The 56,500-nt window shown below is 63.6% G+C and carries 54 protein-coding genes (1 of these 54 cut by a window edge); 19 read left to right on the forward strand and 35 right to left on the reverse strand.

Going from position 1 to position 56,500, the window contains the following annotated elements:
- Nucleotides 1–187: 187 nt before the first annotated feature.
- Together QO033_RS16750 and QO033_RS16755 are read right to left on the reverse strand one after the other, a co-directional pair.
- Nucleotides 188–622: a PIN domain-containing protein gene (locus QO033_RS16750; RefSeq protein WP_284482133.1), complete on the reverse strand. Its 435-nt coding sequence runs from the start codon at nt 620–622 to the stop codon at nt 188–190.
- A 69-nt stretch (nt 623–691) separates the two neighbouring features.
- A complete protein-coding gene (locus QO033_RS16755) occupies nt 692–1,756 on the reverse strand; it encodes a helix-turn-helix domain-containing protein (protein ID WP_284482134.1) in 1,065 nt (354 codons plus the stop codon).
- Between the two features lie 198 nt (nt 1,757–1,954).
- Here QO033_RS16755 and QO033_RS16760 point away from each other — a divergent pair, with 198 nt between their 5' ends.
- The 5 genes from QO033_RS16760 to QO033_RS16780 are packed head-to-tail and all read left to right on the forward strand — an operon-like array spanning nt 1,955 to nt 6,011.
- A complete protein-coding gene (locus tag QO033_RS16760) occupies nt 1,955–2,899 on the forward strand; it encodes a CBASS oligonucleotide cyclase (protein ID WP_284482135.1) in 945 nt (314 codons plus the stop codon).
- Nucleotide 2,900: 1 nt separating this feature from the next.
- The gene (locus QO033_RS16765; protein ID WP_284482136.1) at nt 2,901–3,395 is read left to right on the forward strand and encodes an HORMA-1 domain-containing protein; all 495 of its coding nucleotides are present in this window, start codon (nt 2,901–2,903) and stop codon (nt 3,393–3,395) included.
- The gene (locus QO033_RS16770; protein WP_284482137.1) at nt 3,392–4,288 is read left to right on the forward strand and encodes an AAA family ATPase; all 897 of its coding nucleotides are present in this window, start codon (nt 3,392–3,394) and stop codon (nt 4,286–4,288) included. Before QO033_RS16765 ends, QO033_RS16770 begins: the two co-directional genes overlap by 4 nt.
- A complete protein-coding gene (locus QO033_RS16775) occupies nt 4,288–5,454 on the forward strand; it encodes a hypothetical protein (RefSeq protein ID WP_284482138.1) in 1,167 nt (388 codons plus the stop codon). Before QO033_RS16770 ends, QO033_RS16775 begins: the two co-directional genes overlap by 1 nt.
- Nucleotides 5,451–6,011, forward strand: a complete 561-nt coding sequence (locus tag QO033_RS16780; RefSeq protein ID WP_284482139.1) for a 3'-5' exonuclease — start codon at nt 5,451–5,453, stop codon at nt 6,009–6,011. The genes QO033_RS16775 and QO033_RS16780 overlap by 4 nt, the downstream gene beginning before the upstream one ends.
- A 77-nt stretch (nt 6,012–6,088) precedes the next feature.
- Here the strand turns inward: QO033_RS16780 and QO033_RS16785 are convergent, their stop codons facing one another.
- The 3 genes from QO033_RS16785 to QO033_RS16795 are packed head-to-tail and all read right to left on the reverse strand — an operon-like array spanning nt 6,089 to nt 11,001.
- Nucleotides 6,089–8,068, reverse strand: coding sequence for a type IV secretory system conjugative DNA transfer family protein (locus QO033_RS16785; RefSeq protein ID WP_284482140.1), 1,980 nt, complete (start codon nt 8,066–8,068; stop codon nt 6,089–6,091).
- Nucleotides 8,061–10,412: a relaxase/mobilization nuclease domain-containing protein gene (locus QO033_RS16790; protein WP_284482141.1), complete on the reverse strand. Its 2,352-nt coding sequence runs from the start codon at nt 10,410–10,412 to the stop codon at nt 8,061–8,063. The genes QO033_RS16785 and QO033_RS16790 overlap by 8 nt, the downstream gene beginning before the upstream one ends.
- On the reverse strand, nt 10,399–11,001 hold the full coding sequence (locus QO033_RS16795) for a helix-turn-helix domain-containing protein (protein WP_284482142.1): 603 nt from the start codon (nt 10,999–11,001) through the stop codon (nt 10,399–10,401). The genes QO033_RS16790 and QO033_RS16795 overlap by 14 nt, the downstream gene beginning before the upstream one ends.
- Before the next feature lie 560 nt (nt 11,002–11,561).
- Between QO033_RS16795 and QO033_RS16800 the strand changes: the two genes are divergently transcribed.
- From QO033_RS16800 to QO033_RS16845, 10 genes are all read left to right on the forward strand, one after another.
- Entirely contained in the window at nt 11,562–12,281 is a 720-nt protein-coding gene (locus tag QO033_RS16800) for a ParA family protein (RefSeq protein ID WP_284482143.1), read from the forward strand.
- A 10-nt stretch (nt 12,282–12,291) separates the two neighbouring features.
- Entirely contained in the window at nt 12,292–12,948 is a 657-nt protein-coding gene (locus tag QO033_RS16805; RefSeq protein ID WP_284482144.1) for a hypothetical protein, read from the forward strand.
- Between the two features lie 151 nt (nt 12,949–13,099).
- Nucleotides 13,100–13,270 (forward strand): hypothetical protein, encoded by a 171-nt coding sequence (locus QO033_RS16810; protein WP_165910185.1) that lies wholly within the window; start codon nt 13,100–13,102, stop codon nt 13,268–13,270.
- A 138-nt stretch (nt 13,271–13,408) separates the two neighbouring features.
- The gene (locus tag QO033_RS16815) at nt 13,409–14,539 is read left to right on the forward strand and encodes a Fic family protein (RefSeq protein ID WP_284482145.1); all 1,131 of its coding nucleotides are present in this window, start codon (nt 13,409–13,411) and stop codon (nt 14,537–14,539) included.
- Nucleotides 14,540–14,705: 166 nt separating this feature from the next.
- Nucleotides 14,706–14,885, forward strand: a complete 180-nt coding sequence (locus QO033_RS16820) for a hypothetical protein (RefSeq protein WP_284482146.1) — start codon at nt 14,706–14,708, stop codon at nt 14,883–14,885.
- Complete coding sequence (locus tag QO033_RS16825) at nt 14,886–16,904, forward strand: type I restriction-modification system subunit M (protein WP_284482147.1); 2,019 nt, start codon at nt 14,886–14,888, stop codon at nt 16,902–16,904.
- Nucleotides 16,904–18,187, forward strand: a complete 1,284-nt coding sequence (locus tag QO033_RS16830) for a restriction endonuclease subunit S (protein WP_284482148.1) — start codon at nt 16,904–16,906, stop codon at nt 18,185–18,187. Before QO033_RS16825 ends, QO033_RS16830 begins: the two co-directional genes overlap by 1 nt.
- 166 nt (nt 18,188–18,353) lie before the next feature.
- Nucleotides 18,354–19,256, forward strand: coding sequence for an Abi family protein (locus QO033_RS16835; RefSeq protein WP_284482149.1), 903 nt, complete (start codon nt 18,354–18,356; stop codon nt 19,254–19,256).
- Between the two features lie 55 nt (nt 19,257–19,311).
- Nucleotides 19,312–20,238: a GIY-YIG nuclease family protein gene (locus QO033_RS16840; RefSeq protein WP_284482150.1), complete on the forward strand. Its 927-nt coding sequence runs from the start codon at nt 19,312–19,314 to the stop codon at nt 20,236–20,238.
- The gene (locus QO033_RS16845; RefSeq protein WP_284482151.1) at nt 20,235–23,468 is read left to right on the forward strand and encodes a type I restriction endonuclease subunit R; all 3,234 of its coding nucleotides are present in this window, start codon (nt 20,235–20,237) and stop codon (nt 23,466–23,468) included. Before QO033_RS16840 ends, QO033_RS16845 begins: the two co-directional genes overlap by 4 nt.
- Before the next feature lie 58 nt (nt 23,469–23,526).
- Here QO033_RS16845 and QO033_RS16850 read toward each other — a convergent pair whose 3' ends face one another.
- The 4 genes from QO033_RS16850 to QO033_RS16865 all read right to left on the reverse strand — a co-directional run bounded on the left by QO033_RS16850 (nt 23,527) and on the right by QO033_RS16865 (nt 30,568).
- Nucleotides 23,527–23,787 (reverse strand): WGR domain-containing protein, encoded by a 261-nt coding sequence (locus QO033_RS16850; RefSeq protein ID WP_284482152.1) that lies wholly within the window; start codon nt 23,785–23,787, stop codon nt 23,527–23,529.
- An 85-nt stretch (nt 23,788–23,872) separates the two neighbouring features.
- The gene (locus QO033_RS16855; RefSeq protein ID WP_131389963.1) at nt 23,873–24,805 is read right to left on the reverse strand and encodes a DUF2493 domain-containing protein; all 933 of its coding nucleotides are present in this window, start codon (nt 24,803–24,805) and stop codon (nt 23,873–23,875) included.
- A 366-nt stretch (nt 24,806–25,171) separates the two neighbouring features.
- Nucleotides 25,172–26,203: a DUF7146 domain-containing protein gene (locus QO033_RS16860; protein WP_284482153.1), complete on the reverse strand. Its 1,032-nt coding sequence runs from the start codon at nt 26,201–26,203 to the stop codon at nt 25,172–25,174.
- Nucleotides 26,204–26,206: 3 nt separating this feature from the next.
- Nucleotides 26,207–30,568 carry a strawberry notch family protein gene (locus QO033_RS16865; RefSeq protein WP_284482154.1) on the reverse strand — a complete coding sequence of 1,454 codons (4,362 nt, stop codon included), beginning with the start codon at nt 30,566–30,568 and terminating at the stop codon, nt 26,207–26,209.
- Nucleotides 30,569–30,747: 179 nt separating this feature from the next.
- On the opposite strand from QO033_RS16865, the gene QO033_RS16870 reads away from it, so the two are divergent.
- Nucleotides 30,748–31,044 carry a hypothetical protein gene (locus QO033_RS16870; protein ID WP_088716141.1) on the forward strand — a complete coding sequence of 99 codons (297 nt, stop codon included), beginning with the start codon at nt 30,748–30,750 and terminating at the stop codon, nt 31,042–31,044.
- A gap of 22 nt (nt 31,045–31,066) precedes the next feature.
- Here QO033_RS16870 and QO033_RS16875 read toward each other — a convergent pair whose 3' ends face one another.
- From QO033_RS16875 to QO033_RS16930, 12 genes are all read right to left on the reverse strand, one after another.
- Complete coding sequence (locus tag QO033_RS16875; RefSeq protein ID WP_284482155.1) at nt 31,067–32,089, reverse strand: nucleotidyl transferase AbiEii/AbiGii toxin family protein; 1,023 nt, start codon at nt 32,087–32,089, stop codon at nt 31,067–31,069.
- Entirely contained in the window at nt 32,082–32,675 is a 594-nt protein-coding gene (locus QO033_RS16880) for a DUF6088 family protein (RefSeq protein ID WP_088716143.1), read from the reverse strand. The genes QO033_RS16875 and QO033_RS16880 overlap by 8 nt, the downstream gene beginning before the upstream one ends.
- A 57-nt stretch (nt 32,676–32,732) precedes the next feature.
- A complete protein-coding gene (locus QO033_RS16885) occupies nt 32,733–33,377 on the reverse strand; it encodes an antitoxin of toxin-antitoxin stability system (protein ID WP_284482156.1) in 645 nt (214 codons plus the stop codon).
- Nucleotides 33,370–33,789 (reverse strand): hypothetical protein, encoded by a 420-nt coding sequence (locus tag QO033_RS16890; RefSeq protein WP_284482157.1) that lies wholly within the window; start codon nt 33,787–33,789, stop codon nt 33,370–33,372. The genes QO033_RS16885 and QO033_RS16890 overlap by 8 nt, the downstream gene beginning before the upstream one ends.
- A gap of 75 nt (nt 33,790–33,864) precedes the next feature.
- Nucleotides 33,865–34,062, reverse strand: a complete 198-nt coding sequence (locus QO033_RS16895; RefSeq protein WP_284482158.1) for a hypothetical protein — start codon at nt 34,060–34,062, stop codon at nt 33,865–33,867.
- A gap of 1 nt (nt 34,063) precedes the next feature.
- Nucleotides 34,064–34,441 (reverse strand): DUF6915 family protein, encoded by a 378-nt coding sequence (locus QO033_RS16900; protein WP_284482159.1) that lies wholly within the window; start codon nt 34,439–34,441, stop codon nt 34,064–34,066.
- A 10-nt stretch (nt 34,442–34,451) separates the two neighbouring features.
- Nucleotides 34,452–34,943, reverse strand: a complete 492-nt coding sequence (locus QO033_RS16905) for a DUF6878 family protein (RefSeq protein ID WP_284482160.1) — start codon at nt 34,941–34,943, stop codon at nt 34,452–34,454.
- Between the two features lie 102 nt (nt 34,944–35,045).
- Entirely contained in the window at nt 35,046–35,564 is a 519-nt protein-coding gene (locus tag QO033_RS16910; RefSeq protein WP_284482161.1) for a DNA repair protein RadC, read from the reverse strand.
- Between the two features lie 108 nt (nt 35,565–35,672).
- Nucleotides 35,673–36,113 carry a JAB domain-containing protein gene (locus QO033_RS16915; RefSeq protein WP_018065906.1) on the reverse strand — a complete coding sequence of 147 codons (441 nt, stop codon included), beginning with the start codon at nt 36,111–36,113 and terminating at the stop codon, nt 35,673–35,675.
- A gap of 126 nt (nt 36,114–36,239) precedes the next feature.
- A complete protein-coding gene (locus QO033_RS16920) occupies nt 36,240–37,439 on the reverse strand; it encodes a DUF932 domain-containing protein (protein ID WP_284482218.1) in 1,200 nt (399 codons plus the stop codon).
- 181 nt (nt 37,440–37,620) lie between these two features.
- Complete coding sequence (locus tag QO033_RS16925; RefSeq protein WP_284482162.1) at nt 37,621–38,031, reverse strand: GFA family protein; 411 nt, start codon at nt 38,029–38,031, stop codon at nt 37,621–37,623.
- A gap of 168 nt (nt 38,032–38,199) precedes the next feature.
- A complete protein-coding gene (locus QO033_RS16930; protein ID WP_047998258.1) occupies nt 38,200–38,604 on the reverse strand; it encodes a single-stranded DNA-binding protein in 405 nt (134 codons plus the stop codon).
- Between the two features lie 430 nt (nt 38,605–39,034).
- Between QO033_RS16930 and QO033_RS16935 the strand changes: the two genes are divergently transcribed.
- On the forward strand, nt 39,035–39,358 hold the full coding sequence (locus tag QO033_RS16935) for an H-NS histone family protein (RefSeq protein WP_284482163.1): 324 nt from the start codon (nt 39,035–39,037) through the stop codon (nt 39,356–39,358).
- A 138-nt stretch (nt 39,359–39,496) separates the two neighbouring features.
- Here the strand turns inward: QO033_RS16935 and murJ are convergent, their stop codons facing one another.
- Complete coding sequence (murJ, locus tag QO033_RS16940) at nt 39,497–41,023, reverse strand: murein biosynthesis integral membrane protein MurJ (RefSeq protein ID WP_284482164.1); 1,527 nt, start codon at nt 41,021–41,023, stop codon at nt 39,497–39,499.
- A gap of 136 nt (nt 41,024–41,159) precedes the next feature.
- Between murJ and QO033_RS16945 the strand changes: the two genes are divergently transcribed.
- Nucleotides 41,160–42,935 carry an SLC13 family permease gene (locus QO033_RS16945; RefSeq protein ID WP_284482165.1) on the forward strand — a complete coding sequence of 592 codons (1,776 nt, stop codon included), beginning with the start codon at nt 41,160–41,162 and terminating at the stop codon, nt 42,933–42,935.
- Nucleotides 42,936–43,350: 415 nt separating this feature from the next.
- On the opposite strand, the gene QO033_RS16950 is transcribed toward QO033_RS16945, so the two are convergent.
- The 6 genes from QO033_RS16950 to QO033_RS16975 form a co-directional block, all read right to left on the reverse strand.
- Nucleotides 43,351–44,070: a sulfate/molybdate ABC transporter ATP-binding protein gene (locus tag QO033_RS16950; RefSeq protein ID WP_080457367.1), complete on the reverse strand. Its 720-nt coding sequence runs from the start codon at nt 44,068–44,070 to the stop codon at nt 43,351–43,353.
- A 15-nt stretch (nt 44,071–44,085) separates the two neighbouring features.
- The gene (gene cysW / locus QO033_RS16955; RefSeq protein WP_284482166.1) at nt 44,086–44,949 is read right to left on the reverse strand and encodes a sulfate ABC transporter permease subunit CysW; all 864 of its coding nucleotides are present in this window, start codon (nt 44,947–44,949) and stop codon (nt 44,086–44,088) included.
- Nucleotides 44,942–45,175 (reverse strand): hypothetical protein, encoded by a 234-nt coding sequence (locus QO033_RS16960; protein ID WP_284482167.1) that lies wholly within the window; start codon nt 45,173–45,175, stop codon nt 44,942–44,944. The genes cysW and QO033_RS16960 overlap by 8 nt, the downstream gene beginning before the upstream one ends.
- A gap of 1 nt (nt 45,176) precedes the next feature.
- A complete protein-coding gene (gene cysT / locus QO033_RS16965) occupies nt 45,177–46,016 on the reverse strand; it encodes a sulfate ABC transporter permease subunit CysT (protein WP_284482168.1) in 840 nt (279 codons plus the stop codon).
- Nucleotides 46,017–46,019: 3 nt separating this feature from the next.
- On the reverse strand, nt 46,020–46,982 hold the full coding sequence (locus QO033_RS16970; RefSeq protein ID WP_284482169.1) for a sulfate ABC transporter substrate-binding protein: 963 nt from the start codon (nt 46,980–46,982) through the stop codon (nt 46,020–46,022).
- Between the two features lie 240 nt (nt 46,983–47,222).
- Complete coding sequence (locus QO033_RS16975) at nt 47,223–47,690, reverse strand: RrF2 family transcriptional regulator (RefSeq protein ID WP_284482170.1); 468 nt, start codon at nt 47,688–47,690, stop codon at nt 47,223–47,225.
- A gap of 173 nt (nt 47,691–47,863) precedes the next feature.
- Between QO033_RS16975 and QO033_RS16980 the strand changes: the two genes are divergently transcribed.
- Entirely contained in the window at nt 47,864–48,343 is a 480-nt protein-coding gene (locus tag QO033_RS16980; RefSeq protein WP_284482171.1) for an Lrp/AsnC family transcriptional regulator, read from the forward strand.
- A 75-nt stretch (nt 48,344–48,418) separates the two neighbouring features.
- Here QO033_RS16980 and QO033_RS16985 read toward each other — a convergent pair whose 3' ends face one another.
- The 7 genes from QO033_RS16985 to QO033_RS17015 all read right to left on the reverse strand — a co-directional run.
- Nucleotides 48,419–49,120, reverse strand: a complete 702-nt coding sequence (locus tag QO033_RS16985; RefSeq protein WP_080457360.1) for a VIT1/CCC1 transporter family protein — start codon at nt 49,118–49,120, stop codon at nt 48,419–48,421.
- Nucleotides 49,117–51,024 carry a heavy metal translocating P-type ATPase gene (locus QO033_RS16990; RefSeq protein WP_284482172.1) on the reverse strand — a complete coding sequence of 636 codons (1,908 nt, stop codon included), beginning with the start codon at nt 51,022–51,024 and terminating at the stop codon, nt 49,117–49,119. The genes QO033_RS16985 and QO033_RS16990 overlap by 4 nt, the downstream gene beginning before the upstream one ends.
- Before the next feature lie 5 nt (nt 51,025–51,029).
- Nucleotides 51,030–52,010, reverse strand: coding sequence for an FAD:protein FMN transferase (locus tag QO033_RS16995; RefSeq protein WP_164687373.1), 981 nt, complete (start codon nt 52,008–52,010; stop codon nt 51,030–51,032).
- The gene (locus QO033_RS17000) at nt 51,991–54,198 is read right to left on the reverse strand and encodes a PepSY domain-containing protein (protein WP_164687372.1); all 2,208 of its coding nucleotides are present in this window, start codon (nt 54,196–54,198) and stop codon (nt 51,991–51,993) included. Before QO033_RS17000 ends, QO033_RS16995 begins: the two co-directional genes overlap by 20 nt.
- An 11-nt stretch (nt 54,199–54,209) precedes the next feature.
- Entirely contained in the window at nt 54,210–54,680 is a 471-nt protein-coding gene (locus QO033_RS17005; protein ID WP_284482173.1) for a DUF2271 domain-containing protein, read from the reverse strand.
- 35 nt (nt 54,681–54,715) lie between these two features.
- Nucleotides 54,716–55,087, reverse strand: a complete 372-nt coding sequence (locus QO033_RS17010; RefSeq protein ID WP_284482174.1) for a hypothetical protein — start codon at nt 55,085–55,087, stop codon at nt 54,716–54,718.
- Between the two features lie 180 nt (nt 55,088–55,267).
- Nucleotides 55,268–56,500, reverse strand: the 3' portion of a protein-coding gene (locus QO033_RS17015) for a ferredoxin reductase family protein (protein ID WP_284482175.1). 90 nt of this gene lie beyond the right edge of the window; only the last 1,233 of its 1,323 coding nucleotides appear in the window; its start codon lies beyond the right edge, outside the window — the gene reads right to left on this strand; its stop codon occupies nt 55,268–55,270.

Here is a 56,500-nt window from a genome sequence, read left to right on the forward strand (position 1 = left end):
GCGCGCAAGTGGTTAGGATTGCTGAGAGGGCAAAGCGGTTGGGGCGGTGAAACCCAAAGTGCCATCGAAATGATGCCTTCTCTTTAATGTGAAGGGCGGAAAGTGTGAACTTGCTGCGGTCGTCCCGAATGACCGGTTTAAGGCGTCCCAACAGCGAGGTTCAGAACTTCAGCAATGAATTCTTTAATCAGTCGCACTGCATTGCGAACCGCAATAGACGTCTTCGAACTTCATTTGCGGGCAGTCGGCACCTTGGATGAGCGAAGAGGTCGCTCAGGCCCCGATGCAAGCGATCAAAGGCTACATGATTTCCGTCGGCGAGTTGATCGAACAGCCAGATGACACCGTGCATGTCGATTTGCTCGGCGACAGCCAGTTCGCGGAGCGTGCCGTCACCAGTCAATAACCCCCATTCCCGCGATTCAGCGATGGCAAACGCGAAGGTATCGGGAACCGAGAGCCGCCTATGCTGTCGGTTTACGGCGGTCGCGCGCCGCAACTCGACAGGTGTGAGCTCCTCTATCCGCAAGCCAAGTTGTATAAGTCTGTCGCCGAGTTCACCGGCAAGTTCCCTCTCATAGAGCAGGTCAGGCACGGCAAACTCGAACGGCAGAAGGAACATCTCCTCAAGCAGGGTCGCCCTTTCTAGGTCAATCAGGACCGATGTATCCGAAACGAGAATAGGCAAGTGTCAAACCGCCACCTGATCCAGTCGCTTGTCGAGTTCCCGCACGGAAATGCCGAGAAGTTCGGCGGCGCGAGATTCTCCAATGACACCTTCAGCGAGCGCGCGGTAGCAAAGCCTCTCGAAACGCCGCGGCTCCTCCACATCGGGGGCCAAGCTCTCCGGTTCCTCATAGGGTGCCGTGCGCCATCCGCGCTCAGCAAATATCTTGAACAGCCGGGCACATGCCGGCTGACTAATAATCCCAAGATCCTTGCAGCGGTAAGCGAGAGCCTGAATGCTCACGCCGAAGCGTTTTTTCAGGGCGACCAGTTCTCCAATGCTGATCGACGACCGATGAGCACCGATTTCCGCACGCAGGACGTCGGCCGGCATCAGGAAGGCACCGGCGAACCGGTGTGCAGCCTTCTCCTCATCGACCCCACCTGAAGGTGCGATGACCATGTGGCCGAGTTCATGTGCCAGGTTGAACCTCTTGCGTTCGGACCACGTGCTCCGCTTGATGACGATGACACGGGCGGCATCGCGTTCCTTGCGCCGCACCTTGGCAGCGAGGCCATCGACACTGTCGAGGTCGAGCGAGAGCACCTTGATCCCGCGCTCCTCCAGAAGCTCAGCAAGTTGAGGTATTGGGTCGTTTCCGAGGCCCCAATCCTCGCGCACGGAGCGGGCGGCATCTTCCGCGTCGCGGACGTCGGCGACAGGGTGGGGAGCACTGCGCGGCTGCTCCCATTCGACGCTTCGCATTTGGAGTAAATCCTCCACGGCCAGATAGCGCTCGAGCAGATGAACTGCACGCGCCTCCAGCGCGGCTTCTTCCTTGGACGACGTTCCCACCTTCTTGCGGAAATCCACGCCTTCGAGCGAAAGCTCGTCTTCGCTCAAGAGGTATTCCTCGGAGACGTGGAGCGCCTTGGCGAGCGCGATCAGGACACGCGAGCTGGGCATATCCTCGTTTCGCTCATACTTCCCAATGGCTTGGGCGGAGACAATCCCACCCATCGCATCCGCGAGCGCGCGGAGCGAAAGACCCGACGCGGAGCGTGCGACCTTGAGCTTTCTTCCGATCATGGTTGCCTCCTTGCGGCAATCGGTTTACATTGCTACCACGTAGTGGAACTATTGTAAACCGATACCTCTTGAAATTGCGTTAACGGCCCGCCATCTTGGCCTTGCGTCCGGCAATTGGGACGTTTTTGTAAACCGAGCTGAGCCGATGTAGAGGGGCTTCTGGTCGCGGCGAACAGTGACAGACTAGATGGAGAAGACATGGCGCTTACCAACACCGAGCTCCGCTACTACGATAGCAATGTACTTCGCCTGCCTGCAGACAAGCGCAAGGACTACCACGCCCAAGTAGATCGCTTGATCGAAGCATTGCGCAGCAGCGTTAAGGACAAGACCGAGATCAAGATCACCAAGGTTGTAAAGGCTGGCTCCTTCGCAAAGTTCACGATCCTGCGGAAGACGACCTACGATCCCGTTGATGTCGATGTGGTGTTCTACATTTCCGGCCGCGACGCGAGCAAGGAGACGCTCGACAGCCTCAGCACGACGATCCATGATCTGCTGATCAAGATTTACCCAAACAAATCAGTCGAAGATTTTGAAATTCAACGCAAAGCTGCCACGGTGACCTTCGTAGGGACAGGCCTGAGCGTCGACATTGTTCCTGTGATCGAGGACGAGGACCGCCCGGGCTATGGCTGGCAGTTCGATATCCACGACGGCTCGAAAATCCAGACCTGCGCGCCCTGCCAGGTTCAGTTCGTTCGTGACCGTAAGAACCAGGACGGCGATTTCCGCACGCTGGTTCGGATGGCAAAGAAATGGCGCAACTATGCGGAGATCAAGCCGCTCAAGTCCTTCGCCATCGAGCTGATCATGGCGCATGTACTCGCCACACAGGGCAAGGAGGGCAGTATTGAACAGCGATTCCGCAACTTCCTGCTCTACATCGCGCAATCCGGCCTAAAGGATCAGATCAGCTTCCCTGAGAACACGCTTCCTCTCGGCTCGTTCTCCGACGCGGTCGTGATCTTTGATCCGGTTTACAGCTTCAACAACGTCACCAGCCGGATTTCCGAGGCCGAGCGCCAAGAGATCGTCGCAGCGGCGCAGGAAGCCTGGGAGACGGTGAACTTCGCATCGGTCGAAGACGATGATGCGGTCTGGAAAGAGGTCTTCGGGCCGGGCTTCAAGGTGAAGGACTGACATGAGCCAGACGAGAACGGCTTCGGCCACCTATACGACAACCGATATCGAAAACGTCGTTCGGCGCGTTAAGGCAGATTTGGCCATGATCGCCGACAGCACCGGGGCATGGACGCCTCAGCAGGCTGCCGATTACGCCCATGATGTCGAAGTGCTTGCCAAGGCGGGCTATCTCGCATGGGTGGATGTGACTCTGTTGCAGCATGGCATCGAACTAAAGGCCGTTCGCTTCGATGTCGATACCGACGCGGGAACGCTGAGCACTAGCCGTCCCGGTGGCGTGCTGTGGCCGCGCGTCGCCGGCGCTGAGCTGCGGATCGTGATAAGCTACACCAACGCGTACACTAACGCGGCTCGAGAGGCTACGAGGAGCAAGCTCAAGATCGGCTGGACCACATCTTACGCCGACACCAGTCACTCTAGCCTCAGCTCGTCCGGTGGCCGCAATTATGTCAGCAGCACCTACGGGATGCAGAGAAGGGATTGGGCCGCGTGAGCCAGCCGAGCATTTTTGACAGCGAGATGGAGCTCCCGAACGATACGCTGGCCAAGCGTGAAGGGAGCCTGCTCGGCTTCGAGCAACGCTACAACCGTGTTCACGACCAGCTTCGTCTCTTGCTGAACGTCGGCGCACTCGGCGAATGGAACAGGAAACACCACGGCGGCAAGCTCGGGCTGTGCGACCTGGTCGCCGAGCAATATCCACTGGTGATTTTCCACGGCGATGTCGGCACCGGCAAGACGGCAATGGCGGAATGCATAGCCAACCGCCTTGTGGCTGAGGCACGCAGTTCTGATTCGATGCTGTTCAAGCTGTCGAACCGGGTGCGCGGCAACGGGATGGTCGGCGAAATGGGCACCTTGATCGCCGAAGCGTTCCGGAAGGTTACGCAGTCGGCTGGCAAAAACCGTCGCGCGATCCTGATCATCGATGAAGGCGACAGCCTAGCGGCATCCCGCGCGCAGGATCACAGCCACCATGAGGACAAGGTGGCTGTAAACACCCTGATCCAGGGGATCGACGATCTCAGGCAGTATGGCGGACGGATCGTCGTGATCCTCTGCACCAATCGCCTGTCGGTTCTCGATCCTGCGCTGCGCCGCCGGGCCGCCATCACCGAGACCTTCAGCCGTCCCAGCGATGCCGAGCGCCAGCAGCTTTTCCAGATGGACCTTGCCGGTCTCGGACTCTCACAGCCCCAACTCGCCGAACTAACCCGGTTGACGGGAGCGCGGGACCGCCATCCGTCTTGGACTTATTCCGATATCCGGACCCGGCTGTACCCTGCGGCGCTCGCCAAAGCGTATCCCGACCGGCCCTTAAGTTTCGCGGACCTGACTGCGGTCGCGTCTAGCCTTCATGCGTCTCCGGTCATGGAGGACAAATAGTGGCCCGGTCTCCTTTGTTCGGACGCCGTATTCACATCTCCGGCAGTGTCGTGAATGATCTGACGATCGCGCCGACGGCCGATGTCGAGGCGGCACGCGAACTGATCGCCCTACTCGTCAAAGAACTCGTCAAACGCGGTGCCAACTTCGTCATTCCCGTCGACGACGAGCCCAAACGGAACGTCGATGGTCTGCCTGTTTGCTTTGACTGGCTGGTCTGGAAGACGGTGAAGGACAATCTCATCCTTCGGCCTCAGAATGTGCCGGGCCCCTTCATCGTCGCCGTGCAGCATCACAAGACCGAGGAGCAGATACCCGACGAATATCTCGACCTGTGGGACGAGCTTCGGGCGTCCCAACTGATCAAGATCGAGAGCGCCGCCTACTGGAATATGAACAGTAAGCGCATGGAGGCGCAGGCGCGTTTCGGTGACGTGCTGCTTGCGCTCGGCGGCGATGAGGGGGTTTTGTATCTGGCGAACCTCTATCACGATGCCGGCAAGCCGATCGTGCCCCTAAACCTTCCGATCGGCGCCGAAACCAAGGGAGCGCGACGGCTTTATGCGTTTGGTCTCGCAAGTGCCCAGACGCGCCGCCTGTTCCAGATCGCCGATGACGGCGATGCGCATGACTGGATCAACCGCATCGGCTTTCCCAAGCGACAGAGCATTCCCGATCGCGTCTCCGCCGTGATCGATCTGCTCGAATCTCTGGACCGCCCCAAGGCGTTTGCCGTGCGCCTCTTAAACCCCGTCCACGAAGATTACGCTAGCGTGCAAGATTTCTTCGACGTGGTAGCGAAGCCTGTGCTTGAGGACGATCTCGGGTACCGTCTGATAGTTATTGACGGACGGCAAACCTATGACCATCCGCGGATCGATCAGGAAATCTTTGCCAAGCTCCATCGTAGCAGCGTTGTCCTCGCCGACATCACTGGTGCCCGGCCAAACTGCTTTCTCGAACTGGGTTATGCGTTGGGACGCGGTCTGCCGACCATAGTCACTGTGCGAGAAGGTGCGAAACTGCCGTTCGACATCGCGACGTTCGCCGGCCATCACTGGAAAACAAGCGGCAGTGCCGATGACCGCCGGCGGGCGTTCCGCGAACATTGGAACGCAATCCGGAATCGCCCGACCCTCGTTCCCACGGAGCCGCTGATCTCATGAGAGGCCTGCGTGAAATATTTGTTTCTGTCGATGTGGAGACAGCGGGGCCGATACCCGGCGAATACAGCTTGTTGTCGATCGGGGCCTGCCCTGTGTTCGACCCGGACAACGGCTTCAGCTGTGAATTCAAGCCGATAAACGACAATTTTGATCCAAAGGCGCTGGAAGTAGCTAGGCTTTCGATGAGAGAGCTGTACAATCGGGGAAGCGATCCTGAAGTGGCGATGAAGGCGTTTTCGGATTGGTTGGCGACCCTGGCTCGTCCCGGCGACACGCTTGTTTTCGTAGGGTTTAATGCGCCGTTTGACTGGTCTTTCGTGAACTACTATTTCCATCGCTTTGCGGGTAAAAACCCGTTTGGGTTCACAGCGCTGGACATCAAGGCGTTGTACATGGGAGCGACTGGTTGCTCATGGCGCAATACCCGTTCCAGCATAATTTCTGAACATCTGAAGCCCACGCTTTCTGGAACGCACGACGCTTTGAGCGACGCCCGTTACCAAGCAGAAATCTTTCGATTGATTTGGTCTCTTATCCTTCCAAGGGCGGAAGAATAATTTCTGCGATCTCGGGTTCGCTTTGGCGACTATAGCCGTCATGCGTTTTGAAATAGCCGAATGGTCGCTGTGCCCGGTCACGCATACTCAGCCATAATGGCACGTGTCGTTTGAACTGCCTCCTCCAGTCCGGTCCTAGCCGCCTCGTCGATACCCAGCCTTGCCAGATCGACTAGCAACTGATCGGGCACGCCATCACCAACTGCAGCCCGGGCAGAACGCCCTCGCGCGCGACGAGAAAACGAAGCGTTTAAAGCTGTCGTCCCTGTTGTAGGGTTATCATCGGCAACCGTCGACACGGTCCCAGACCCCTGCGCCCCGGCTACCGCGCGCACCTCCCGCAACTCCTGCTTCAACTTCTCCACCGTCTCCCGCGTTTCGCTTATCTGCCGATCCCGCCTGAGCCCGTCCTCGTCAGGGTACGGGAGACTCCCCGCCTGACCCGCATGCAGCGCCTTCAGCGCTGGGTCTTCGAAATACTTGATCCGCCGCGCCCGGATCGGCATCTGCGCGTCGATGACAAGGATCACCTCATCGAGGTCCATTCGGCGGGCTTGGTCCTCGGTCAAGAGCGGCGTGTCCTCTGTCCGCTCAGATACACTGCGCCCTTCGAACGGGTTGCGCCCGACCGCACGCGACCGGGTCACCACGCGCTTTGTCGTCTTCCCCACAGCCTGGCTCAGTTCCTCGATCGTCTTCTGCTCGGAAGGTGTGAGGTAGAGCTTCACGCCCGCGCCGCCCTGCAACGACCGGCGGGTGTTCTCGCCATAGATCTCGTCCAGCGCGGGGATCGTCTGAGTGACGATGGCGAGGTTGCCGCCAAAGGAGCGCAGCGTCTTGATGCTCTCGGCCACGATCGGCATTTTCCCGAGGCGGTCGAATTCATCGAGCATGATCATCACCGGCCAGGGTTCATCGTCGCCCGGCTCCTGCGCCTGCAGGGAGGCGATGAGGTCCGAGAAGAAGAGCCTGATCAGCGGGGCCAGGGGGCGGATCATCTCGGACTCGACCACGAGATAGATCGCGTGAGGGCGACGCCGTATGTCCCGGAAGGAGAAGTCCGAGGTCGCGGTGGCTGCGTCGATGGCACGGTTGTCCCAGGTGTCGAGACCCGAGGTCATCAAAAGCGACAGGTAGGAGGTCAGGGTGTCGTTGTTGGTCGAGGCCATGCGCTCGAAGATCAGCTTGGCCGACCTGTTCTTCACCTCATGCGCGCGCTTCAGGTACTCCTTCTGCTTGTCGCCACCCGAGGCGGTGATGCGGTAGATCTCGCCGATGGTCGGCACGCCGCGCTCGAAGGCCAGAAGACCAGCTGCCACGAACAGATCGATGCCGCCTGCCAGGAGGCCGCTCAGCTTTTCGTTGTCGGTCTGCAGGAAGAGCTTGGCGGTGAGCTTCAGCTCCATCTGCTGCCGGTCAGGGTTGGTCATGGCGGCGATGCGCGCCAGCGGGTTATAGCGATGCGTCGGGCGGTCCCAGTCGGTCGGCGCGAAACGGAAGACTTTGTCGCCCATGCTTGCGCGGAAGCGTGAGGTCTCGCGGAAGTTCTCCCCCTTCACGTCGAGCACCACGGCCGAGCCTTTGTAGGTGAGCAGGTTCGGGATCACGAAGCCCACGCCCTTGCCCCGACCCGTGGGCGCCACGATCAGCGCGTGCGGGAAGGTCTTCGAGACGAGGAAGGGGCGCTTCGATTTCGGGGAGCCGAGCTTGCCGAGAAGGAAGCCGCCGCCCGGCTTGGCAAAAAAGCCGTTGCGCTTCATCTCGGGCCGGGTCTGCCAATGCGTGGTGCCGAAGCGCGTAAGCGCATCGCCGAGAAGCGTGACACTCAGCATCAGCGCGGCGATGCCGAAGCCCGCGAGGATCAGGTTTACCCAGAGGAAGTCCCGCGGTGCGCTGGTGCCGAGGGCTCGGTACTCGCGCGCAAGCAGGGTGACGTCGAAAGCGTTCGTCGACAGGCCATAGCGGATGGTCAGGTAGCCCGTCGCCACGGCATAGCCGATGGCGAGGCCAACCAGCGTCAGGCTCAGGATCCCGCCCGCGATCTTGCCCTTATCCATGGGTGATCCCCTTCTCGCCATGGGTCGCGGCATGCCGGGCGCGCTGCGCCTCGATCTGCTCCTCGGCCAGGGCATCCAGCACCCGCTCCATGGCAGGGCCGTGGGCCGTCACCTCGCTGCTTTCCAGATAGGCTTTGGCGAGTTCCAGCTGCCGCAGCGGGTGCTCGGTGAATTTCTCCAGCACATCGGCGTGGCCCGCGCGCAGCGCGGTCACCGCGTTCGGCGTGAGGTTACGGTCGATCTGGGCGACGAGGCGCTGCCCATCCGTCTCGCTGAGCGGTTTCATGTCCTCGGCCTCTGCCCGCTGCAGGAAGGTCATCACATCAGGGGCGGTCTCGGCCATGAAGCGCCGTTCGGCATAGTCCTGTCGCGCCTGATCCTCGATGTCGAAGCTCCGCTCGCTGATATAGGCGCGTGATGCCCCCATGGCACGCAGGCGGTTTATTTCCTCCTGCACCGCCGCCCCGAACTCCTCGTCCGGCATCTCGGCGCGGTAACGCGCCAGGATGCGGTCGTCTTCGGTGATCGGCCCGAGATGCTGCATGGGATCGCGCAGCGCGAGGTCCATGTCCCCGGCATGGAGCGTGCGGTCCTTTTCGTCGACGGCGAACTCCTGCGGCTTGCGGCTGTCAGTAATCTTGTCCCACGCCATCGAGGCCAGTTCGGCATGATCGGGCGACCGCTGCGCGAAGGCGTTGAAGGCGGCGCGGGCCTCTTCGACCTCGACGGCACCGGCTCGGCGCACGGAAGGGTCGTCCGAGAAGGGGTGGTCGAAGTCTGTCCGGCGGAATTGGGCGACGAGCTCCTGGAAATCCCGGCGCTCGGACGGGGCGAAAATGTCCGGCTCGCCCGCCGTGCGCTCGCGCTCCGGCAGCGTCACCCGTTCCGCCAAGGCAACCGGGTCACCTTCGGTCTCATCCACATCATCGATGGCCCGCAGAATGCGCGCATCGGTAAGGGTGTCGCCCAGACGGACATGGACGGCTTCCAACCGGTCCAGTGCTTCCTCGCGGTCCTCGCCCTTCTCCAGATCGAGATCGCCCGCCTTGGCGATGGCGCGCAGATCCTGCGCCAACCATTGCCTTTCGAGAGCGGCATTGCCTGCACCCTCGCGCATGCGGGCAGCAACTGCCTCGGGATCGATGCCCGTGCCCTGCAGCGCCTCGCTGAGACGCGCCTTCACCGCATCATCGTCGAGCCGCCCCAGCTGGTCCTCGCGCATGTTGGCCCGCGCATAGACGCCGCCTCGGGATGGTGCATCGAGGAGCGTGGCCGAGCGGTCCCCGAGCGGATTGAGATGCGCGACCGATGCCAGCACATCGGTGAGCTTACGCTCGATCTCCGGTCGCGCGGCCGCGGGCGCCCGGCCGATCGCCGCCTCGATCTGACGGATGTTCTGGGAAAACTCAGTGATCAGCGTGTCGAACGCTGTTTCGTCTTGGGACATGTAGATGGCTCCGTCAGATTGGATCTGACCGCCACTGGCAAGGATGCTGCTGGCCCGCTCAAGTGCCTCGGTCACGTCGTCGAAGTTCGACCGGGACGCCTCGGCCGCCAGACCCCGATAGGTCAGCGCATTGCGCGCCACCGTCTGCAGGGCCGCCGCGAGGTCGGTCCCCGTGCGCTGGCGCTCGACCGGCGGGCGGCCCTCGTCACGGGCCTTGTAGACCTCGTCTATCTCGGCGCGGTAGGTCGTGACCCCCCGGTCAAGACGCCGTGTCGCCTCGAGCCGGATCCCGTGGACCTGCGCCGCCTCGACCATCGCCACCCGGAAGGCGTCGTAGTTGAAGTGGTGATCCTTCCCGAGAAAGAACATTTCGCCATCCTTGCTGCGGCGGTTCAGAACGATATGCGCATGTGGATGCGCGCGATCTTGGTGTATTGCAGCAATATAGTCGAATTGCGACCCCTCACCTTGAAAGAACTTCTCACAGACGGATTCCGTGATCGCGCGCACCTCTTCGCCGCTGGTGCCGACGGGAAAAGCCATCAGAAGATGCGAGGTATGCCCGAGCTTAGGGCTGTGCCGCTCGCCCCACTGGTTCTCGAAGCGCCGGACGACCCGGTCGATCTCCGCCCCGGTCAGGGTCTTCTTGCCGTCATGGGTGCCGCGGCTGTCGAGGATGTGGCTCGACTTGGTGGTGAGGTACGTGAGCTGGGCCTTGAGCTGCGCGCCCGTGTGGCACCCGCCTTTCGAGATCGGCTTGAAGATGGCAGGCGAGTAGCCACGCGCTGCCCGGACCATCTGCGCCTTCTTCGACAGCCCCTGCCAACTGCCCGAGACCCGGCTCCAGTCGCGATCAAAGAGGGCGGGGCTGACGCCCCGCGCCTCACTCCGCGCCATGTTCGGCCACCTGCTCCGCTTCCTGCCGCGCCAGACCGGCGAGGGCCTTGGTGACCTCGAGGTCCAGATCGCGACGCCGCGCGCGGAACATCTCCTGGATCTGGTCGGCCATGTCGAAGACTAGCACCGCAAGGTCGCGGATCTCGGCATGGCTGGCCGGGGTATAGGGCAGGCGCTCGCCCTTGAGCTTTGCCTCGTTCAGGCGGCGCGCAACCTGGTTCACGTTGTTGCCGACCCTGTTCAGCGCCGCGCTCATCCCTTTCAGCTCATCCGTCATGCCCTCATCCGGGCGCAGGAGATCGTCGGCGGCCAGCATCAGGCAGCGCATGGCGTCTGACCGGTGGGCAATGCCGCGCCGTGCGAGGGCCGCATCGAAGCCGCGAAGGTCGCGCTCGGTGACCCGCATGGTCAGCACGCGGGTGCGACTATCGTTCGCCGAGGCGGCGGAACGGCCCCGGCTCAGCACGTTGTAGACCGTCTTGGGCGAGACCTTCAGCGCTGCACTGATCGCACTGACCGAAACGCCTTTCGCCCGTTCCCGGACGATCTGACGGCGCTCCTGATCGGTCAGTCTGCGACTGTGTCCCATGTGAAGTATACGTTCCTATTTCTTGCCAACTTCGTACAAGCCCGCCTTCTCCCAGCACAAGCGGAGAAGGCACCAAGGGCTTGTACTCAATGTAGAAAATCGGCCTCGCGGGCCGATTTGACGTCCTTTGGCAAATGCAGCGCGCAACGCGCTCAATGCAACGCGTCCCGCGTTGCCTGCACCGCGCATCGCGTCCTTTGGACTGCGTTTTGCGCGCCCTGCAGCACGGCTTCTGGCGAGTGCCCGATGGCATGTGCCGCCTGCACCGCGCGTGGTGCCGGATGATCCACGTACAATGCAGAATGCGTCACGTTTCCTGCGACGCGTAGAATGGCGTATGTCGAATGTCGCGCGTCATCTGGGGACCGCATCGCGCAAAGGGGCTGACGTCGGGTGTCGCGTGCAGCGTGCCTTCCGCCCCCGGCGCGACGCACCATGCGCCCCGCATTCCGCCTGAGGGACCCCGTATCCCGTCTTCTGCTTGACGCCGTCGCGCACGGAGGTTAGCGACGTAGAAACATCTTTGTCGCGTTACACCATTCTTGCGAGAGGTCCGCCCCATGCCGAACGACAATCTCGTGGTGATCGCTGCGATGGCCCGGAAAGGGGGGAGTGGCAAGACCACGCTCTCGCGCGCCTTGATCAGCGCTGCCGTTGCCGCCGGACGTCGTGTCCTTCTGATCGATACCGACAGCACCGGCGTGCTCGGCACCTGGCACAAGCGGGCTGAAGCCGCGGGGCTGGGATCGCCGCTCCTGCGTTCGGCGACCGTCGAGAGCGTAGGGGCTGTGGATCGCCGGATCGAGCAGGTCTATGCGGCGGACTCGGCGGACTTTATCTTCATCGATACGGCAGGCGTCGGGGCCGAGTGGTCGGACGGGATCGCCGTTCTGGCCAATCACATCGTGACGCCGGTGATGCTCTCGACCTCGGATATCGATGTCGGCGCTCAGACGGCTGACTGGTTCGAAAAGCTCCGCGCCCGCGTCGATGACCCCGACAGCCTGCCCCGCCACCATGTCGTTCTGAACATGGTCGACCCAAAAACCACGCGCGCGGATGCCGCCCTCATCGAGGCGGCTATCGCGCGGTTCCCGGTGATCGAGACCGTGATGATGCGCCGGAACGTCTACAAGGAGATGGACGAGAAAGGCCTCCTGCACGCCGTGGCATTGCAGAAGCAGGCCGACCCGAACCCCCTCATGCGCCCCCATGTGCGCCATGTGGTCGAGGCCCTCGAAGAAGCGACCGACATCCTCAACAACATCCTGGCCGCGTGAGGACCGGGTTGTGAGGAAGAAGATCCCGACCATCACGCGGCCCGACCCGGTATATGCCGCATCCCTGCGTCCAGAGGGCGAAAAGGACCCGGGATGGGAAAAGGTGCGGCGCGCGGCAGCGATGCCAGAACCTGGTAGCGTGGAACCGGCGCCAATGGGAGATGACGTCGCCAGGCACCCAAGCACACCGCCTACCTCCACGTCTCAGCTCAGCCGGGAGGCGGACGCGAGGGCGGCGCCTGCGGTCAAGTCATCACCATCCCGCTCGCGACGCAGTCCGGCGACGCGCAAGATCGACATCCGGGTGAATGCGCTGGAACGACAAGAGGAAGCCCTGATCGATTGCGGCGTCGATCCTGCCCACGTCATCCGCGCCGCCCTGCGCCGTGCGGTCAAGAATTTGGAGCTCGGGTGCGAGTTCGTCCTACCGTCGGAAGAGCAGCGGACGCGGATCACCGAATGGCGCGCACGCACCTCGCTGGCGGTCGATGCTGCTGCGCTGACTGCCCTCTTGCGCGCGCATGACCCCCTCGATGTACTGAGCAAGTGGGCCTTGGTCCGCGGCCAGATCGAGCCGCGCGTCTGGGCAGAGATCGACATACTCCTGCACGAGATCGCCGTTCGCGCTGCAGCGCAGAATGCAGAAACGGATACGCCAGAAACCTGACTATAAAGACAACTTGTCCTTTTGTCGGTGGGTTCTTGCCGAGGCCGCCGACTTCATCTTGCAGTTGCAGAAACCCAACCCTAAGACGTTCAAAACGATATTGCGGCCTCGTTGTTAACAAGTCCTGAGGTCAGTTTGAGAGGAGCACATCGTGACCATTTTACCGCGGCTTACGGCCGAACCGATCATGCGCATCCTCTGCAAGAAGACCGACACGTTGGTGGGCTACCTGTACCAATGGAACAATGGCGACCTGCAACCTGCCTGGCTCAATGATGCTATGCCCGACGTGCGCTACGAGCCGATGGTCGAGGCCGCCTGACCCGCGCAGAGGCCCAGCCATTTTAGCGATCCTGCCGAGGTGTACGCCGGTTCAAGCATCTGGCATGATGCATAGATCGCGCTTCCATAAATCATGATTTAGCGCTATTTTGAGTTATAGGAAGGGATCCTATAGCTCATGCGCTGGAACTGGTCGCAACCCGACTGGCCGAATTTCCGCTATGACAGAATTGCCGTCGAACCTCTCGAACGGCAGTTTCTGTTGTCGTCCGGAGAGATCGTCGGTGCCTTCCACCATGTGGCCGACGACGAGCGCGACCGCCTGCGCATCGAGCTGCTGAGCGAAGAGGCGATGCGGACGAGCGCCATCGAAGGCGAGGTGCTGGACAGGGCCAGCGTGCAATCCTCCCTGCACCGTCAGTTCGGCTTGACCGCCGACGGCGCACCGTCAAGGCCGCGCGAACAGGGCGTTGCGGAGATGATGGTGGACGTCTACTCGACCCACGCCGCGCCTCTGACCCACGAAACTCTTAGCCGCTGGCACGGGATGCTTCTATCCCATGACCGCGGCCTCGAGACCATCGGAGCCTACCGGCGGCATGCTGATGCGATGCAGATCGTCTCCGGTCGCATCGACCGACCGACGGTGCATTTCGAGGCGCCGCCCTCCGCGCAGGTCCAAGGCGAGATGGACGTGTTCGTCGACTGGTTCAACCGAACGGCGCCAGACGGTCCAACGCCCCTGCCCGCATTGACCCGCGCGGCGCTTGGGCACCTCTGGTTTGAAAGCATCCATCCCTTCGAGGACGGCAATGGTCGCCTCGGCCGCGCCTTGGCGGAAAAGTCCCTTGCGCAGAACATCGGCCAGCCGAGCCTGATCGCGCTGGCCCACACCATCGAACGGGACCGGAAGGCCTACTACGACCAGCTCGAGACCCACCAGAAGACACTGGACGTCACCGGCTGGCTACTCTGGTTCGCCGAGATCATTCTGAAGGCGCAGCAGGTGACGCTGACACGGGTCGGGTTCTTCATCGCCAAGGCGAGGTTCTACGACCAATTCCGTGATCGGCTGAACGAACGACAAGCCAAGGTGATCGAGCGCATGTTCCGCGAGGGGCCTGACGGGTTCAAAGGCGGCCTCAGCGCCGAGAACTACATCGCCATCACCGGCACCTCGCGTGCGACCACAACCCGAGACCTGCAGGACTTGGTGGAGATGGGCGCGCTCAATCGCACCGGAGAGCGGCGGCATACACGGTATTGGCTACGGCTCGCGGAGACAACGATATCGCAGGGCTCATCGTAACCCAAACGAGCACAGCTCAAACAGGGGAGGAGCTGGATCAGACGCCCCCTTGGAAAATCACAGATCCACCCGTGGATAAGGTCGAGGAAGGCCCGCAGCAGCAAAAGAGATTGAAATCTGTAATGGAAGAATGGAAGATAAACCATTGTCCGCGAGGAGATGCCCGATGGGCGATGACGGCGCGAAACTTTCGAACCTAAATTTGAAGATCACCGCCGACGAGCGGTGGGCCTTCAAGGAGCTCTGTGTCCGGCACCGGATGAGCCAAGTCGACGGTTTTCGTCTGGCGGCCCGGCTTTTAGAAGACCACCTCGAAGCGAATAAGAAAAAGAGTGAAGGCGAATAGATGAACACCCAGACGACGAACACTTCCCTCGCCGATTTTATCTGGAAGAACGCGGACGACCTCTGGGGAAACTTCAAGCACGTCGATTTCGGCAAGGTCATCCTGCCCTTCACCCTGCTGCGCCGCCTGGAATGCGTGCTGGAACCGACTCGGGACCAGGTGCGTGAAACCGTCAAGACCATGAAGGACAGCCCGATTGACTTGGGCGTGATCCTTCGGACCCAGACCGGCTACCCGTTCTACAACACCTCGAACTACGACCTGCGCAGCCTCGGCGCGACCCGGACCCGCCAGAACCTCGAGGATTACATCGCCTCATTCTCTGACAACGCCCGGGTCATCTTCGAACAGTTTGACTTCGCGAACACGCTGGCCCGGATGGACAAGGCCGGGGTGCTCTACAAGATCTGTCAGAACTTCGCCGCCATCGACCTGCACCCGGACGCGGTTCCGGAACGGGTAATGTCCAACGTCTACGAACACCTGATCCGCCGCTTCGGCGCCGAGGTGAACGAAGCGGCCGAAGACTTCATGACCCCGCGCGACGTCGTCCATCTGGCCATCGAGCTGCTGCTCGACCCGGATGACCAGATGTTCATCGACAACCCGGGGCTCATCCGGACGCTCTATGACCCCACCTGCGGCACCGGCGGCTTCCTGTCGGATGGGATGGAACACGTGAACGCCCTGCGCGACCGGTACTCGGTCGCCCCGGTCATCGTTCCCTACGGTCAGGAGCTGGAACCGGAGACCCACGCGGTCTGCCTCGCCTCGATGCTGCTCAAGACCGTCGAGTCCGATCCCGGCCGCGACCTGTCGAAGAACATCAAGCTCGGCAGCACGCTGTCCGACGACAAGCTGGCGAACGAACGGTTCCATTACTGCGTCTCGAATCCGCCCTTCGGCAAGAAATGGGAGATGGACCAGGCCGCCGTGGTCCGGGAGCATCAGGAGAAGGGGTTCGAGGGCCGCTTCGGCCCCAAGCTGCCGCGCGTCAGCGACGGGTCGATGCTGTTCCTCCTGCACCTTCTCAGCAAGCTGGAGGCGCCGGAGCGCGGCGGCGGACGGGCGGCCATCGTCCTGTCCGGCTCGCCCCTCTTCAACGGGAACGCGGGGCAAGGGGAATCCGAGATCCGGCGCTACCTGCTGGAGGAGGACGTGGTCGAGGCGATCATCGCGCTTCCGACCGAGATCTTCTTCCGGACCGGGATCGGCACCTACATCTGGCTCCTGTCCAACAAGAAGCCGGCCGCCCGGAAGGGCAAAGTCCAGCTGATCGACGCGACCGCGCTGTTCGAGCCGATGCGCAAGAGCGAGGGCAACAAGCGCCGGAAGGTCGGGGACGGCCAGATCCGGCAGATCGTCCAGATGTATGCCGACTTCGCCGAGACGAAGGAGAGCCGCATCTTCGACAGCCGGGAGTTCGGCTACCGCCGGGTGAAGGTCCTGCGTCCGCTGCGAAAGAAGATCGTGATCTCACAGGAGGGTCTGGAGGCGCTCGAATCCGAGAAGGCGTGGGAGCGCCTGACGACCGACTCGCAGGCCCTCTGGCTCAAGCTGCTGGATCGAAAGATGGGCGCGACCCATGACTGGCACTGGATGGCGACCTGGCTGCGGAAGAACTCCGGCGCGATGCTCAGCCAGCGGACAGTCCCGGCCGCGTTGATCAAGGCGTTCCAGAAGGCCTTCGGCGTCCGTGATCCGGATATCGATCCGATCTGCGACAAGAACGGCGAGGTCATCCCCGATGACGACCTGACGGATTTCGAGAACATCCCCCTCGGCACGGACATCCGGGACTACATGGCGCAGGAGGTGCTGCCCCATGCGCCCGACGCCTATGTAGATGAGACGTTCCGCGACGACTACGACGGCCAGGTGGGCGTCGTGGGGTATGAGATCAACTTCAACCGCTACTTCTATGAATACCAGCCGCCCCGCGATCTGGAGGAGATCGACACCGAGTTAAAGGCGGTCGAGGCGGAAATCGCGGCGGTGCTGGCGGAGGTGACGGATTGATGTTTGACGTCTCCGTTCCAGAACACTTTCAGAAGCTCCCCATAATTTCCATCGCCCGTAAGAACGGGGGTGTCTTTATTGATGGGGACTGGATCGAGAGTAAGGACATTTCCGATAGCGGCATCCGATACCTTACGACAGGAAACGTCGGACTCGGAGAGTTCAAAGAACAAGGTTCGGGTTACATCACTGAGGATACATTCACGAAGCTTCGCTGCACAGAAGTCCTACCCGGTGATATCCTTGTATCTCGTTTGAATGTTCCCATCGGACGAGCGTGCTTGGTGCCCGATCTGGGTGAGCGGATGGTGACCTCCGTGGATAACGTCATCATCCGGCCGTGCAATGAATTTAATCGGAAGTTCCTCGTCTATCTGTTTTCTACGAAGCATCATATTGAAATGATGAATAATTTGGCGCGCGGCACAACGATGCTCAGAGTTAGTAGAAGCGCTCTGGGACGAGTTCGCGTCCAAGTGCCTAATTATGAAGAACAGACCGCCATCGCCCGCTTCCTCGACCGCGAGACCGGCCTGATTGACGGCCTGATCGAGAAGAAGACCCGGTTCATCGCGCTGCTGAAGGAAAAGCGGGCGGCCGTGATCACCCATGCGGTGACCAAGGGCGTCGATCCGGAAGCGCCGATGAAGGACTCTGGCGTGGACTGGCTGGGCCGCGTGCCCGCCCATTGGGCCGTCTTGCGCATCGCGGCCCTGTTCCGCGAGGTCTCGCGCCCGGCGGACCCGGCCCTGCCGGTGCTGTCCGTGTCCATCCACGATGGTGTGACGGACGGCGAACTGGCCGATGAGGACCGGGACCGGAAGGTCGCCCTGAGCGAGGACCGGACCAAATACCAGGGCGTCGCGCCCGGTGATCTGGTCTACAACATGATGCGCGCATGGCAGGGCGCGTTCGGGGCGGTCGCGGTCAAGGGGTTGGTCAGCCCGGCCTATGTGGTCGCGGCCCCGGTCACCTCCTTCCGGACCAAGTTCATCGAACACCTTCTGCATACGAAGAGCGCCGCCGAGGAAATCCGCCGGTTCTCGCGCGGCATCGCGGATTTCCGGATGCGGCTTTACTGGGATCACTTCCGGGCGCTGAAGGTCTGCCTGCCGCCGCTGGACGAACAGGATCGCATCCTGTCGGAGATCGACGCGGAAACCGCCCGCATCGACGGCCTGATCACCCTGACCGAGCGTAGCATCGACCTCCTGCGCGAGAAGCGTTCGGCGCTGATCACCGCCGCCGTGACCGGGAAGATTGACGTGAGGGCGGCGGCATGACTTTTGGCGCGGACCGGTCGGTTTCTTATTGCTTTGGTAGGATTCCTGCCCTATCTAATGTCTCAACAAGACCCGCCACGCCTCGGACGGAACCTCGGTTTCGCACTGCGCACCCCGGCGGGTTACTTGTTTTCAGGGTATCGCTTTCGCGGCACGGGGGTGCCGCATGAAGTTTGAAAAACCCGCCGTTTCCGTCCCGGACCAGATCGAACTCCTCAAACGTCGCGGCATGATTGTCGGCGATGAAGCCCAGGCACAGCACTACCTGAACTTCATCTCCTACTACAGGCTACGGGCCTACTGGCTTCCCTTCGAGGTGCCCGCCGCGAACAACGGCGATCACGCCTTCCGCGACGGGACGACCTTCGAGGATGTGCTGACCCTCTACATCTTCGACCGTGAATTGCGGCTCTTGGTCCTGGACGCTATCGAACGGGTCGAAGTAGCCCTGCGCGCGCAATGGGCACATCACATGGCCATGAGCCATGGCCCCCATGGCTATCTCGAACAGGGCCACTACTCAGTAATCCGACATCACGCGAAAGACGTCACTGATTTGGAGAAAGAGTTCAATCGCTCCGACGATGCGTTCGCGATTCACTATCGTGACAAGTATGACTCACCCAAGCTGCCGCCGGTCTGGATGGCGGCTGAGGTCATGTCGTTCGGACTTTTGTCGAAATTCTACAGCAACTTGAAAACACGCGCCGACAGAAAAGCAATTGCTGATCCGTTTGCCTTGGATGAAGCAGTCGTTACGTCCTTTGCGCACCATATTAGCACGGTGCGCAACATATGCGCCCACCATGGCAGGCTTTGGAACAAGCGCTTTACGGTGACGATGACGGTTCCGAAATACCCCGCCAAGCTGCCCGTCGCCATGCGGGATGCCGATCCGCGCTATCTGCACAACACGCTGGTGATGCTCGATTACCTTTTGGCGCTGATCGCACCGGGCAATGAATGGAAAAAGCGCCTTGTGGCGCTGATCGACGGCTGCCCGTTGGCCGATCCTTCCAGCATGGGCTTTCCGGCGGATTGGCGCACAAGAGCGGTATGGAAGGTATGAGGATGCCGGTTTCTGCCCAAACGAAGCTGGCAAGACTTGTGAAAGAGGTACCCGCATGACCACAGGCGAAACCTTCGGGCGGACCATCCAGCTTTTCCTGGTCGACGGGAAGCCCACGGGCCTGCGCAAGGCGACGATCCACGGCTGGACCGGTCTGTTGTTTGTCAGCGGCGCCTCGGCCTTCGGCGACCTGACCGCCCGTTCCGAGGTGGACCGGACCGGCGTCTATATCCTGTCCGGCCCGGACCCGGACAAGCCTGGCGTGACCCGGGTCTATATCGGGTCGGGGAACTCCGTGGCGGAGCGGATCGAACAGAGCGCCAAGAAGCGTGACTTCTGGGAAACCGCGATCACCGTCACCACCAGCGACGATGACCTGTCGAAGGGGCATGCCGAATACCTTGAGGCCCGGCTTATCCGTGTTGCCGCGCAAGCAGGCCGGGTGACACTCGACAACGGCACCCAGCCCGACACCGACCGCCGCCGCCTGCCCGAGGCCGATGTCGCGAACATGGAGCAGTTCCTGTCAAACCTTCGGATCATTCTACCGGTCATCGGGCTGGACATGCTCAAGCCCCAGCCCCGGGCCGTAACCCAGGTTGCGAAACCCGCAGAGGACCGGACCGCCGAAGAGGTCCATTTCGAGATCCGCCACAAGAGCGGCGTTCAGGCGACCGCCGTCGAAGAAGACGGGGAGTTCGTGGTTCTGGAAGGCTCCGAGGCCCTGATCGAGACCGGGTATGTTCAACAGAGCTATGGCGGCTTGAAGGAGAAGATGATCGCCGAGGGCGTTCTGATCCCCCATGCAGAAGACAGGATGCGCTTCGCGAAGCCCTGGCCGTTCAGCAGCCCGTCGGCCGCCGCGGCAGTGGTGCTTGACCGGAACAGCAACGGGCGGCTGGAGTGGAAGGTTCGGGGATCGAAGTTGAATTATCACGAGTGGCAGCAGGCGCAGGCCGGCGGATCGGAGGTGACGGAATGAGCGACCTGCATCACGAGAAGCACCTCGAGTCCTACATCGTCCAGAAGCTCGCTGCGTCGGGCTGGCTGGTTGGGTCGACCGACGCCTACGACGCGGACCGTGCCATGTACCCGGAGGACCTGGAGGCCTGGCTTCGGTCCACCCAGCCGCAGAAGTGGGACCGGATCCAGGCGACGAACGGTGACAAGACCCTGACGGTCATCATGGACCGGCTGGAGACGGCGCTGGAAAAACAGGGGATGGTCCAGACCCTGCGCCGGGGCTTTTCGATCGCCGGTGCCGGCCACCTCGACCTGTCCGAGGCGGCCCCTGAGGACAAGCGGAACGATGCAGTCCTGCACCGCTACGCGTCAAACCGGCTCAAGGTCGTCCCGCAGCTGAAATATCACCCGGGCCGCGAGCTTGCCATAGACCTCGGCCTGTTCCTGAACGGCCTGCCGCTGGCGACGGTCGAGCTGAAGACGGATTTCACCCAGTCGGTCGAACACGCGAAGGCCCAGTACCGGCGCGACCGCTTGCCCGTAGACCCGGTCACGAAACGCAAGCATCCGCTTCTGACGCAGCATCGCGGCGCGGTTGTCCATTTCGCGATGTCCGACAGCGAGATCTGGATGACCACCAAGCTTGCGGGGGAGGACACCTTCTTCCTTCCCTTCAACAAGGGGAATGACGGTCGGGCCGGTAACGCGGCCCGGGCCGATGGGGAGTACCCAGTCGCCTACTTCTGGGAGGAGATCTGCCAGCCGGACGCGTTCCTGCGGATCTTCCACAGCTTCGTCTATGTCGAGAAGAAGAATGTGGTCGACTTGAAGGGGAACTGGTCGGTCAAAGAGACCCTGATCTTCCCCCGGTTCCACCAGTTCGACGCGGTAAACAAGATGATCGCAGACGCGAAGGTGAAGGGGTCGGGACATCCCTACCTTTGCGAGCACAGCGCCGGGTCCGGAAAAACCTCGACCATCGCATGGACGGCGCATGACCTGGTGAAGCTGCGCCGGGACGACGGGACTCCGATCTTCGACACGGTGATCATCGTAACAGACCGGAACGTGCTGGACGGACAGCTACAGGACGCTGTCCAGCAGATCGATCACCAGAAGGGGCTGATCGCGGCCATCGACCGGGAAACCTCGTCGAAGTCGAAGAGCGACCAGTTGAGCGAGGCGATGCTGAAGGGCACCCCGATCATCGTGGTGACCATCCAGACCTTCCCCTTCGCCATGGAGGCGATCCTGACGGAGACGTCCCTGCGGGACCGGAACTTCGCGGTGATCATCGACGAGGCGCACAACTCGCAGACGGGAAACACCGCCTCGAAACTGCAGGCAACGCTGGCCCTGTCAGCCAAGCAGGATATGTCGGAGATGACGGTCGAGGACATCCTTCTGGAGGTCCAGCGGTCCCGGAAGCGCCCGGCGAACGTGTCCCATTTCGCCTTCACGGCGACCCCGAAACACTCGACCTTGATGCTCTTCGGGCGCCCGGCCGATCCCACCAAGCCCGCCTCGGACGACAACCTGCCAGCCTCATTCCACAAGTACGAAATGCGCCAGGCAATCGAGGAAGGGTTCATCCTGGACGTTCTGCGCGGCTACGTCCCCTACAAGACCGCGTTCAACCTCGGGCAAGAGATCGTCGACGAGAAGAGGGTTGACGGGAAGGCCGCCAAACGGGCGCTGGCGAAATGGATGACGCTTCACCCGACAAACGTCACCCAGAAGGTTAGGTTCATCATCGGGCACTTCTCGAAGAACGTGGCCCACCTTCTGGACGGGAAGGCCAAGGCGATGGTGGTCACCAGCTCCCGGGCCTCTGCGGTCCGGTACAAGCGAGCCTTCGACTCCTTCATCGCCGCGAACCCGGAATACGGCAACATCCGCGCCCTCGTCGCCTTCTCGGGCAAGCTGACCGGGCGCGAGGTGATGCACCCGAACGACGAGCTGCTGCAGGGGGACGCATTCGTCGTTGAGGAGGACGCGGAGTTCACCGAAGTGAACATGAACCCGGACGCCGGCGGCAAGGACCTGCGCCACGTCTTCGACCGGCCGGAATATCGGGTCATGCTGGTCGCGAACAAGTTCCAGACCGGGTTCGACCAGCCAAAGCTGGTCGCGATGTATGTGGACAAAAAGATCGCGAACGCGGTCGAGATCGTCCAGACCTTCTCCCGTCTGAACCGGACCTTTCCCGGGAAGGACCAGACCTTCATCATCGACTTCATCAACGAACCGGACGTGGTCCGGGCCGCTTTTGCCCAGTATGACCGGGGCGCCAAGATCGAGGAGGTGCAGGACCTCAACGTCATCTATGACCTGAAGGAGTTCCTCGACGATCAGGGTATCTATAACGAGACACATGTCCTCGACTTCCAGAAGGCTCGGTTTCGGACAGCGACAGCTGCCGCCAGCGGCACCGATGACGAGGCGGCGCACAAGGCGATGTACGCCGCGACGCAGGAACCAACCGACGCCTACAACCATCGGCTCACGGAGCTTCGAAACCGGGCCACAGAGGCCGAGGACGCCTGGCAGAAGGCGAAAGCGGTCGGGAATGAGGACGGGATGAAGCGCGCCGATCACGAGCGTGAACAGGTCGAGACCGCGATCGTATCGCTAACGGATTTCAAGGCAGGCCTGTCGCGGTTTGGCCGCCTTTACGCCTATGTCGCTCAGCTGATCGATCTCGGTGACCCGGACCTTGAGGTCTTCGCCGCCTTCTCGAAGCTGCTGGCGAACCGTTTGGACGGGGTGCCCTCGTCCGAGATCGACCTGCACGGAATCGCGCTGACCGGCTATGATATCGTGGAGCGAGAGGAGCCTAGCACCGGCGAGGATGAGGAGCCCCCCACCCTCGACCCCATAAAGGGCGGCGGCGGCGGTGGACGGCCCGGTGCCCTACCGGTCTACATGCAGGAGCTGATCGAGCGCCTGAACAGTCTCTTCGGAGAGGCGACCCCGCTCGAGGACCAGGTCGCTTTCGTGAACCAAGTCGCCGCAATTACCCGCCAGAACCCAGTTGTGATGGCCCAGATCGACAAGAACAGTAAGGATCAAGCGATGAAGGGGAACCTCCCTGGCGCGGTGCAGGCGGCCGTGGTCCGAGCCATGTCCTCGCATAGCGAGCTCGCCACGCTTCTCCTTAGCAAGGATCGGCAGGCCCTGCCGATCCTCGAAGGGGTGATCTACGAGATACTAAAGCGGGGCGAGGCTTTGGACCTCACTCCTGATTGATCCAGGAGCACTCTTGATGCGATGAAAAAATGGGGAAAATGGCTGCGTCCAAGCACGTTTACTGAACGTACCCACGCCGCTTCTTCACCGCTGCGAGCTTCATCAAAGCCGTGATGGCCTTGCCTTCATCAGGATGGGTCTCGACCATCATCTGGCCACGGAAGCCGATCCGACCCCACTCGCGCACGAGGCTGGCACGGCCGAAGAGGTCGCGCTGTATGCTCAGCCGATAGAAGCGACGCATGTTACGCGCCGGATCGATCCGGCGCATCTGCACGTCGGTCGGGAAGACATCGAGCTGGATCGGGCTGTGGTACATGTAGTGATCGGGTGAAGTTTCCTACACAATATCAGGTGGAAGCCTGCGCTTCCACCTCGATTTCCCCGCGAGGGGAACAGGGGGCTCACGCCCCCTTCTCGAACTTCATGACCGGGATGCCCAGCTTCTTGGCTTTGTCGGCGAGGTTCTCCTGGATGCCGTTGCCTGGGAAGACGAGGACGCCCACGGGCAGCACGTCGAGCATGGCGTCGTTGCGCTTGAACGGTGCAGCCTTGGCGTGCTTGGTCCAGTCGGGCTTGAAGGCCACCTGCGTCACGCCCCGAGCCTCGGCCCATTTGGCGGCGATGAGTTCTGCGCCCTTCGGACTTCCACCGTGCAGGAGGACCATGTCGGGATACTTGGTCCGGACCTGGTCGAGCTTGCCCCAGATCAGGCGGTGGTCGTTGAAGTCGGTCCCGCCGGTGAGGGCGACCTTGGGGCCTGCGGGCAGCATCACTTCGGTTTCCGCGCGCCGCTTGGCAGCCAGGAAATCGCGGCTGTCGATCAGCGCTGCGGTCATGTGCTGGCGGTTCACCATCGAGCCGGTGCGGGGCCGCCAGGTGGATCCCGTGTGATGGACGAACTCGGTGGCGGCGTGATCTCGCATCATGTCCATGCAGTTGCGCCGTTCGATCAGGGTCAGGCCTTCGGCTGTCAGGCGCTCGAGTTCGGTGGATTTCACCTCGGAACCGTCCTGCTCGCGCTGGAGGCGGCGCTGCGCCTGCTCGTTCTCGTCAAGCGACCGCTCGATCCGGGCTGTGGCGCGGTGAAAGAGGTTGACCTGGCCCCAGAGCACCTCTTCGAGGTCGGGTTCCATGCGGGTGTCTTCCAGGGTCGCGACGAGGGCGTCGAAGATGTCGGCGACGGCGACCGCGAGGCGCTGCCCATCGGGCATCGGGCGCGGATCGGGCTCGTCAAAGGGGCGGTAGCCATAGAGCTGCAGCTCGTCGAGCGCATGGGCGGTCTGGGATGCGGTGTGGGCGGGTTCATACGCGTCGTCGTGGGTGTGGATCGTCATCGGTTCTTGCCTCCGGGCCTGTCTGGTCCGCGCGTCATCCCGCGCGGCCTTCATGGGCTGCGAAAGCCGTGGGAGGGGACGGCCCTTCACCCCCTTTCGGGGCCGGAACGCATGTGGAGGAGGACGGGGGGCGGCTGATTTGTCTCGCGATGCAAAGCGGGGGCTCGTCCCCCGCGGCGGAAATCAGTCGCCCCCCGTCCTTGAAGGGGCGGCCCCTTTGACGGCCGCCTGCCCATCTCTTGAAGGCCGCTCGGGGGACGGGTGGATGAGATTGCCCGGGAAGAGGCAAAGCCGACGGTCCACAGCCACGACAGGAATCCGTGACCCCTGCCCCGCATTCCCGGACCGCCCCTTGCGCGATGCAGCTCAGCCCAACAGGCGATGCCAATCCTCTGGACCGATCTGCCCTGCCAGATGTTGACGAAGCGCCTCCTTGCCGTTCGCCCGGAGATCATCGTTGAAATCCCCGAGACGCGGTTCCAGCACCCGCACGCGCACCCCGACCTCGGAAGCTCTGGCGCTCAACCTCTCTGCCGCGCGCTGGCCGGCAGGATCGCGGTCGATGGCGATGTAGAGGCGCTGCACCCCCTCCGGCAGCAGGACTGCTCTGAGGTGCGAGGCCGAGAGCGCCGCCCAGACGGGCAGGCCAGGCACTGCCTCGACCAAGGACAGCATGGTCTCTATGCCTTCGCCGACGACGAGGATGTCCTCATGCGGGGTCAGCCTGACGGCATTGCCGAGAAGGTGACCCATGGCACGCCGCTGCGTCTCGACAGCCGCCTTTCCCTGACCGTCAGGCGCAAGCCAGGTGCGATGCACGCCCTGCAAGGCCCCTGCCCCATCGGTGACCGCGGCGATCAACGCCGGTCTGGGGAGGCTCCGGGTCTGGCCCTCATCCCGATGCCAGCACTTCGGGTGGAAGCGCAGCGCGCTCATCGTGCCTCCTTGGGTCAGGCCCCGGGCGCGGAGGTAGGTGTCGGCAAGCGTGCCTGCGATCGGCACCGAGGCTGCAAACAGACGCGCTGCGGCCGCTGGTGTGCCACCGGGGGCCTTGGCCTTCTTCGGCTCTGGCGCATCTGGGTGAACCGGCTGCGGGCGGCCAAGATGCGCCCGGGCCTCGGCCAGAAGGTCGGGAAAGCGGGAGATCCCGGTCCTCTCGCGGATGATGTCGAGAAGATCGCCATGCTCGCCCGTGGCGCCATCGGTGAACTTGCCGGCAGCGCCCGGGCCGGACGCGGGCCCGGTCAGGCGCACGAAGAGCGACCGGCCGGGGTTGTTCTGCAGATCGCCCACGATCCAGTAGGACCCTTCCCGCCGACCAGCGGGAAGGTAAGCGCGACACACGCTCTCTGCATTCTCCGCAAGAGCGCGGATCACATCTTCGGTCTCGGAATACATGGCTCAGCACCCTCCGCGTGCATGTAGTCCCGTCACAGGACAACGTGCAAGCAGACGATCAAGTACGGCGATGCCGGCTGAGTCCGTCGGGCAGAAAAGGCGCAGCTTCCAGCTGATGATCTCCGAGAAGCAGCCATCGGCCTTGAGTCGGTCCTTCGCCGCTTCCGTGAAGCCAGAGAGCTCGATCCGGTTCACGCCCATGACGCGGGAGAGGTGCAATTCCATCCCTTCGGCCAGCCGCACCACGGTCTTGCCCTCGAGAACGAGGGCATGGACCTGCGCCGCCGTCAGCTGCGGCGCGTCATTGGCCAGCGTGGTCGCGACCCAGGCAGGCGAGACCCGGCGGCCAATGATGCGCTGGCCGTCATCGGTCTGCAGCCGGTAGACGCGGGTTTCATCCTGTGGGAGCTGCTTCCAGATCGGCAGCAGCAGCCCCGCCACGATGTGGAGCGTGGCTTCCGAGAACTCCGGCATCTCAGCCAGTTCCGCGGTCCAGGCGGCAGCGAAGGCCGCGCGGTCGGCCTCGAGCCAGTGGGTTTCGTCCATAATCCTGGCCGGAACCGTGGTGGCCTCGGTCGGGCGGATCAGCCGCAAGCGGGGCTCGATCGTGCCGTCGTCCAGCATCAAGCTGGTGGCGGGCACCTGCACCGCGGCACGGCCCGAGCGGCTGTTGACCAGCAGGCGTGCTTGTGGGTCGTCGAGCCAGTCGAGCGCATCCGCGAGCGAGGTCGGCGTGTTGCGCCGCTTCTCCGCGATGGTGAGGAGCTGGGTTTCCGCGCCGGAGCCCGGGTGGGTGTAAATCACCCGAGCATCCGTCACGCGGAAGCTCTCGGCGCGCAGCGTCTCGAGCCCGAGGTCATAGACCCCAGCCGCGATGGCCCCCTCGATCCGTTGGTCAAGCAATTCCTCGAAGGCCGAGAAGAGCACGGCCTGCATGTCGATCGTCAGCGCCAGCAGGCGATTGAGGAAGGTCGTGATCGGGGGCAGGTCGTCCTTCAGCCCATTGTCATCGGTCAGGCTGAGACCTGTGGCATCCTCGAAAGCACCAAGTGAGCACCTCGCGACATCGCCGCGATAGATGCGGCGGTAAAGCTGGCGCAGGGCATCGCGGGCATAGGGGGACTCGAGATTGTCCTCGGGCCGGAACAGCCCCTGCCCCCCGGTTTGACGCTGGCCGCGCGTGATCGCCCCGAGCGTGTCGAGGCGACGCGCGATGGTACTGAGGAAGCGTTTCTCTGCTTTCACATCGGTAGCAACGGGCCGGAACAGCGGTGGTTGCGCTTGGTTGGTGCGGTTGGTGCGGCCCAGTCCCTGAATGGCCGCATCGGCCTTCCAGCCCGGTTCCAGGAGGTAGTGGACCCGCAGGCGCTGGTTCTTCGCCCCGAGATCGGCGTGATAGCTGCGCCCGGTGCCGCCCGCGTCGGAAAAAATCAGGATGCGCTTCTGGTCATCCATGAAGGCGGCGGTTTCCGCGAGGTTGGCGGAGCCGGCACGGTTTTCCACGACAAGCCGCGCGGCAGGACCCTCGCCCTTGCGAACGATGCGGCGCGAGCGGCCCGTGACCTCGGCCACGAGATCGGTGCCGAAGCGCTGGACGATCTGGTCGAGCGCGCCCGGGACGGGCGGCAGCGAGGCCAGCTTCTCGATCAGCGCATCGCGTCTGCGGGCGGCCTCGCGGCATTCCACCGGCTGACCATCACGCACCACCGGCCGGGACGACAGGTTGCCCTCGCTGTCGGTGAAGGGCTCGTAGAGCTGCACCGGGAAGGAATGGGCGAGATAGTCCAGGACGTATTCCCGCGGGGTGATGTCGACGCGGATGTCGTTCCACTCGTCGGTCGGGATCTCCGACAGGCGGCGCTCCATCAGCGCCTCGCCGGTCGAGACGATCTGGATGACGCACGCCTGCCCCGCCGCGAGATCGACCTCGATGCTGGAGATCAAGGTGGGGGTTTTCATCGACGTCAGCAGGTGTCCGAAGAAGCGCTGCTTGGCGGATTCGAAGGCCGAGCGCGCGGCAGATTTGGCCTGGCGGTTCAGCGTGCCGCTCTCACCCGTGATGTTCGCCGCCTCCATCGCGGCAGCAAGGTTGTTGTGGATGATGGCGAAGGCCCCCGCATAGGCATCGTAGATGCCGCGCTGCTCGGGCGTCAGCGTATGCTCGAGCATCTCGTATTCGACACCGTCGTAGGAGAGCGAGCGGGCGGTATAGAGGCCAAGCGACCGCAGGTCGCGAGCGAGGACCTCCATTGCCGCAACCCCGCCCGCCTCGATGGCCTCGACGAACTCACCGCGCGTCGCGAAGGGGAAATCTTCCCCGCCCCAAAGCCCGAGACGCTGTGCATAGGCGAGGTTGTGGACCGTCGTCGCGCCCGTGGCCGAAACATAGACCACGCGGGCATTGGGCAGTTTGTGCTGCAAGCGCAGGCCCGCCCTGCCCTGCTGCGAGGCCTCGGTATCGCCGCGCTCGCCCTTGCCACCGGCGGCATTGGCCATGGCGTGGCTTTCGTCGAAGAGGATCACCCCGTCGAAATCCGCCCCGAGCCAGTCGACGATCTGATCGACGCGGGATTTCTTGGCCCCGCGTTCCTCGGAGCGCAGCGTCGCATAGGTGGTGAACAAGATGCCCTCGGTCAGCGGAATGTCGCGGCCTTGCGCGAAGCGGGAAAGCGGCGTGACCAGCAGCCGCTCCTGCCCGAGCGCCGACCAATCGCGCTGCGCGTCTTCCAGCAGCTTGTCGCTCTTCGAGATCCAGAGCGCCTTGCGGCGTCCCTGGCACCAGTTATCGAGCAGGATCCCGGCCGACTGGCGGCCCTTGCCCGCTCCGGTGCCATCGCCAAGGAAGAAGCCGCGCCGAAAGCAAACGGCGTCAGCGGCATCGTCGGGCGCGGCCGAGACCATGTCGCCGGTTTCATCGACGGTCCATGATCCGGCGAGATACGCACCATGCGCTTCGCCCGCGTAGATCACGGTCTCAAGCTGGGCCTCGGAGAGCAGACCGTCGCGCGGCACGGCAGGCGGGAGTTTCGGACGATAGGAGGGTTTCGGGGGCGCGACCGAGGCCATCGCCGCCGACTGCACGAGCTTGGTTGGGTGCGGGGCCGCCCCGGGGATGTCGATCGCCTGCAAGCGGAAGGTCTCGTAGATCGCATCCGACAGGCGCGCGGCGCCGAGATCGTCCGCCGTCTCGCGCAGGGTGTAGCCGAGGTCTTCGGCATCTGGCGCTGCGACAATTGCATTAGCACTGGCCGATGACGTTGCCCCCAAATGTCGAGCGGGAAGGCCGGACGTACGGGCTGGTTTTTCCCGGAAAGGGGAAGTGGGCTGGGGGCGAGGCAGCGCGCCCTCTTCCAACTCGAGGCGCGGGGGGCACTCGGCCACGATCCGGGTGAGGAGCTGCGGCGCATCGACGGACATCGCCCGAGCCAGATCGGCGGTGATCCCACCCCGTTCGCCGCCGCGGCACTTGTCGAAGACCGAAATCCGCGTCTCGAAGCTGGTGCCATGCTTGGCGAAGGCGGCACCGGACACAGCGCCGGTGAAGACGAGATGGGCCGTCTCCGTCAGCCGGGCGAAAGTGTCGACCCAAGCAGGGGCATCGGGCGCAAAACCCGCCCCTGTGATGGCCACCAGACGCCCGCCGGGGGCCAGCCGGGCAAGGGCCGAGCGCAGGTGCCGGGCCGTCGCATCAGTGCTGCGGCCATCGACATTGGCCACAGCCGAAAACGGCGGATTCATCAGGATGACGCTGGGGCGCAGCCCTGCGTCGAGGTGATCGTCGATCTGCGCGGCGTCGAAACTGGTGACGGGACGCCCCGGAAAAAGGAGGCGCAGAAGGTCTGCGCGGGTGTCGGCCAACTCGTTCAGCGCGAGGCTGCCACCCGCGATCTCAGCGAGGATCGCCAGAAGCCCGGTCCCGGCCGAAGGCTCAAGGACCAGGTCACGCGGCGTGATCTGTGCGGCGGCCAGTGCAGCGAGCCCCATGGGCAGCGGCGTCGAGAATTGCTGGAACCGCTCCATCTCCTCCGAGCGCCGGGTATGCGTCGGCAAGAGGCCCGCCACCTTGGCAAGGATCGGCAGCAGTGCCGCAGGCGATCCAGCACGGGCCAGCAGCGCGCGGCCGAATTTCCGCAGGAAGAGGACCAGCGCCACCTCGCCCGCCTCATAGGCAAGCTTCCAGTCCCAGGCGCCGTCGGCATCGGAGCCGCCAAAGGCGCGCTCCATCTCTACGCGCAGGCGCAGCGCTTCGATCTGGAAGCCCTGCGCGAGATCAGGCTGCAGTGCCTCGGCCACGGCGAGGATTGCGGGCGCGGGTTCAGTGGACGGAACAGGAACGGGAGGCGCAACAGGCACGAGATAGGTCATCGGGAAACTCCGGAATGAGGGACAGGGATAGGCCCGGACACCCTCTCTCTCGGGCACCCTCAGGCCTGATCTTCCCCGACCCCGCTCTTCCTCTCGAACCGTTGCGTTGCGGACGCTTGGCTTGATTTTGTTCCTGTTATGTTCTATATTGAGGGCCAAGCTAGAAAGGGAGTTTCCCGATGGACAGCACCACATACACCCTGCCCGCGACACCGAAGCAGATCGCCTATGCGCGGTCACTCGCTCTGCGCAATCAGACCCTTCTGCCCTGGGAGGTTCAGCAGGACCGCCGGTCCTTGAGCGTCTGGATTGAGGCTCAGGCCCAGCTGAAGCCGGTCTCCGACATGGACCGGCTGCCGACCTCCAAGCAGGTGGCCTTCGCGGAGAAACTTGCCCGGATCAAACAGCGCGCCGTTCCGGAAGAGTGCTTCCGCGACAAGGGGCTCATGTCGAAATGGATCGACGGAAATAAGTAGCGGGAATCTTCCGAAAAGATGGTCAGTCAGGCTTGAACGCTGCATTGGCCCTACGCGCGATGCCCGCGCAACGGTCCATCAAGTCGCCAAAAGGCTCTGGTGTTGATGCAAGCAGGCCGTCCTCGACCATCCGGCCATAATCGTCAGCGAGAGCCTTGAGAGCATCGCCGCCTGGGACCAGTTGTAGATGCCCAGAGGTTGCGGTGCCGTAATCGATCCACGTGGCATCCGCCGCCTTCTCTGCAAAGAACATCGTCTTGTGCCGGGCGACAGCGGTCGCAAGCGCGCGATCTTGGATGGCCGCAGCGGCGATGCCCGCATCGTCCAACCGGGCGACATCATGCCAGTGGCGAGAAAAGCGATCCCCTCGCATACGGTTTTGCAAACAGAAGACGTGGATCGCTGTCGCCTTTTCCCAGAACGTCCGTTCCGCATGCATCACGCGCGGGCGGGCAGTGGGAAACTCCACGCCTTCGATCACCGACGCGGCATCGCAAACGATATCGCGTGGGGATGCGGGCTCTCCTGTAGAACGCGCGCCGAATTCCAGCATCACGCTCGGAGAAACGTATCCAGTGCCTTGGGCGAGGTGCGGGTAGTCGATGAACAGCTTGTCGCCATCAATCCGAAGGCCGGCATCGACCCCTTCCCGATCAATTGCCTGCTGCAGGATCGGCTGAATGGTCCCGGCCACCCATTCAGGCAAAGCCTTTCGAACACGTTTCGACCAGCGCCGCTCTTCGCTGGATGTGGCGGGCATGGCGTCTTCACGGCCCTCCAGCAGATCCGGGATCAGCGCTCTGATATCGAAGGTCAGATCCACATCCTCGGAAAACCGGTCAATGACCCGGTAGGCCTTCGACAGCGAGGTGCCGCCCTTGAAGACGAGGTTTGTGCCGATGGGCGATCCAAACAATTGCTGGATCGCCCAGACCACCCAGACGTCCTTTTCGAGGAGATGGGCTGGTCGGCCGAGCCGATCGGCCGCGACACCAAGAGCATCCAGTCGGTCCTTACCGCTGAGGCGCAGGAATGCCTCAGCCATGGACCATCTCTCCGACTAATCGTGCCAGCCAAGTCGGAAACTGCGGCGCGGCGGACATCAGCTCAGTCTTTGCCGTCTCCGTGAGCTTGGATCGCAGGATTTGAAGAGCTTTGGGAGCCTCATCCGGCCCGAGCCATGCCAGCGCACGGACGGCCTGGCCCGAGGTCTTGCTCCCAAGGGCCAACTGCCAACGCGGCGCATGACGCAGTTCGACTGCCTGCCGGCCAAGGCTCAGCACGCGGCTTCGACCGGAAGTAAGGTAAACCGACTTGACCGGCACCTGTGTCGTGAGGCCCAGAGCGTTTGCCGCAGCAGCGCCACTCGGGACGATCGTCTCGCCCCGCTGCATAGCGAGCGCTTCAATCGCCTGTTCAGCCGACGGGCTACGCGGTCCAAAGCGTGTCTGGACCGGGCGCATGTAGATGCCGCGTCCGGCACGGATCAACTCGCCGCGCGCAGCCAGACGCGACAGCGTTTGATCGACCGCCGCGCGCGAGCCGAGATGCAAAAGCCCCTTCGCTGCCAAGGGTACCCCCTCCGGCAACGTCGTTGCGACATTCATAATGCTCTCGGCCATGCGCTCCATGATCGCTCCTTTGTCAGAAACATACGCAGTTTTCTGACAGTTTTCAACCGTGCGCCCTTACCCGAAGCGACGCCCGGCTTCTGTGAAGGTGTACTTGTTGACGATGATCCCCTCCTCGATGGCCTCATCCGAGGTCAGGTGGTCGTATTCAGCCTCAAGCTGGCGGTAGAGCCAGCGGGCCAGATCGCGCAGCGCGTCGGTCACGATCTCCTCGGCATCCTCAGTCGGCGGCTGCCAGGTCGGGCTGTCGCGGGTGACGTCTACGGACATGGTGTATTCGTGGTAGTAGCGGCCACGGTGGCTGACCTCGGCGGCGAGCTGGTAGAAGTTCCGCCGCTGGATGGCCTGCAGCCGGTCGGCTATGCCATGCAGCGTGGCGTCCTTGGGCGCGTAGTCCCGGATGCGCGCGGCCGCGCCCTTCGCGTGGGACCAATAGCCCTCGAAGCAAGCACCGTCGCCCTGGCTCCAGAAGCCGGAGAACCAGATGCAGGGTTTGGCCCGCGTCCCGCCGCCCATAAGGCGGACGGGTGTAGTCTTCAGGCGAATGCCGAGGATTTCGCAGACCCGCTCGAAATCCTCGTAGACCGAATCCCACCAATCGTCGTGGGGGCCAAGCTCGCGATACCAGCTGCGCGCCTTTTCCTTGGCGGCATCCGAGAGTTCGGGGAACTGGTAGACCGTGGTACAGATCACCTCAGGCATCGACGTCCTCCCCGTTCAGCGCGGCGGCCAGCCATTCTTGCGTGCTGGTCCAGCCGATGGATTTGCGCGCGCCGAGATCGATGACATGCGCGCCGTCGCCGAAGGCGTCGAGGCGGGGCCGGGAGCACGTCAGGGCGTATTGGAAGCCCCAGAGGCCGGTGAGGTCGAGCTCGTCCGCGAGGCGCAGCACGAACCGGATGACCGCTTCGACATCGCCGTGTTCGTCGTCATGGATCCAGAGGGTGCGGCCCTCGGGCGCGTCCTGATGCACGAGGGTGAAACCCGCGACCTCCGGGTCGGCGGCGTCCTGATCCGCAGCGCGCAGTTCCTGGAACAGCGCAAGCGCGCGGGCAGCCTTGTCGGCACTGCCAACGTCGATCAGGCATGAGAAATGGGTGAAGTAATCCGCCATGGGGACCTCCTGAGATTGAGAAACCCGGCCAAGGGGCCGGGCGCTGGATTGATAAAAAGGGATGAGGCACAGCGATCAGCCGGATAGCGGATCGTCTGCGGCCTGACGCGCGGCGTGTGCACAGAGCATCTGCCGGTAGAAGCGCTTGCGCGCGATTCGGAAGCCGCGAACAGCGCGCGTGTCGGGGTGCAGTGCCCGGACCGCCGCGCGCAGGGCGGCCAGGGGCGACGCCGTCGGCGGTAGACCGAGGCGCAAGTATGCGGGATCGGTCATGTCAGCTGACCTCAACCACAGGCGAGGCGAGATGCGGGTCGACCAGCGCCTCAATCCGCGCGCTCCGGCCCATCCAGGGCTCAGGGCGGATCGCCTTTACCCAGTCGGCGAAGCTCGGGATAAAGCCGAGGTCTTCCTTCACATGCTGCTCACCAACCCAACGGGTCGGGATGATGCGCCCGGTCGAGAGTGTGAGGGTCTGCCCAAAAATCGTCTCGGCCATGAATATGCCCTCGGCATGGTGGCGTAGCGCCCGGTGCCGAAAATCGGCCGTGATCTCCTTGCTCTGGTCGAACCAGGCATGCACGGCCATGAAATCGTCGACCGTGCCGCCCCATTTCTTCACCGAGGAGAGGGCGTGGTGATAGGGATGTGCCATTGCCACCCCCTCAGAAGTCGTGGGTGTAGAGTTCGGACGAGGTGAAGCGCTCGTTGAACTCGAGATGGATGCAGCGGGCTGCGGCGTCGAAGCAGAACTCGCCGTAAGCGCCGTCGTTGTTCTCCCAGCCGCCATGGGTGTCGGAGAGAAAGTCGTATGCGAGCTGCTCTACGACATCTTCCAGCGAGAGCTGCCGCATCTCGACCTCGGGGTTGTCCCAGGTCAGCGCAGCGTATTCGATTTCAGTAGCGGGGAAATCGACGGCGGTTTCACCGAACCACGCGCCGATGCTTTCGATCTGGCCGCTGTCCCCTGCACCGTCGAAGGTGACAGTGACATGGGTGATGCCAGCGGCCGTGAGGCCATCGAAAAGGCGATCCTTGTTGCCGGGGCGCAGCGCTTCGATCCCGGCCGCGCGTTCGGCATGCGCCGCGAAGATCTGCGCCATGTCGACGGACGAGGGTGTCATCGGCGGCGTGAGGGTGGGTTCGGTCAGGGTCATCGTGAGTCTCCGCTAAGGTTAAGGGATCGGAGCCGGTCCGGGCGATCTCTCTCCCCCGGACAAGCTCCAAATTCCCCCCTGCCCTCCTCTGCCTCTCGGGCCTCAGGCAGCGACTTGCAGCGCCCGGGCGGCAAAGGCGCGCCAGAGCGGGTCTACGAGACGCCCATCCAGAAGATCGGCGCGGTGGCGCAGCCGTTGCGCCAGATCCGGCTCGGCCCAGGCAGCCGCGCGGCCCGCCTGCGCGCGCAGCTGGCTCGCCTCGGTCACGACGCCCCGCGCTTCAGCCGCGCTCGTGACCGGGTGGCACCAGGCGACAGCGTGGTCGCTGTCGGCCCCGGCCAGCACAAGGCGCTCGTCGCGATCGAGTATCGCCAGAAGCTGGGGCGTGGCATCCGTGGCCATGCCCTCGGCATGGTCGATCGCGCCCTGCATGGCATCGGCCAGCGTCGCAAAGCGCGCGAGGACCAACGGCGCGGCCCGGCCCGACATCAGATCCGCAGGCGTGCGGCGCGACAGGGTCAGGGCAAAGGGGTGTTTGGGATCAGCATCGCCCACAGCGAAAACCGGCGAGAAGCCTCGCGGGCCGGTGGTCGGGTGGATGGGCAGGGGCAAGTCGAACATGGGGAAATCTCCGACGGCGCGGGAAGCCTCTCTCCCCGCTTCATCCGTCAAAGACCAAACCGCCGCCCTCGTCCTCGAAGGGGCGGCGGTGATGGGTCCGATGGGCCTTCAGAGCTTGCCGAGGGCCCGCAGGCTCAGCTCTGTCCCGGCGCCGACGATGATGTGGTCGTGCAGCGTCAGCCCGAGGTACTTGCAGCCCTTCTGGATTTCCTTGGTCATGCTGAGATCGGCCTCCGACGGCGTCGGATCGCCGGACGGGTGGTTGTGGATCAGGATCAGGGCGCTGGCGTTCAGCATCAGCGCCCGCTTGATCACCTCACGCGGATAGACCGGGACATGGTCGACCGTGCCGGTCGAGAGAAGCTCATCGGAGATGATGCGGTTCTTGCGGTCGAGGTAGAGCACATGAAACCGTTCGATGGGGCCGCGCACGGTCAGCGCGCAATAGTCCATCAGCGCCTGCCAACTGCCGATGACCGGGTTCTGGCTGAGGTAACGGCCAAGGATGTCCCGGGCTTCGAGGATGACGGTTTCTTCCTGGGGGGTCATGAAGGTTCTCGCTGAAATGCGCAGGCAGAAGCCCCCTGCCCTCTCAGGGCGGGGCCAGTGGCATGCATTTGGAAGTGGAAAGCGCGACCGCCGCAGATGCGGGCGGTCGCGTTGTCGGGCCCGGCGTCAGCCGACCCGGTCGAGGAGCTTCTTCGCGCGGCCTTCCATGTCGAGGCGCGCATCCTGCTGGGTCTTGTCACGCGCAAGCCGCGTGATGCCCTGCACGAAATCGAAAATGCTCTCAGGCGGGCGGCCTTCCTCCATCAGCACCTTCTCAATGATCTTGCCGGATTCGGCTTTCGAGAAGCCGCGCTTGCGCAGGAAGTCCGCGCGATCCTCATCGCTGCGCGCCACGACCTGCTGCCGCGCTGCCTTGATACCGTTCACGAAGCCCTGCGGCGAGGAATTGGCAAACCGCGTCAGCGCCGGGGCCGCCTCATGGGCAAAGCGCGAGGCGGCATATTTCGAATGCCGGATCCGGATCTCCTGAAAATCCTCGACGCCCCACAGATTCCTGTTTTGACACACCGCCCGCAGGTAGAAGCTCGCCATGCCGAGGGTCTTGGCACCAACTTCGGAGTTCCAGCAGTAGAAGCCCCGGAAGTAGAGGTCGGGCGAGCCGTCCGCCAGCTTGCCCGCCTCGATCGGGTTGCGATCATCGACCAGGAACAGGAAGACATCGCGGTCCGAGGCATAGAGGGTGGTCGTATCGCGGCTGATCTCGACATCGGGGTTGTAAACCCCGGTCGACCAGTCGAGCACGCCCGGCACCTTCCAGCGCGTGTCGCCGGTGCCATTGCCCGCGATGCGCTGCACCGCCTCGACCAGTTCGAAATCGTGGATGCGGCCATAATCGGGGCCGGTCACCGCGCGCAGTTCCGTGCGGCCATCTTCGGTCTCGAAGGTTTTGACCTGCTCGGCGCGGTGGTTGATCAGACCGTATTGCAGGTTGATGCCCGCGAGCGGCGCAGGCAACTGCCGCAGGTAGGACGCCGGTGCGCCAACGATGCTGGCAAGCTGGCCGAACGCCCAATGCGTGGGCGCGACCGGTTCTTGCGCCTTCGGCAACATCAGGTGCAACCGCTCGGGGTTGTCGCGCGCGGCCTCGACCCGGATATCCGCCGTCTGCACCACCCGGCTGCGGCTGCGCTCGGACCGGCCCTTCACATTTGCCCAGAGATCGTCGAGCGAGAGATACCGCTCGTCATCGGGACGGTTGAACCATTCGGACGACACCCGCCCGTTCCGCTCACCCCGGCTTACATCCACCTTCCAGCCACCCGCCCGCGCCGGCTGCACCGGATCCAGAACTTCTACAACGCCCATCGGCAATCTCCCGTGACAGGCGCCGGGAGCCACTCTCCCAGCCTTCAACCCGTCGCGAAAGCAACCAGCCCTTCTCTGACTCTAGAAATCTTGGCGTAATCGGCAGAAATGCGGGACGAAGCGGACTGTCGCGTCATTGTCGTATGACCGTTTTTAACGGCCCAATCACCGGGTCGAATCTTTAATCCGGAAGTCCGGCTATCCTTTCGATGGAGGCTAGGTCGTTGTCCCAGTCCGCGCGGCTGGAAAAGCAGATATGCGCATTGGGCCGAATGTCGAGCCGGCTATCAAGTGATCCCGCAGGCACGACAAGCAAACCAAGGTCCGCTTGAAAAACTGGCAGCGCGGAACCGCAATCTTTGCAAAAGCTCTTGATGTGTCGTGAGCCGGAAAGCCGGAATGTCTTGATATTGCTCTCGCCCGACCCCCAGTTCACCTTTGCCGTTGATGAAAACAGGTTTGCCGAATGAGCCGAGCCACTGTCCTTACGGCAGCGGGCGCAGTGGCAAAGAAAGAAGCTCTCGAACTCTCCTGATATGCAGAACTGAACTGAGCCACATAGGCATTGTCCAGTATTCCGATTGTCGTCCATGCACACACCTTCCAATATGCAAGCACCCTGCCAGCAGTCCAATGTCGTTTCATCGATTCCTTGTATCGCGCGTAGGAGCGGGGTTAAACTGGGCTAGAAGCTGCCTCGCCATCGCCGCAGTGAACCCGGCGGGTTACCCCGCCGGGCCCGAGGGGAAGACCCCGTTCCTCAGAACGGGATCTCGTCGTCGCGGTCGACCAGCTCGGGGTTTTCGTTCTCGGCCGACTTCGGGCGGCTCAGGAAGTCGACCTTCTCGGCGATGATCTCGCAGCCGTAGCGGTCGTTGCCCATGCTGTCGATCCACTTGCTGTAGTGGATGCGGCCGTGGACGAGGACTTTCATGCCCTTTTCGCAATGCTCCGCGACCGTCTTGCCGAGACCGTTGAAGCAGGTGATGCGGTGCCATTCGGTGTCCATGACACGGTAGCCGTTCTCGTCGCGCAGGACGCGACCTTCCGAGAGGCGGGGGCGAGAGGTGGCGAGGCTGAAGTTGGTGATGTTGGTACCGCCCTGAGTGGTGCGGGTTTCGGGTTTTTGACCGATGTTGCCGGCGAGGATGACGATGTTCTGCATGATTAGCTCCTGTGTTTCCTGTCTTCGGGACCGTCCCTTCGACAAAACCCGGAAAAAGCCCGTCGGGTGACGCGTGCACGGTGGACGGAACGGACACCGGAAACCCCCAGAGGACCGGGGTGGAGCGGGCAGGACGCCATAGGCGGCCAACACGGCCCGGGCTGACGCGGGGTTGCGGGCAGGAGACCGAACGGGATTAGGGGATTGTCAGTCGAAGGGATGGCCCAGAAGTCAGAGAGGCGCGGGGAGCCCTTGCCAGACCCTGTCATCCCTGCCAATCGGGACTGCCTGAACCCAAGCCCAGCACCCCACTAGCGGCCAAGATTATGGTTCAACCAACTCTCGTCACCTGCCTCCCTGCCTACGGGAGTTGCGGGCCCATGCCCCGGCGGGCTATCGATACCGGAACATTCAGGACACGAGGCATAGCATGGCTGATTACGATCTCGAGGCGTTGTCGCTTCCCGAGCTGAAGAAAATGCAGAAGGACATCGCCAAGGCGATCTCCACCTTTGAGGCTCGACAGAAGGCGGAAGCCCGCAACAAGGTCGAAGCTGTGGCCAGAGAAATGGGCTACTCTCTGGCCGAACTTGTCGGCACTGAGATGAAAACCACGCGGATGCCTGCCGCGGCGAAATACCGGCATCCTGAGAACCCGTCGCTCACCTGGTCCGGTCGTGGGCGTAAACCGCAGTGGTTCGTAGAGGCGCTAGCTGCTGGGAAGACGACAGGGGATTTAGCCATCAATCAATAAATCGGATTGGAGCGGTCACGGCTATTGGTTTGACCTGTGAACTGGTCCGCATGATTTTTTACGCTGTGTGGAAGATGAGCGCTGAATATTTCGCGCATAGTTCGATTTTGGGCGAGTTCGAAAACGGGAGTATCGCAGCTATTCCTTCGGTGTGCCCTTTGCTTCAGACGGGCGGCGTCCGACGACCAAGGCGCTCGCCAATCCCTGAACCGCCAGGATGGCGATCATCAGCATCAGAAATGCGACCGGCATTGCAAGACCTGGAGTCAAATACTCGACGGCGCGCAGGACGGCATCGCGTGACCACAAGACAAACAGGCCCAATCCGACCCCCGTTGCGACGAGTGCGCCCGCCGGGATCGGCGCGGGCCCGGTGAGGTAACCATGGACCCGGTTTTCCCGGAAGAGCAGTGTCGCATAGACCGTGATGCCCACTGATGTCGCAAGGGCAAGCCCGACCGCGCCGAGCATCGGGGCAAGCACGATCTTCAGTGCGATGTTGACGAGCGTTGCCGCAACGAGCAGGCGAAGCGGAGTTCGGGTATCCCCACGCCCGTGGAATCCGGCGACGAGGGAGCGCAGCGCGAGTGCCGGAACCAGACCAAGGGCGTAAGCGGCGAGGATGGCCCCCGATGCTTCCGCCGCCGCAAGATCGAAGGCGCCGCGAACGAACAGGATGCGGATGGCCCAGTCGCCCAGGGTCGCCATGGTCACCGCGACAGGCACCCCCACGACAAGACAGATCACGAGCGCCCGGTCGAGCACGCGGCGCATGCCGACCTCGTCACCGAGGCCCGCGCGGCGCCCGATGTCGGGCAGGATGACCGTTCCGAGCGCAACACCGATCAGGCCGATGGGCAGTTGGTAGAGCCGGTCGGCGTAGTAGAGGTGCGAGAGTGATCCGGCCGGCAGGAACGTGGCGATGATCGTGTCGGCGAAGATCGCGACCTGCAGCGCGCCCGAGGTCAGGATCGCGGGACCGAGGCGGCGGAACACCTGCCTTGTATCGGGCGACAGGCCCAGCCGGGGACGCGGTAGGGGCAGGCCCGCGCGCCACGCAGCTACGACCAGCAACGCAACCTGCGCCACGCCTGATGCCATCACGCCCCAGGCGGCGGCATGGGCGGCGCTCGGGAACTGCGCGGCCATAAGCAGCGCGCCGATCATGAACAGGTTGAGCAGGATCGGGGCGGACGCCGGCGCCGCGAAGCGGTCGCGCCCATTCAACATGGCCGAAAGGAAGGCCACCAGTGACATGCAGAACAGGTATGGAAAGGTGATCCGTGTGAGCGTGACGACAAGCGGCCAGCTCTCGTCGGCGGGCGACAGGCCGGGTGCGAGCACCGCCAGCATCCAGCCGGTCGCACCAAGCGCCAGCGCCAGAAGCGCGAGGTTGGCCAGCGTGAGCCAGCCTAGAACCTCTGCGCCAAGGCGCGAGCTGTCGTGCCTGCTTGTGTCCGCGGCAGCCCATGTCGGCAGGAAGGCGGCGTTGAACGCACCCTCAGCTAGGATCGCACGAAAATGGTTCGGCAGGCGAAAAGCCAGCATGAAGGCATCCGCCACCGGCCCGGCACCCAGCGTTGCGGCCAGCACGACATCGCGCAGGAAGCCGAGGATGCGACTGACCAGGGTGAGGCCTGAGACGGTGCCTAGCTTGCGCAGCATGTGATCGGCTGATCCTGAGGAGCGATCTGCCGCGTCCCGTCGGTTTCGGGCCATCCGGACAGATTGCGATTGAAAACACGAGTAGCTTTATCGTTTATTGTGGGAAAGTGCCACTGCCTTGAGAGAGTACCCGCCCATGAGTCTCGACCAGATCTTCGTTCTCGCGCTTGTGGGCGTTGTCTTCCTGAGCTTCATCCGGGAGATTTACCCGCCCGAGGTGACCGCGCTTGCGGCTTCGGCGGCGCTTCTCGCGACGGGGATTATAGAAACGCGGGACTTCTTGTCGGTGTTCAGCTCGTCGGCGCCTATCACCATCGCGATGATGTTCATCATCTCGGCGGCGCTGGAGCGGACGGGTGTGCTGACGATCATCGGCGACGTTCTGAAACAACAGGCGCGCGGCTCGTTCCTGCGGGCAATGCTGCTGATGATGGTCGGCACGATGGGCGCTTCCGCCTTCATGAACAACACGCCCGTGGTGATCCTCCTGACGCCGATCATGATCTCGGTCGCGGCTTCGGTGGGCGTGGCACCCTCACGCATGTTGATCCCTTTGTCTTTTGCCGCAATCTTTGGCGGCACGCTGACGCTGGTCGGCACCTCTACCAACATCCTGATGAGCGGCGTGGCGCAGGAGGCCGGACAACCCCCCATCACTATGTTCGAGATGACGCTGCCCGGGCTGATCCTGGCGGCCGTGGGCATGGCGTACATGATGTTCGCCGGACGCTACCTGTTGCCCGACCGTGCCTCTCTGTCGAGCCTTCTCGGACAGGAGGGCAAGCGTCGGTTCCTTGCGCGCCTTCTTATTCCGAACGGGTCCAGATACGTCGGTAAGCAGCTTGCCGATCTACCCTTCAACACCACCGAGACGCGCATCCTCGACGTGGTCCGCGGCGAGGTGTCGATGCGCCGCACGATGAACGATCTGGTCCTTGAAGCCGGAGATCGGCTGGTCCTCAAGACCGGCACGGGTGAGATACTCGGGCTAAAGGAAGACGGGCAGATCGCATTTCGGGATCGCGAAGATCACGATGTCGAGCCGGTGACCGCCGACCAGACCATAACGATGGAGGCCAGTGTCGGACCGAAATCGCACCTGCGCGGGCGGCCGATCAAGGACCTTAAGCTGCGTCGGAAGTACGGCGTCTACCTCATGGCCGTACATCGACAGGAACAGAACATCAGCCAGGAATTGCAGGACCTGCGCCTGCAGTTCGCTGACACGTTGCTGCTCGAGGGCCCACCCGAGGGACTTCAACGGATGATGGAGGATGGCGGTATCGTCAACCTGTCGACCCCGACCGAACGCCCGCAGCGTCGCGCCAAGGCACCCATCGCCATCGCCACGATCTTCGGTGTGATGGGGCTGGCCGCGCTGAACGTCATGCCCATCGCGGGCCTCGCGGTAATCGGAGCTGTCGTGGTGATGATGACCCGTTGCGTCGACCCCGAGGAGGCGTTCGACGCTATTGACTGGCGCATCCTGTTCCTGATCTTCGGGATGCTTGGTCTGTCCCTTGGCATGGAGGAAACTGGCACCGCCCGCGTGATTGTCGAGGCGGTGGTGGGGGCCGTGGGCGGGATCGGGCCAATTGCTATCCTCGCCGCCGTCTACGTTCTGACCAGCGCGCTGACCGAGATGGTCTCGAACAACGCGGTCGCGGTGCTGATCGGGCCAATCGTCATCGCGCTGGCCATCGAACTGGGTTTCGACCCACGCCCCTTCATCATGGCGGTGATGTTCGCCGCATCGGCGAGCTTCGCCACGCCCATCGGCTACCAGACCAACACCTTCGTTTACGGCGCGGGCGGCTACAAGTTCACTGACTTCATCAAGGTGGGCCTGCCGCTTAACGTCATCTTTGCCGTGGTCGCGGTGCTTATCATTCCGATCTTCTTCCCGTTCTGAAACACTTCATCATGACATTCGCGCCGATATCGGCGCGATCCTCTCGACGAGGCGACGCTCCGCGCGCTCGAGCCAGTAGTGTTGCCCCGAACCTTTGATCCATTCAGGGGCCACCGGGAGGCGAGCGCGGCCGGCAAGATCGACGAGGACTGCTTCGTACTCCATAGATGACAGACCGCAATCGCGATGCGGCAGAACGAGGATCCGAGGCGCCGTGTCGGGCGAGAGACGATTGCGCCACATGATGAAGTATCGGGGGCCCGCAAGCCGGACATACCACCCAAGTGCTTGGGCATTGCGGACCCACCCCTCTGGAAGGAACGGCTGAGCCCGCCGGGTCGGCACCGTTGTTGTGATACGGGAGAGAGCCCGGATCACCCACTCCCACTGCATCCCATCGCCGACCATGGCGAGCTCACGCTGCGGTGAACGACCGCACGAAGTCGGTGGCGGGCTTCGCACGGATCTCGGCAGGTTTGCCGACCTGCTCGATACGGCCCATCGACATGACAACAACGAGGTCGGCCAGTTCCATCGCCTCCTCTTGGTCATGCGTCACGAAGACAGTCGTAAGGCCCGTGCGGTCGTGAATCTCGCGCAGGCCCTGGCGCAGTTCCTTACGGACCTTCGCGTCAAGCGCGCCGAAGGGTTCATCAAGCAGAAGCATCCGAGGTTCGATGGCCAACGCGCGGGCCAGGGCCACCCGCTGCCTCTGACCGCCCGAGAGCTGGTTGGGATAGCGGGTGCCGATGTCGGGGAGTTGGATCAGGTCCAGCAGCTTGTTGACCCGGCGGCCGATTTCCGCCTCCGCCGGGCGTTCGTGCCGTTTGCGGGCCCGCAGTCCGTAGGCAATGTTCTCGAACACGGTCATGTGCTTGAAGAGCGCATAGGACTGAAAGACAAAGCCCGCTCGACGTTCCTGCACCGACAGCCCGGTCGCATCCTGCCCGCCGAAGAGCACCCGGCCCGAGGTCGGGAATTCGAGGCCCCCGAGGATTCGCAACAGCGTGGTCTTTCCCGACCCCGACGGCCCCAGCAGCGCCACCAGGGCACCCGAGGGGATCGACAACGACACCGGATGCAGCGCCCGCGTGGTGCCGAATTCCTTGGCCAGTTCCTCAATCTCGATGTTCATGGATTTGGTCCTTTCTCAATGACGTCGCGTGGCTGCCAGCAGGTCCGCATGGCGCCATTCGAGCAGGGATTTCAGCAGGAGGGTCAGAAGCGCCAGCATCGCCAGCACGGCGGCCAGCGTGAAGGCCGCGACCGAGAGGTACTCGTTGTAGAACATCTCGACCATCGTCGGCATCGTCGCCGTTTCGCCCCGGATCTTGCCCGAGACGACGGCGACCGCACCGAATTCGCCCATGGCCCGCGCGTTGCACAGCAGCACACCATAAAGCAGCGCCCAGCGGATATTGGGCAGCGTCACCGTGAAGAAGGTGCGCCAGCCCGACGCACCCAGCGTCAGCGCCGCCTCTTCCTCGGCCCGGCCCTGTTCGATCATCACCGGGATCAGTTCGCGTGCGACGAAGGGGAAGGTCACGAAAAGCGTGGCCAGCACGATGCCCGGAAAGGCAAAGACGATGGGCATGCCGTTCGCGATGAGCCAGCCGCCCAGCGTGGAATTCGCACCGAAAAGCAGGACCAGCATCAGGCCCGCCACGACCGGCGAGACCGAGAATGGCAAGTCGATCAGCGTGATCAGAAAGGCCTTGCCCCGGAAGTCGAACTTGGTGATCGCCCAGGCGGCCGCGATGCCGAAGACGGCGTTGATCGGCACGGCGATTGCCGCGATGGTCAGCGTCATGCGGATCGCGGCCTGTGCATCGGGCAGGCGCAGCGCGTCGACCGTCGCCCCCCAGCCTTGCCGGAGCGCCTCCACGAAGACGGTGACAAGAGGCGCGAAGAGGAAGAGCGCCACGAAAACGAGCGAGAGGCCGATCAGCAGGCTGCGGATCAGCACCGGCTCGGTGGTGACGGGCACGGGGGGTGTCAGAGCGATGTCAGACATGGCTCGCCCCCCTGTTCGGTCGCGGCGCCAGATACGGCAGCAAGGCGAAGATCAGCGCCAACACGGGCCCGCCGACAAACCACAGGACCAGGACGGACCAAAGAGGTTTGCCGGTCAGGATCGCGGCGCCGATCAGCGGCAGCGCCGACATCATGCCGAGCGCCACAGCGGCCATGCCCGAGCCCTCGGGCGCGTAATCATCGTGTCGGGGGCGGTTGATGTGCATGTCAGACAAGTCCGATCCTCCGTCTGCTCCAGGTCTGGATGGCGTTGATGGCAAGCAGCATCGCGAAGGAGATGATCAGCATCGCGATGCCGATCGCGGCGGCGGCGTCGTAATTGTACTCTTCAAGCCGGATCACGATCAGCAGCGGCGCAATCTCGGTCAGGTTCGGGATGTTGCCCGCGATGAAGATGACCGAGCCGTATTCACCGACCGACCGCGCCAGCGCGAGCGCGAAGCCGGTCAGCAGAGCGGGCGTCAGCGTGGGCAGGATCACCCGGCGCAGCGTGTAGGCGCGGCGGGCGCCGAGCGTGGCGGAAACCTCCTCGAGATCCGCCTCCAGCTCCTCGATGACCGGCTGGACGGTGCGCACAACAAAGGGCAGCCCGATGAAGACAAGGGCGACCCAGATGCCCACCTCGGTGTAGGCGACCTGGAGGCCGAGCGGCGCCAGCGCCTGCCCGAAGACGCCGTTCGGGGCGTAAAGCGCGGTCAGCGCGATACCCGCCACTGCCGTGGGCAGCGCGAAAGGCAGGTCCACCGCCGCATCGATGAAGCGGCGGCCCCAGAAACGATAGCGCACCAGCACCCAGGCCAGCATGAGCCCGAAGACGAGGTTGAACAGCGACGCAATCAGCGCCGCACGGAAGGAAAGCGACAGCGCGGACCAGATCCGGCGCGAATTCAGCATCTCCCACAGATCGGCCGGGCCGATCATCAGACCGCGGCCCAGAAGCGCCCCGATGGGAAGAAGGACCACGATGGATAGCACCGTCATCATGATCCCGAAGCTCAGCCCAAACCCCGGAAGGGGTGAGGGCGAGCGGAGAATACCCGCCCTCATGTCTTACTCCTCGTAGATCTGATCGAAGATTCGGCCTTCGCCGAAATACTCGGGCTGCACCACGGGCCAGCCGCCGAAATCCGCGATGGTGACCAGCTCAACCTCGGGAAACCGCGCAGCGTCCTCGGGGGCGGCCTGCGACGTGTCCCAGGCGCGGTAGTAGTGGCTAAGCGCCAGCGCCTGCGCCTCGGGGCTGTAGAGATGCTGGAGATAGGCCTCGGCTGCCGCCCGCTGCGCGTCGGAGGTGATGTTGCCATCCACCAGCGTCACCGGCGGCTCGGCCAGGATCGAGACCGAAGGCACGACGATGTCGAAGGCATCCTCGCCCAGTTCCGCCAACGCGAGGAAGGCCTCGTTCTCCCAAGCCAGCAGCACGTCGCCGATGCCCCGCTGGGTGAATGTCGTGGTCGACCCGCGCGCCCCGGTGTCCAGCACCGGCACGTTCCGATACATTGCGCCGACGAACTCGGCCGGATCCAGGTCGTTCCGCTCGGCATAGGCCCAGGCTGCAAGGAAATTCCAGCGCGCGCCGCCGCTCGTCTTGGGGTTCGGGGTTATGACCTGCACGCCATCGGCGACGAGGTCGTCCCAATCCTCGATGCCGCGCGGATTGCCTTCGCGCACCAGGAACACGATGGTCGAGGTGTAGGGTGAGGAGTTGTGCGGCAGCCGCGACTGCCAGTCGGCCGGGAAAAGACCCGTGCGTTCCGAAATCGCGTCGATATCCGCTGACAAGGCCAACGTCACGACGGTCGCCTCCAGCCCGTCGATCACGGCACGCGCCTGTGCGCCTGCCCCGCCATGGGATTGCCGGATGGTAACCGGCGCGTTGCCCTGCGCGGTCCACCACGCGTTGAAGAGCTCGTTATATTCCCGGTAGAACTCGCGGGTCGGGTCGTAGGAGACGTTCAGGATCTCGATACTATCTTGCGCTGCCGCGGGGGTCGTGCCGCCAAAGGCAAGCACAAGACCCGTCAATCCTGCCAGCAGACCGCCGCGCAGATGACCGCCGGTCAGGGCCTTGCGGAACGCAGAGTGAAAACTGACCGTCTCGCTCGACCTTGGGGTCGCGACTGGATGCCCCGACAGGCGCGCATGGCCTGCCTCGAACACGCCACCAGCGCCGCCTGACACCTAAATAACGACAGACTTAATCGTGATTAGCAAAGGAAGAATCACGCTCTTTTTGGTCGTGATTTTAGAAGATCATTCTCCGGCAGCGGGTTCCGGCAAGCCGAAGCTTTCCAAGGGCCTCGCATCCTTCTGGAGATCTGCGACCGTGAGCGATTCGATCATCAGGATGTAGGTGGCGTAGAAGCCTCCGAAGACAGCGCGCACCCGGCAGGTCTGTTCGTCGGTGCAATCCTCGCAGCGCTGGTAAGCTTTGCGCGACAGGCAAGGCAGCGGCGCCATCGGGCCGTCGATCAGGCGCAGCACTTCGGCCAGCGAGACGCGTCTGGCTTCCTTGATCATCTCGTATCCGCCCTTGCGACCCCGGCGGCTCCCGATCAGCCCGGCGCGCTTGAGATCGAGCAAGATGTGCTCGAGGAACCGTTTCGGCGCGCCGGAGCGTTCTGCGATCTCTTCGATGCGCAGGGCTGTGCCTTCACCAGCCTTTTCATCGGCGAGCACCATGAGGGCTTTGAGCGCGTACTTGGTCTTGTGGGTGATCATCGGTCCTAAGTGGCTCTCAAAACTGCGACTAACAAGATCAACATTATCAGGTTTTGTGCACAAAGCGAGGGCGAACACATAAACACGATAAAGATGATCGACATTTAAGAGAATTGTGGCATCCTTGCCCCGACTCGAAGGTGACAGCCTGTAACGGCCAGAGAGGAGGCGCGATGACATTCGACCGGATCGATCTGAAGATTCTCGACATCCTGCAGCGGGATGCGACCGTTCCGGTCGCCCGCATCGCCGACAAGGTGGGTCTGTCGCAGACGCCCTGCTGGAAGCGCATCCAGAAGCATGAAGAGGCTGGTGTCATCCGCGCCCGCGTGGCCTTGCTGAACCCTGACGCGCTTGGGCTTTCGTTGACAGCCTTCGTGATGGTCGAAGCCATCGATCATACGGCAGAATGGCGCACAGAGTTCCTTACCGTCACTGAGACGCTCGAGCCGGTTCGCGACATCTATCGTCTCGCCGGAACCCATGACTTCATGCTGCGAGTGGTCGTGCCCGACATGCCGGCATTTGACGCATTCTACGACACCCTGACATCAAGCATCAGGTTGCGGAGCGTGAGTTCGGTTTTCGCCCTCGAACAGGTGAAAGCCTGCACGGCGCTGCCATTGTCGGGGCTGTTTCCAAGTCCGAACTAGGCTCAGTTACTTCGTGGGCCTTTTTGCACACAAGGAGAGTCGTGGCCTCGCAACACGTTCACACCCGATTGTCTTCTAGCCTACGGCGACCCCAAAGAGCGCACCGACCCCGGCTGTCGCCGCCATTGCAAGCGCTCCCCATAGCGTGACCCGCGCGGCCCCACGGACGACGCCTGCGCCGCCGGCCGAAGCGCCCAATCCGCCAAGAACCGCAAGGCCGAGGATCGTCGATCCAGCCACCAGGGGAGCGATCTGCGCCTCCGAGACCAGCAGCACGACGATCAGGGGTAGCACCGCCCCAGCTGCGAAGGTCAGTGCGGACACCAGAGCCGCCTGGATAGGGCGGGCCGTCACGGTTTCCGAAATGCCGAGCTCATCGCGCGCATGCGATCCGAGCGCGTCGCGTTCAGTCAGTTGCACGGCCACCTTTTCAGCCAGGTCGCGGTCCAGCCCCCTTTCAACATAAATCCGGGTTAGTTCCTCGAGCTCGGCCTCGGGCGTTTCCTCGAGTTCACGGCTCTCTCGGGCGAGGTCCGCCTGTTCGGCGTCAGTTTGCGAGCTGACCGAGACATACTCCCCCGCCGCCATGGACATCGCGCCAGCCATAAGCCCGGCCAGCCCGGCGATCATGACCTCGGGCTTGCCGGAGCCCGCTGCGGCGACGCCGACGACGAGGCTCGCGGTCGAGACAAGACCGTCATTGGCGCCAAGAACGGCGGCCCGCAGCCAGCCGATGCGATGCACCATATGGATTTCAGAATGTGATAGACGGCTCATGGCGTGGCTCCTTGAACGATGTCAGCTTGCTCTGACATGATGGCCTGCGGTTTGCCCGTAGCTGGCTCATGGGGAGCGATACGCAGGGCGCGGAGGGCATTCAGGATCACGGCAACGTCGATCACTTCTTGCAGGAGCGCACCCTGGACCGGGGTGAGGTAACCGAAAGCGGCCGCGATCATGCCCATGACAGACAGGCCGATCCCGGCGACAACGCTTTCGACCGCGATCCGGCGTGAGGCGCGCGCGATCTCGATGCCGGGTCCCAGCCGGTCGATCCGGTCGACGAGCAGGACCACGTCGGCGGCCTCGGCCGAGGCCGCGGCGCCCCGTGCCCCCATTGCCACGCCCACATCGGCCGCGGCCAGGGCGGGCGCGTCGTTTACGCCGTCACCCACCATCATCACCGGCCCGTGTTTACGCTCGGAGAGCACCAGCAACACCTTTTGATCCGGCGTCAGACCGGCCCGCAGCCCGTCGAGGCCCAGCCCCTCGGTCACGCGCTCGGCGACGTCTGCGCGGTCGCCAGTGGCTAGCAGGATGCGCGAGATCCCTTGGCGGCGCAGACCGTCCAGCATGGCACCCGCTCCCTCGCGCAGCGGGTCGGACATGACGAGGTGCCCGGCCATGTGACCGTCAACTGCCACTGCGACAAGGACCGATCCGGCGCCCTTGGCGGGGTGATCGCCCCCAGGTCGCCCGACCCGGGACGCCACGAAGCCGTCGCCGCCGACGATCACCTCGCGGCCCTCCACACGCCCCAAGACCCCTTCGCCCGGGATCTCAGCCACCTCTGTCGGAACAGTCAGCGTGAAGCCCTGTGCCTTGGCGGCGGCGACGATGGCCTGCGCCACGGGGTGTTTCGATGCCTGATCGAGCGCGGCGGCAAGGCGGAGGATGTCGTCCTCGGTCATGCCATCGTGGCTGTCGATCGAGATGATCTGCGGACGGCCATCCGTCAGCGTCCCCGTTTTGTCGAGGATCAGCGTACGGATGCGCGCCATTGTCTCGAGCGGCCCTGCGCCCTTGATCAGCACGCCAAAATGCGCCGCGCGCGACAGACCCGCGACCAGTGCGACCGGCACGGCAAGGATCAGCGGACAGGGCGTGGCGACCACCAGCACGGCGACCGCGCGGATCGGATCGCCTGTGAACCACCAGGCCGCGAAGGCGATACTGACGGTGACGACCAGAAAGCCCAGCGACCAGCGGTCGGCCAGCCGCGACATCGGCGCTTTGGACGCCTGCGCTTCCTCGACTAGACGGACGATCCCGGCATAAGTGCTGTCCTTGGCCTCGCGCGTCGCCGTCAGGTCGAAGGCCTCGCCCGCGTTGGTCGAGCCGCTCATCGCGTCGGCCCCGCGCGCCAGCCGGACTGGCAGGGACTCGCCGGTCAGCGCCGCGGTGTCGAGGAAGGCGGTGTCGGACGCCACCGTACCGTCCACGGGAACGACATCGCCCTGCCGGATCAGCAGGCGATCGCCCGGTACGATCTCTTCGAGAGGCACATCCTCAAGACCGTCGTTCCGGTGCCGCGTCGCGGTCCGGGGTACGCGAGATAAAAGATCCTTCATCGAACGACGAGCACGGCCCTCAGCGAAGGCTTCGAGGAAGGTGCCTCCAGAATACATGACTGCGACGACAGCCGCAGCCAATGTCTCGCCGAAGACAAGCGCCGCCGACATTGACAGCGCGGCAACGATATCGAGGCCCACCTCGCCACGCCCAATGCTCCGGACGATTTCGACCACAAGCGCTGCGAGCGCGGGAACAACTCCTGCAATCCAGATCAGGTTCGCGATATCGCTCCGGCCCGCAAGGTAGAATGCGAGTCCCACGATCAGCCCGATTGAGGCCATCAGCAGGAGTGCGGTCTTGAAGCGATCGGTACGGGTCTGTTCCATGCGGTTCATCTTCCCCCGGCTGAGGCGATTGCCGCTGGTTCTTCGGAAAAAAGACGCCCGACTCCCACGCCCATTGCATTCCCTTCATCATCGCGCAGAAGAAACAGGGCGTCGAGTCCACGTTGTCTTGCGAGGTCCGCACCCTTCTCCGCACCGAGCACCATCAGCGCCGTAGCCCAGGCGTCGGCCTCGGCACAGGTGCGGGCCACGACGGTGACGGAGGCGGGCGACGCGATCAGCGGCGCGCCACGTCTCGGATCCATAGTATGCGACAGGCGTCGTCCCTGAACCTCGACGCAGTGGCGGTAGTCACCGGAGGTCGCGACGGCAGCGTCCTGAAGTGCCAGGATCGCATGCGGCGTCCGGCGATCAGGGTCCGGTGCTTCTACTGCGATGATCCACGCCTCGCCATCCTGCCGGACGCCCATTGCACGCATCTCACCATCGATGCCGACAAGGGCATTGCCAATTCCGTGTTCGCGCAGCGTCTCGGCCAGCCGGTCCACGCCATGACCCTTGGCGATGCCGTTCAGATCCAGCGCGACGGGCGCGGTCTTGCGCAGCTGCATCCCCTCGATCTCCAGCACCTCATGCGCCGGGCGGCGGGGCGCGGCCATGGCGGCGCGGATGCCCTCGGGGGCGGCGGGTTCGGGCCCAAAGCCCCAGGCCGTTACCGCGTCGCCCATGCCGATATCGAAGGCCCCGCCCGAGGCGCGCCCGATTTCAAGGCCAAGGCCCAGGACCGCGCACAGTTGTTCCGGCACCACCACCCAATCGCCCACCGGCGCCGCGTTGATCCGCATCAGGGCGCTGTCTGGTTTCCAGGTCGACATCTGTGAGTCCACCTCGTTCACAGCCGCCTGAAGCGCGGCGCGGATTGCGTCCGTGTCGCAGCCCGCCTCCGCGTAGAACAAGGCCGTCCAACGCGTGCCCATTGTCGGGCCATTCAGGGCGATGCGCGCACTTTCAGTAGACATCTTCGACATACCGCCCCTCCGCCTTCAGAACTGCGGGCGTCAGCCCGACGGGTGCGAGAATTTCGGTCAACGCATCGGTCACACCCATGGCCATGTCGCGCCCGCCGCAAACCATCACGCGCGCCCCATTCCGGATGAGGTCCGCTACTTGACCGGCCTCGCCGCGCAGGGCGTCCTGCACATAGCTGCGCCGCGCCCCTCGCGAGACGGCGGTGATGGCCCGTGTCAACCGCCCCTCAGCCTGCCAGTCGGGCATTTCTTCGCCATAGAAGAAATCGCTGTCGGCATGTCGCATACCGAAGAACAGGTGGATGGGCCGTTGCCGCGCATTGCCGCGAATGAAGCCCGCCAGCGGCCCGATGCCGGTGCCCGCCCCGATCAGGATCAGCGGCGTGCGACCGCGACCGGCGTGAAAACCGGGATTGCGCCGCAGGAAAGCCGTGACGGTATCGCCCGGCTCCAAAGCGGTTAGCTGGCCCGAGGCAAGACCACCCGGATGCTTGCGCACCACGATCTCGACGAACCCGTCGCGTCGGCCCGAGGCCAGCGAATAGAGGCGTGGCACGGCGCTGCCCTTCGGCAGGACACCGATCAGGTCGCCCGCCTGGAACCGCGCGAAACCCGCGCCCGTCAGCCGTTGCCACAGCGGCGTGCGCGGCAGGGCGAAGCGCAGGATCGCGGCCGCTGCCTGCGTCTCGGCCCCGTAGTTGCGCCGCGAGACGAGGGTCAATGTTTCAGTGCGCGGCAAGACGGGTTGGTGCGCAAGGTCAAGGGGTATGCCAAGCGCCTCGCCAAGCGCGCGGCCCCAGCGCGCGAAATCCTGTGGCGATTGGCGGTCGATCGTGTCCAGCGGCATGAGTTCGGCCCAACCCTTGGCCTGCGCCGCTGCCGTGACGGCCTTGGCAAAGGCGCAATAGGCCGGAAAGCTGCGGTCCCCGAAGCCGAGCACGGCCATCTGGATATCAGGCGCAGGGGCCGACGCGTTCATCCGGTCGAGGAACCCCTTGGCCGAGGCGGGCGCCGCACCATCGCCATAGGTCGCGGCGAGCACGATGATGCGCTCGGCACGGGCGTAGCGCTCTGGTGCGAAGCCCGACATCGGGCCAACATGGACGCTCCGCCCCGCTGCCGTCAGCGCGGCATGCAGGGTCGCGGCGAAGCCCCAGGTGCTGCCACCCTCGCTGCCGACAAGAAGGATCGTCTCGGCACGGCCTGCGGGCTGGTTGCCGCGGATGCGCGGCCGCCCGCGCCGCCCGGCAAGCCAGATCAGGACGCCGGTCACGCCCATCGCCGGTACTCCGAGCGCCATCATCCCGAGCACAAGGCCGAGCGTCGCCGCCCCCTGCCCCGTATGCAGCATGTAGATGGTTTCCGAGACGCGCTCCCACCCGGTCAAGTCGGCCCATGCCACGAGCGCGCCGGTTCCCTGGTCGAGATAGCCGGTGCCCCGGTCAGTCTTCAGCGTGAACACGTCCGTCGCGTCACCGGGATAGGGAAAGCTCAGCTCGCGCAGCTCGGCGACGGGCGTTTGCAGCAGCGTGGCCATCTGATCGAGAGGAAACCCCGTCTCTCCGCTTACCTCGGTCGGCATGGCCGGGATGGCACCTCCGTCCGGCAGAAGATCGAAGGTAGAGGCGGTCATCCAGAGGGCGGTGGTCGAGGACAGAACGAGGCCGATGACGGCGATCCGGGCGATCTCGACATGCAGCCTGCCCGCGAGCGGACCGCGCAAGGGCGCGAACCAGTTCCGCCATCCGCCCGCCCGCCGCGCGACCAGCACAGCACCCGAGAGCGAGAGGACCAGCATCGCTGCGGCCCCGGCGGCCATTGTGATGCGCCCGCCATCCCCGAGGAAGAGCGAGCGATGAAGGTTGGTCAGCCAACGAAGGGCCTGGTTCGGGTCGGCCGAGGCCACGCCCGCGCCCGTCGCCGGGTCGATCACGGCAGCACCCGGCGCGCCCTGATCGAACCAATAGGCGGTGATCCGACCGGAGGGCGACCGCCGGATCTGCTCGACGCCCGGATAGACGGCCTGAATGCCGTCCACGAGGGTGGCGACTGTCAGGCCAGTCTCCACCTGCGGCGCGGTGATGCGCTCAACTGCCGGAAAGACCGAGAGCGCAGCGCCGCTTAGGCTCAGGATAGTGACGAGCGCGAGGGCCAGAAGACCCGGCCAGCGATGGAGTGTACGGATCATGGCCCTGCCCCTCACATGTCGTAGGAGAAGTTGGCGATGTAGCGCCGCCCGGTCACCGGAGTGCCCGCGCCATCGGACGTAAGCGGCACCGCCACCTCGTTCGGGCTGTCGCGCATGTCCTCGACCGCCGCGTCGATGTGGAGCGTGTAGCCCGCATCGAACAGCGCATCGGCCAGATCAAGCGTGATCTCAAGACTGCGGCCCGCGCCGACGCTGGCCCCGGTAATGCCGTTGACCTGCGCAGTATCGCCGCCCGTGGCACGGTACCAGTCGCTCAGATGCTCGTAGTATTTGGACTTGTCGCCGGCCATCCAGAGACTGCCGACATAGGCGCCCGAGGCGTCGGTAACGTAAAGCGCGAGGTAGGCGCCGTCGCCGCCATAGTTGTTAAGGGTGGTAGTGAGCGTCACGGGCCGTGCCATAGCGAGGCCGGGAAGCGTGAGTGCGGTGGTCAGCGCGAGCGTTGCGAGAAGTGATTTCATGGGAATGATCCTTGTTCAGGGTGCTTCGGAGCTGTTCAGTTCACCTGAACCTGCGGAGGGGCGCCGTTTCCGAAGAGGCCGTTCTGCGGAGGAGCGACCGTTCCAGCGGGCGCGGGATTGCGGGCACCGCCCCGACAATCGTCGTCGTCATCATCGTCGTCGTCGCAGTCATCATCATCATCGTCATCGTCATCGTCGTGTCCGCGACGCGAACCGTCCCGCCAGCGGTCGTCGTCGTCATCGTCGCTTGCGAGAATGAGAGGCATATCTTGTGAGGCGTCGTCAAAGAGCGCGGCCACGGGCCGAAGCATGCTGTCGGCCGGGGCCTGCATCGCGCTCCAGGCAGGAACGCCGATGGCGGCGGTCAGCGCCGTTGTCGCTGCGAGAAGGGTCAGGGTCTTTTTCATGGCAAGGTCTCCTTTCGTCTGATGAGACCAATCTGGCGCGTCGACCTGAGGGCTTCCTGACGCCCCAGCGATTCCTGCTTCAGCTTGCCGTCAGGAAAATGGCCCCGCCGATTATGGCGGGGCCAAAAAGATGCGAGCGCAGGCTACAGGGCTGGCATGGCTATGCGCCCTGCCCCGCGTTCAGGCGAATTCGAACTGCTCAAAGCGGACGCGGCGAGGCGTTTGGCCTTGTGCTTTCAAGCCTTTGAGAATCCCATCCTTCAGACCCGTTGGGCCGCAGAACCACAAATCGGCTTGCCGGATCGCGAAAGGGACCGCGCCGATCAGGCGCTCGGCCGTGAGCCTGCCATCGCGCGTCGTGACGACGACCTCGAAACTGAACCTCGGGTTGCGGGCAGCCGCAGCGCGCAGCGTCTCTACCCCAATCGCCTCTTCTTGTGTCGGAACGCAGTAGATGAGGTGAATGTCGCGACGCTCCGCCTCTGTCAGGCTTTCCGCCCAGGCTAGGAACGGCGTGATGCCGATGCCGCCGGCAAGCCAGATCTGACGTGCACCGCCCTTGCGAAAATCGAACCGTCCATAGGGGCCCTCGACCTGCACGCGCGTTCCGGTCCGCAAAGTCGCGGGAAGGCGCCGTGTCCACCCACCCAGAGCCCGGATGGAGAACGTCAGGGTGCCGTCAGGGCGCGGGGCGCTGGCAATCGTGAAAGGGTGCGGCTCAGACAGTCCTGCCTCTGGCGCGCGAAAGAAGGCGAATTGCCCCGGCCGCCACCGCATGGCCCGCCCCTCGGGGCGGAGGGTCAGCGTGGTGGTGTCCTTGGTCTGGCTGATCTCTGTGACGGTGAATTCTCTACGCCGCAGGTACGGGGCGACCAGCTCGGTAAATATCCACGCGATCACTCCGGCGATGCCGAATGTGTTCAGAAGCACCGAGAGCAATGGATCTACCTCTGTCGGCATGTCGACGAAGAACTGGTGAAAGACCACGATGGCAAAAAGGGCCCCCATGAAACGATGGCTGAACCGCCAGATCTGATAGGGGATTTCTAGTCCGATGAAAGGTAATCTCCGGAACCAGCTGACAGCAACCAGGGCGAGAAGCGCGTTGAAGGCAAGTTCGCCCGCCTCTTCACCAAGTTCACCAAGGGAGGTTTCACGCACCGTCCGCTCGAAGTCCGGCTCGATCTGCTGATGCAAAATCATCAGGACCATCGCGGAGATGCCCAGCCATTTGTGGACCCGGTACATGCGGTCGAGACCGCCGAACAACTGCTCCACCAGGGGCGGCCGTGCGGCGAGGATCAGGGTCTGCGCCATTGCAACAACTGCCGCGGCCCCTACGGCGATGCCGAGTGCCGCATCCGCGCCATAAGGCGCATAGGTGTTGAACCCGAGCAGTGCCGCCAGCAGGCA

This window comes from Pseudodonghicola flavimaris, from assembly GCF_030164425.1.
Taxonomy (GTDB): Bacteria; Pseudomonadota; Alphaproteobacteria; order Rhodobacterales; family Rhodobacteraceae; genus Pseudodonghicola; species Pseudodonghicola flavimaris.

Bases quoted from the DNA above. Each gene is read 5' to 3' on its own strand.
- QO033_RS16995 (WP_164687373.1), bottom strand. From the start codon at position 52,010: ATGTCGAAGATGTCTACTGAAAGTGCGCGCATCGCCCTGAATGGCCCG.
- QO033_RS16985 (WP_080457360.1), bottom strand. From the start codon at position 49,120: ATGAGCCGTCTATCACATTCTGAAATCCATATGGTGCATCGCATCGGC.
- QO033_RS16905 (WP_284482160.1), bottom strand. From the start codon at position 34,943: ATGACCCTGACCGAACCCACCCTCACGCCGCCGATGACACCCTCGTCC.
- QO033_RS16755 (WP_284482134.1), bottom strand. From the start codon at position 1,756: ATGATCGGAAGAAAGCTCAAGGTCGCACGCTCCGCGTCGGGTCTTTCG.
- murJ (WP_284482164.1), bottom strand. From the start codon at position 41,023: ATGCTGCGCAAGCTAGGCACCGTCTCAGGCCTCACCCTGGTCAGTCGC.
- QO033_RS16990 (WP_284482172.1), bottom strand. From the start codon at position 51,024: ATGGAACAGACCCGTACCGATCGCTTCAAGACCGCACTCCTGCTGATG.
- QO033_RS16925 (WP_284482162.1), bottom strand. From the start codon at position 38,031: ATGGACGACAATCGGAATACTGGACAATGCCTATGTGGCTCAGTTCAG.
- QO033_RS16785 (WP_284482140.1), bottom strand. From the start codon at position 8,068: ATGGATAAGGGCAAGATCGCGGGCGGGATCCTGAGCCTGACGCTGGTT.
- QO033_RS16890 (WP_284482157.1), bottom strand. From the start codon at position 33,789: ATGGCGGATTACTTCACCCATTTCTCATGCCTGATCGACGTTGGCAGT.
- QO033_RS16830 (WP_284482148.1), top strand. From the start codon at position 16,904: ATGTTTGACGTCTCCGTTCCAGAACACTTTCAGAAGCTCCCCATAATT.
- QO033_RS16885 (WP_284482156.1), bottom strand. From the start codon at position 33,377: ATGCCTGAGGTGATCTGTACCACGGTCTACCAGTTCCCCGAACTCTCG.
- cysT (WP_284482168.1), bottom strand. From the start codon at position 46,016: ATGAGGGCGGGTATTCTCCGCTCGCCCTCACCCCTTCCGGGGTTTGGG.
- QO033_RS16790 (WP_284482141.1), bottom strand. From the start codon at position 10,412: ATGGCGCGGAGTGAGGCGCGGGGCGTCAGCCCCGCCCTCTTTGATCGC.
- QO033_RS16750 (WP_284482133.1), bottom strand. From the start codon at position 622: ATGTTCCTTCTGCCGTTCGAGTTTGCCGTGCCTGACCTGCTCTATGAG.
- QO033_RS16780 (WP_284482139.1), top strand. From the start codon at position 5,451: ATGAGAGGCCTGCGTGAAATATTTGTTTCTGTCGATGTGGAGACAGCG.
- QO033_RS16820 (WP_284482146.1), top strand. From the start codon at position 14,706: ATGGGCGATGACGGCGCGAAACTTTCGAACCTAAATTTGAAGATCACC.
- QO033_RS16845 (WP_284482151.1), top strand. From the start codon at position 20,235: ATGAGCGACCTGCATCACGAGAAGCACCTCGAGTCCTACATCGTCCAG.
- QO033_RS16765 (WP_284482136.1), top strand. From the start codon at position 2,901: ATGAGCCAGACGAGAACGGCTTCGGCCACCTATACGACAACCGATATC.
- QO033_RS16910 (WP_284482161.1), bottom strand. From the start codon at position 35,564: ATGTTCGACTTGCCCCTGCCCATCCACCCGACCACCGGCCCGCGAGGC.
- QO033_RS16930 (WP_047998258.1), bottom strand. From the start codon at position 38,604: ATGCAGAACATCGTCATCCTCGCCGGCAACATCGGTCAAAAACCCGAA.
- QO033_RS16915 (WP_018065906.1), bottom strand. From the start codon at position 36,113: ATGACCCCCCAGGAAGAAACCGTCATCCTCGAAGCCCGGGACATCCTT.
- QO033_RS16795 (WP_284482142.1), bottom strand. From the start codon at position 11,001: ATGGGACACAGTCGCAGACTGACCGATCAGGAGCGCCGTCAGATCGTC.
- QO033_RS16760 (WP_284482135.1), top strand. From the start codon at position 1,955: ATGGCGCTTACCAACACCGAGCTCCGCTACTACGATAGCAATGTACTT.
- QO033_RS16850 (WP_284482152.1), bottom strand. From the start codon at position 23,787: ATGTACCACAGCCCGATCCAGCTCGATGTCTTCCCGACCGACGTGCAG.
- QO033_RS16875 (WP_284482155.1), bottom strand. From the start codon at position 32,089: ATGGCTGAGGCATTCCTGCGCCTCAGCGGTAAGGACCGACTGGATGCT.
- QO033_RS16865 (WP_284482154.1), bottom strand. From the start codon at position 30,568: ATGACCTATCTCGTGCCTGTTGCGCCTCCCGTTCCTGTTCCGTCCACT.
- QO033_RS16945 (WP_284482165.1), top strand. From the start codon at position 41,160: ATGAGTCTCGACCAGATCTTCGTTCTCGCGCTTGTGGGCGTTGTCTTC.
- QO033_RS16895 (WP_284482158.1), bottom strand. From the start codon at position 34,062: ATGACCGATCCCGCATACTTGCGCCTCGGTCTACCGCCGACGGCGTCG.
- cysW (WP_284482166.1), bottom strand. From the start codon at position 44,949: ATGTCTGACATCGCTCTGACACCCCCCGTGCCCGTCACCACCGAGCCG.
- QO033_RS17010 (WP_284482174.1), bottom strand. From the start codon at position 55,087: ATGAAAAAGACCCTGACCCTTCTCGCAGCGACAACGGCGCTGACCGCC.
- QO033_RS17000 (WP_164687372.1), bottom strand. From the start codon at position 54,198: ATGATCCGTACACTCCATCGCTGGCCGGGTCTTCTGGCCCTCGCGCTC.
- QO033_RS16840 (WP_284482150.1), top strand. From the start codon at position 19,312: ATGACCACAGGCGAAACCTTCGGGCGGACCATCCAGCTTTTCCTGGTC.
- QO033_RS17005 (WP_284482173.1), bottom strand. From the start codon at position 54,680: ATGAAATCACTTCTCGCAACGCTCGCGCTGACCACCGCACTCACGCTT.
- QO033_RS16860 (WP_284482153.1), bottom strand. From the start codon at position 26,203: ATGTATTCCGAGACCGAAGATGTGATCCGCGCTCTTGCGGAGAATGCA.
- QO033_RS16800 (WP_284482143.1), top strand. From the start codon at position 11,562: ATGCCGAACGACAATCTCGTGGTGATCGCTGCGATGGCCCGGAAAGGG.
- QO033_RS16835 (WP_284482149.1), top strand. From the start codon at position 18,354: ATGAAGTTTGAAAAACCCGCCGTTTCCGTCCCGGACCAGATCGAACTC.
- QO033_RS16825 (WP_284482147.1), top strand. From the start codon at position 14,886: ATGAACACCCAGACGACGAACACTTCCCTCGCCGATTTTATCTGGAAG.
- QO033_RS16880 (WP_088716143.1), bottom strand. From the start codon at position 32,675: ATGGAGCGCATGGCCGAGAGCATTATGAATGTCGCAACGACGTTGCCG.
- QO033_RS16950 (WP_080457367.1), bottom strand. From the start codon at position 44,070: ATGAACATCGAGATTGAGGAACTGGCCAAGGAATTCGGCACCACGCGG.
- QO033_RS16870 (WP_088716141.1), top strand. From the start codon at position 30,748: ATGGACAGCACCACATACACCCTGCCCGCGACACCGAAGCAGATCGCC.
- QO033_RS16980 (WP_284482171.1), top strand. From the start codon at position 47,864: ATGACATTCGACCGGATCGATCTGAAGATTCTCGACATCCTGCAGCGG.
- QO033_RS16975 (WP_284482170.1), bottom strand. From the start codon at position 47,690: ATGATCACCCACAAGACCAAGTACGCGCTCAAAGCCCTCATGGTGCTC.
- QO033_RS16855 (WP_131389963.1), bottom strand. From the start codon at position 24,805: ATGACGATCCACACCCACGACGACGCGTATGAACCCGCCCACACCGCA.
- QO033_RS16960 (WP_284482167.1), bottom strand. From the start codon at position 45,175: ATGCACATCAACCGCCCCCGACACGATGATTACGCGCCCGAGGGCTCG.
- QO033_RS16920 (WP_284482218.1), bottom strand. From the start codon at position 37,439: ATGGGCGTTGTAGAAGTTCTGGATCCGGTGCAGCCGGCGCGGGCGGGT.
- QO033_RS16815 (WP_284482145.1), top strand. From the start codon at position 13,409: ATGCGCTGGAACTGGTCGCAACCCGACTGGCCGAATTTCCGCTATGAC.
- QO033_RS16900 (WP_284482159.1), bottom strand. From the start codon at position 34,441: ATGGCACATCCCTATCACCACGCCCTCTCCTCGGTGAAGAAATGGGGC.
- QO033_RS16935 (WP_284482163.1), top strand. From the start codon at position 39,035: ATGGCTGATTACGATCTCGAGGCGTTGTCGCTTCCCGAGCTGAAGAAA.